General features: G+C 65.8%; 52 protein-coding genes (2 of these 52 running past the window's edge). 20 read left to right on the top strand and 32 right to left on the bottom strand.

All coding sequences use genetic code 11. The annotated features are described in order from the left end of the window. Positions 1-1970: the 3' portion of a glycoside hydrolase family 38 N-terminal domain-containing protein gene (locus AC1DWU_RS14520; RefSeq protein ID WP_477150706.1), read on the top strand. 655 nt of this gene lie to the left of the window's left edge; the window shows 1970 of its 2625 coding nt (coding positions 656-2625); the start codon falls outside the window, past its left edge; it ends in the stop codon at positions 1968-1970. A 25-nt stretch (positions 1971-1995) separates the two neighbouring features. Continuing rightward, positions 1996-4632, top strand: coding sequence for a glycoside hydrolase family 38 N-terminal domain-containing protein (locus AC1DWU_RS14515; RefSeq protein ID WP_477150705.1), 2637 nt, complete (start codon positions 1996-1998; stop codon positions 4630-4632). A gap of 17 nt (positions 4633-4649) precedes the next feature. Here AC1DWU_RS14515 and AC1DWU_RS14510 read toward each other — a convergent pair whose 3' ends face one another. Continuing rightward, on the bottom strand, positions 4650-5669 hold the full coding sequence (locus tag AC1DWU_RS14510) for a hypothetical protein (RefSeq protein ID WP_477150704.1): 1020 nt from the start codon (positions 5667-5669) through the stop codon (positions 4650-4652). Between the two features lie 213 nt (positions 5670-5882). Here AC1DWU_RS14510 and AC1DWU_RS14505 point away from each other — a divergent pair, with 213 nt between their 5' ends. Both AC1DWU_RS14505 and AC1DWU_RS14500 read left to right on the top strand, forming a co-directional pair. Then, positions 5883-6806, top strand: a complete 924-nt coding sequence (locus AC1DWU_RS14505; RefSeq protein ID WP_477150703.1) for a dihydrodipicolinate synthase family protein — start codon at positions 5883-5885, stop codon at positions 6804-6806. 42 nt (positions 6807-6848) lie between these two features. Further along, complete coding sequence (locus AC1DWU_RS14500) at positions 6849-8168, top strand: mandelate racemase/muconate lactonizing enzyme family protein (RefSeq protein ID WP_477150702.1); 1320 nt, start codon at positions 6849-6851, stop codon at positions 8166-8168. A gap of 147 nt (positions 8169-8315) precedes the next feature. On the opposite strand, the gene AC1DWU_RS14495 is transcribed toward AC1DWU_RS14500, so the two are convergent. The 9 genes from AC1DWU_RS14495 to AC1DWU_RS14455 all read right to left on the bottom strand — a co-directional run bounded on the left by AC1DWU_RS14495 (position 8316) and on the right by AC1DWU_RS14455 (position 20918). Then, positions 8316-9374, bottom strand: coding sequence for a LacI family DNA-binding transcriptional regulator (locus AC1DWU_RS14495; protein ID WP_477150701.1), 1059 nt, complete (start codon positions 9372-9374; stop codon positions 8316-8318). 24 nt (positions 9375-9398) lie between these two features. After that, positions 9399-11150 carry a glycoside hydrolase family 36 protein gene (locus AC1DWU_RS14490; RefSeq protein WP_477150700.1) on the bottom strand — a complete coding sequence of 584 codons (1752 nt, stop codon included), beginning with the start codon at positions 11148-11150 and terminating at the stop codon, positions 9399-9401. An 18-nt stretch (positions 11151-11168) separates the two neighbouring features. Next, entirely contained in the window at positions 11169-12008 is an 840-nt protein-coding gene (locus AC1DWU_RS14485) for a carbohydrate ABC transporter permease (protein WP_477150699.1), read from the bottom strand. Then, positions 12005-12910, bottom strand: coding sequence for a carbohydrate ABC transporter permease (locus tag AC1DWU_RS14480; protein ID WP_477150698.1), 906 nt, complete (start codon positions 12908-12910; stop codon positions 12005-12007). Before AC1DWU_RS14480 ends, AC1DWU_RS14485 begins: the two co-directional genes overlap by 4 nt. Positions 12911-13013: 103 nt before the next feature. After that, positions 13014-14261 (bottom strand): ABC transporter substrate-binding protein, encoded by a 1248-nt coding sequence (locus AC1DWU_RS14475; RefSeq protein WP_477150697.1) that lies wholly within the window; start codon positions 14259-14261, stop codon positions 13014-13016. Positions 14262-14620: 359 nt separating this feature from the next. Continuing rightward, positions 14621-17803, bottom strand: coding sequence for an alpha-mannosidase (locus tag AC1DWU_RS14470; protein ID WP_477150696.1), 3183 nt, complete (start codon positions 17801-17803; stop codon positions 14621-14623). A 4-nt stretch (positions 17804-17807) separates the two neighbouring features. After that, on the bottom strand, positions 17808-18620 hold the full coding sequence (locus AC1DWU_RS14465; RefSeq protein ID WP_477150695.1) for a carbohydrate ABC transporter permease: 813 nt from the start codon (positions 18618-18620) through the stop codon (positions 17808-17810). Next, complete coding sequence (locus AC1DWU_RS14460) at positions 18620-19507, bottom strand: carbohydrate ABC transporter permease (protein ID WP_477150694.1); 888 nt, start codon at positions 19505-19507, stop codon at positions 18620-18622. Before AC1DWU_RS14460 ends, AC1DWU_RS14465 begins: the two co-directional genes overlap by 1 nt. A gap of 91 nt (positions 19508-19598) precedes the next feature. Continuing rightward, positions 19599-20918 (bottom strand): extracellular solute-binding protein, encoded by a 1320-nt coding sequence (locus AC1DWU_RS14455; protein WP_477150693.1) that lies wholly within the window; start codon positions 20916-20918, stop codon positions 19599-19601. 283 nt (positions 20919-21201) lie between these two features. On the opposite strand from AC1DWU_RS14455, the gene AC1DWU_RS14450 reads away from it, so the two are divergent. Further along, complete coding sequence (locus AC1DWU_RS14450; RefSeq protein WP_477150692.1) at positions 21202-22233, top strand: LacI family transcriptional regulator; 1032 nt, start codon at positions 21202-21204, stop codon at positions 22231-22233. Here AC1DWU_RS14450 and AC1DWU_RS14445 read toward each other — a convergent pair whose 3' ends face one another. The 3 genes from AC1DWU_RS14445 to AC1DWU_RS14435 form a co-directional block, all read right to left on the bottom strand. Beyond that, the gene (locus AC1DWU_RS14445) at positions 22234-23031 is read right to left on the bottom strand and encodes an alpha/beta fold hydrolase (protein WP_477150691.1); all 798 of its coding nucleotides are present in this window, start codon (positions 23029-23031) and stop codon (positions 22234-22236) included. Between the two features lie 125 nt (positions 23032-23156). Then, a complete protein-coding gene (locus AC1DWU_RS14440) occupies positions 23157-24296 on the bottom strand; it encodes an alpha-D-ribose 1-methylphosphonate 5-triphosphate diphosphatase (protein ID WP_477150690.1) in 1140 nt (379 codons plus the stop codon). A 100-nt stretch (positions 24297-24396) separates the two neighbouring features. Beyond that, a complete protein-coding gene (locus AC1DWU_RS14435) occupies positions 24397-25317 on the bottom strand; it encodes a helix-turn-helix domain-containing protein (protein WP_477150689.1) in 921 nt (306 codons plus the stop codon). Positions 25318-25491: 174 nt separating this feature from the next. Between AC1DWU_RS14435 and AC1DWU_RS14430 the strand changes: the two genes are divergently transcribed. The 4 genes from AC1DWU_RS14430 (at position 25492) to melA (ending at position 29968) form a co-directional block, all read left to right on the top strand. Then, the gene (locus AC1DWU_RS14430; protein ID WP_477150688.1) at positions 25492-26745 is read left to right on the top strand and encodes an ABC transporter substrate-binding protein; all 1254 of its coding nucleotides are present in this window, start codon (positions 25492-25494) and stop codon (positions 26743-26745) included. 90 nt (positions 26746-26835) lie between these two features. Next, complete coding sequence (locus AC1DWU_RS14425) at positions 26836-27726, top strand: carbohydrate ABC transporter permease (protein WP_477150687.1); 891 nt, start codon at positions 26836-26838, stop codon at positions 27724-27726. Then, a complete protein-coding gene (locus AC1DWU_RS14420; protein WP_477150686.1) occupies positions 27723-28598 on the top strand; it encodes a carbohydrate ABC transporter permease in 876 nt (291 codons plus the stop codon). Before AC1DWU_RS14425 ends, AC1DWU_RS14420 begins: the two co-directional genes overlap by 4 nt. A 53-nt stretch (positions 28599-28651) precedes the next feature. Continuing rightward, on the top strand, positions 28652-29968 hold the full coding sequence (melA, locus tag AC1DWU_RS14415) for an alpha-galactosidase (protein WP_477150685.1): 1317 nt from the start codon (positions 28652-28654) through the stop codon (positions 29966-29968). A 140-nt stretch (positions 29969-30108) separates the two neighbouring features. On the opposite strand, the gene AC1DWU_RS14410 is transcribed toward melA, so the two are convergent. The 18 genes from AC1DWU_RS14410 to AC1DWU_RS14325 form a co-directional block, all read right to left on the bottom strand. Then, on the bottom strand, positions 30109-30435 hold the full coding sequence (locus AC1DWU_RS14410) for an NIPSNAP family protein (protein ID WP_477150684.1): 327 nt from the start codon (positions 30433-30435) through the stop codon (positions 30109-30111). 98 nt (positions 30436-30533) lie between these two features. Beyond that, a complete protein-coding gene (locus AC1DWU_RS14405) occupies positions 30534-31238 on the bottom strand; it encodes a ChuX/HutX family heme-like substrate-binding protein (RefSeq protein ID WP_477150683.1) in 705 nt (234 codons plus the stop codon). Positions 31239-31248: 10 nt separating this feature from the next. Next, positions 31249-32952 (bottom strand): ABC transporter ATP-binding protein/permease, encoded by a 1704-nt coding sequence (locus tag AC1DWU_RS14400; protein WP_477150682.1) that lies wholly within the window; start codon positions 32950-32952, stop codon positions 31249-31251. A 62-nt stretch (positions 32953-33014) separates the two neighbouring features. Continuing rightward, positions 33015-35312, bottom strand: a complete 2298-nt coding sequence (locus AC1DWU_RS14395) for a TonB-dependent hemoglobin/transferrin/lactoferrin family receptor (protein WP_477150681.1) — start codon at positions 35310-35312, stop codon at positions 33015-33017. 135 nt (positions 35313-35447) lie between these two features. Next, entirely contained in the window at positions 35448-35969 is a 522-nt protein-coding gene (locus AC1DWU_RS14390) for an invasion associated locus B family protein (RefSeq protein ID WP_477150680.1), read from the bottom strand. Then, a complete protein-coding gene (locus AC1DWU_RS14385) occupies positions 35966-36763 on the bottom strand; it encodes a HugZ family pyridoxamine 5'-phosphate oxidase (RefSeq protein WP_477150679.1) in 798 nt (265 codons plus the stop codon). Before AC1DWU_RS14385 ends, AC1DWU_RS14390 begins: the two co-directional genes overlap by 4 nt. 8 nt (positions 36764-36771) lie before the next feature. Then, positions 36772-37860 carry an energy transducer TonB family protein gene (locus tag AC1DWU_RS14380; RefSeq protein WP_477150678.1) on the bottom strand — a complete coding sequence of 363 codons (1089 nt, stop codon included), beginning with the start codon at positions 37858-37860 and terminating at the stop codon, positions 36772-36774. A gap of 1 nt (position 37861) precedes the next feature. Next, positions 37862-38296: an ExbD/TolR family protein gene (locus AC1DWU_RS14375; protein WP_477150677.1), complete on the bottom strand. Its 435-nt coding sequence runs from the start codon at positions 38294-38296 to the stop codon at positions 37862-37864. Then, positions 38296-39012, bottom strand: coding sequence for a protein TolQ (gene tolQ / locus AC1DWU_RS14370; protein WP_477150676.1), 717 nt, complete (start codon positions 39010-39012; stop codon positions 38296-38298). The genes AC1DWU_RS14375 and tolQ overlap by 1 nt, the downstream gene beginning before the upstream one ends. 76 nt (positions 39013-39088) lie before the next feature. Then, positions 39089-39280 carry a hemin uptake protein HemP gene (gene hemP / locus AC1DWU_RS14365; protein WP_477150675.1) on the bottom strand — a complete coding sequence of 64 codons (192 nt, stop codon included), beginning with the start codon at positions 39278-39280 and terminating at the stop codon, positions 39089-39091. Positions 39281-39425: 145 nt separating this feature from the next. Beyond that, on the bottom strand, positions 39426-40499 hold the full coding sequence (locus tag AC1DWU_RS14360) for a VWA domain-containing protein (protein ID WP_477150674.1): 1074 nt from the start codon (positions 40497-40499) through the stop codon (positions 39426-39428). A gap of 20 nt (positions 40500-40519) precedes the next feature. Beyond that, the gene (locus tag AC1DWU_RS14355; RefSeq protein WP_477150673.1) at positions 40520-41452 is read right to left on the bottom strand and encodes a DUF58 domain-containing protein; all 933 of its coding nucleotides are present in this window, start codon (positions 41450-41452) and stop codon (positions 40520-40522) included. Next, positions 41427-42446, bottom strand: coding sequence for an AAA family ATPase (locus AC1DWU_RS14350; RefSeq protein ID WP_477150672.1), 1020 nt, complete (start codon positions 42444-42446; stop codon positions 41427-41429). Before AC1DWU_RS14350 ends, AC1DWU_RS14355 begins: the two co-directional genes overlap by 26 nt. Before the next feature lie 20 nt (positions 42447-42466). Continuing rightward, positions 42467-43297 carry a S1C family serine protease gene (locus AC1DWU_RS14345; protein WP_477150671.1) on the bottom strand — a complete coding sequence of 277 codons (831 nt, stop codon included), beginning with the start codon at positions 43295-43297 and terminating at the stop codon, positions 42467-42469. A 311-nt stretch (positions 43298-43608) separates the two neighbouring features. After that, a complete protein-coding gene (locus AC1DWU_RS14340; RefSeq protein ID WP_477150670.1) occupies positions 43609-44838 on the bottom strand; it encodes an OpgC family protein in 1230 nt (409 codons plus the stop codon). Further along, a complete protein-coding gene (mdoH, locus tag AC1DWU_RS14335) occupies positions 44831-46573 on the bottom strand; it encodes a glucans biosynthesis glucosyltransferase MdoH (RefSeq protein ID WP_477150669.1) in 1743 nt (580 codons plus the stop codon). Before mdoH ends, AC1DWU_RS14340 begins: the two co-directional genes overlap by 8 nt. Before the next feature lie 43 nt (positions 46574-46616). Further along, the gene (locus tag AC1DWU_RS14330; RefSeq protein WP_477150668.1) at positions 46617-46760 is read right to left on the bottom strand and encodes a hypothetical protein; all 144 of its coding nucleotides are present in this window, start codon (positions 46758-46760) and stop codon (positions 46617-46619) included. Beyond that, the gene (locus AC1DWU_RS14325) at positions 46757-48352 is read right to left on the bottom strand and encodes an OpgD/OpgG family glucan biosynthesis protein (protein ID WP_477150667.1); all 1596 of its coding nucleotides are present in this window, start codon (positions 48350-48352) and stop codon (positions 46757-46759) included. Before AC1DWU_RS14325 ends, AC1DWU_RS14330 begins: the two co-directional genes overlap by 4 nt. Before the next feature lie 158 nt (positions 48353-48510). Here AC1DWU_RS14325 and AC1DWU_RS14320 point away from each other — a divergent pair, with 158 nt between their 5' ends. From AC1DWU_RS14320 to AC1DWU_RS14270, 11 genes are all read left to right on the top strand, one after another. Continuing rightward, positions 48511-49671 (top strand): hypothetical protein, encoded by a 1161-nt coding sequence (locus AC1DWU_RS14320; RefSeq protein ID WP_477150666.1) that lies wholly within the window; start codon positions 48511-48513, stop codon positions 49669-49671. After that, positions 49664-50254, top strand: coding sequence for a hypothetical protein (locus AC1DWU_RS14315; protein ID WP_477150665.1), 591 nt, complete (start codon positions 49664-49666; stop codon positions 50252-50254). Before AC1DWU_RS14320 ends, AC1DWU_RS14315 begins: the two co-directional genes overlap by 8 nt. A gap of 79 nt (positions 50255-50333) precedes the next feature. Further along, positions 50334-50882: an SRPBCC domain-containing protein gene (locus AC1DWU_RS14310; protein WP_477150664.1), complete on the top strand. Its 549-nt coding sequence runs from the start codon at positions 50334-50336 to the stop codon at positions 50880-50882. 5 nt (positions 50883-50887) lie between these two features. Then, positions 50888-51697 carry an alpha/beta fold hydrolase gene (locus AC1DWU_RS14305; RefSeq protein WP_477150663.1) on the top strand — a complete coding sequence of 270 codons (810 nt, stop codon included), beginning with the start codon at positions 50888-50890 and terminating at the stop codon, positions 51695-51697. A 12-nt stretch (positions 51698-51709) separates the two neighbouring features. Further along, positions 51710-52054 (top strand): ArsR/SmtB family transcription factor, encoded by a 345-nt coding sequence (locus AC1DWU_RS14300; RefSeq protein WP_477150662.1) that lies wholly within the window; start codon positions 51710-51712, stop codon positions 52052-52054. Between the two features lie 26 nt (positions 52055-52080). Beyond that, on the top strand, positions 52081-52752 hold the full coding sequence (locus tag AC1DWU_RS14295; RefSeq protein ID WP_477150661.1) for an SRPBCC domain-containing protein: 672 nt from the start codon (positions 52081-52083) through the stop codon (positions 52750-52752). After that, positions 52749-53249, top strand: a complete 501-nt coding sequence (locus tag AC1DWU_RS14290) for an SRPBCC domain-containing protein (protein ID WP_477150660.1) — start codon at positions 52749-52751, stop codon at positions 53247-53249. The genes AC1DWU_RS14295 and AC1DWU_RS14290 overlap by 4 nt, the downstream gene beginning before the upstream one ends. Then, on the top strand, positions 53246-53680 hold the full coding sequence (locus AC1DWU_RS14285; protein ID WP_477150659.1) for a YdeI/OmpD-associated family protein: 435 nt from the start codon (positions 53246-53248) through the stop codon (positions 53678-53680). The genes AC1DWU_RS14290 and AC1DWU_RS14285 overlap by 4 nt, the downstream gene beginning before the upstream one ends. 247 nt (positions 53681-53927) lie before the next feature. Beyond that, positions 53928-54728: an alpha/beta fold hydrolase gene (locus AC1DWU_RS14280; RefSeq protein WP_477150658.1), complete on the top strand. Its 801-nt coding sequence runs from the start codon at positions 53928-53930 to the stop codon at positions 54726-54728. Positions 54729-54924: 196 nt separating this feature from the next. Continuing rightward, a complete protein-coding gene (gene recQ, locus AC1DWU_RS14275) occupies positions 54925-56748 on the top strand; it encodes a DNA helicase RecQ (RefSeq protein WP_477150657.1) in 1824 nt (607 codons plus the stop codon). A gap of 40 nt (positions 56749-56788) precedes the next feature. Further along, positions 56789-57562 carry an N-acetyltransferase family protein gene (locus AC1DWU_RS14270; RefSeq protein ID WP_477150656.1) on the top strand — a complete coding sequence of 258 codons (774 nt, stop codon included), beginning with the start codon at positions 56789-56791 and terminating at the stop codon, positions 57560-57562. 1 nt (position 57563) lies between these two features. Here AC1DWU_RS14270 and hrpB read toward each other — a convergent pair whose 3' ends face one another. Further along, positions 57564-57671, bottom strand: the 3' end of a protein-coding gene (gene hrpB / locus AC1DWU_RS14265) for an ATP-dependent helicase HrpB (RefSeq protein ID WP_477150655.1). Its footprint extends 2337 nt past the window's final position; only the last 108 of its 2445 coding nucleotides appear in the window; its start codon lies beyond the right edge, outside the window — the gene reads right to left on this strand; its stop codon occupies positions 57564-57566.

Below are 57671 nucleotides of genomic sequence, written 5' to 3'. Positions count from 1 at the left end.
ATCCGTTCCTGATGATGCAGATCACCAACATCCGCTACCACGACAACGGTTCGCCGCAGGCCGCGCTCCCCGATTTCATCCGCCGCTTCAACGAGGGCAACGCTCCGTCGGGCGGCATCAAGCTGCGCTTCGGCACCCTCAGCGAGTTCTTCGACCGGGTCCGCGCCCAGCCCAAGGACAGCCTGCCGACGCTGCGCGGCGACTGGACCGACTGGTGGAATTTTGGCGCCGGCAGCACGGCGCATGAGACGGCGCAGGCGCTTCGCGGCCAGCGCGATCTTGATGCAGCCCTCGCCGGCGAAGCCTGGCACCCGGGCGAGGAGCCACGCCGCCGCGCCATGCTGCACGATGTCGCCCGCAACGGCCTCGCGCTCTATGCCGAGCACACCTGGGGCGCCGATCGCTCGATCAGCCACCCGTATTCACCCGAGACCCGCACCCAGCAGCTGCTGAAGCTGGTCACCGCGGCCGAAGGCGCCAGCGTCGCCCGCATGCTGCGCCGCGATGCCCTGGAGCAGCTGGCGATCGACGCCGGTGGAGATGATCCGACCCTGCTGGTATTCAACCCGCACCCGTTCCCGGTCACCCAGTCGCTGCGGCTGCCCTACCTGCCGCCGCTTGCCGGGGCCCCCGACCCGAAGCGCGGATTCGGCCTCGAGGACCTGGTACCGACCGGCCCGTCCTCGCATCGCATCCAGCGGCAGGACGTGGTGATGTCGGACCTGAGCGACGAACGCGCCTACTGGACCAGGCCGATCGCCGTCCCCGCGCTGTCCTACGTGACGATGCCCGCCGAGGGTGTCGTGCCCAACGACAACGGCAAGCTCTCGGCCAAGGACGGCGTGCTGTCCAACGGCCGCCTCACCGTGACCCTCGACCAGCAGGGCGGCGGCGTCACCTCGCTGAAGCTCGACGGTGTCGAGTATGCCGGCGCTGCCGCCGAGAACCTGAAGTTCGGCGTGCCGGTACTGGAGCGGATCGCTTCCGGCATCCGCACCGACATGTTCGACGTGGTCGAGCTCGAGTCGCCCGATTGGCACAAGGCCTGGCACCTCGACTGGAAGGCCAGGCGGGACGTGCCGGCCAAGGTCGCCAGCACCAGCGCAATCGTCGAGCGCGGCAGCGCCAAGATCAGCCAGTCGTTCGAGCTGGCCAATGGCGACAAGGTCGAGGTGATCTACCGGCTGCTCCCCGATGACGTGGCGCTGTCGATCGACGCGGTGGTCACCAAGCTCCCGCTCTCCGAAGCCCACTCGATCTACCTGCCGATGCCGGCAGCGCTCGGCAGCGGCTGGGACGTCGACTACGAAAGCGGCGGCGCGGTGGTGAAGCTCGATGACGAGCAACTGCCCTACGCCAGCCGCCACTACATCACCACGCAGCGCTTCATCCGCATCGGCGACAGCCAGCGCGAGTTGACCGTCGCCTGCCCGGATGTGCCGCTCTGGCAGATCGGCGGCTTCACCTTCGGCCGCTTCGGCGATCCCGATGGCCGCGTCGTGCGCGAGAACCCGACGCTGCTCGCCTGGCTCACCAACAACTACTGGAGCACCAACTTCCAGGCCGACCAGGGCGGCGAAACCCGCTTCCGCTTCTGGTTGCTCCCCGGCGCACGGCAGGAGCTCGGCAATTCGGTGCAAGGCGCGCTGGCCCGGGTCCAGCCGCTGGCGGCCCACGTCTACGCCGAACGCGGCGCGGTGAAGTCGACGGCAGCCAGCCTACTCAACCCCGACCTCGGCCCGCTGCTGCTGACCCGCATCGAGGCCGACGGCAACGGCGTGGCACTGACCCTGCTCAACCCGGGCGGCGATACGGTTGAAGCGAGGATCGGCGCCGGCACGCTTGTCCCCGCCAAGGCCAATCGCACGACACTCTCCGGCGAAGTGCTGGAAGCACTGCCCGCCAATGGCGAAGTCCGGCTGAAGGTCGCCCCACGCGCCTGGACCCGCGTCGCCATCTACCCCGCATAAGCCGGCCTGCCGACGGAGGAACGCCATGAGCAAGATCAAGACGATCTACATCTGCAACCACGCCCACACCGATATCGGGTTCACCGACTATCAGGAGCTGGCGCTGCGCCAGCACGGCGAGTTCGTCGGCCAGGCTCTCGACCTGATCGAAGCGACCGATGCCTATCCGGCCGAGGCGCAGTATCGCTGGACCGTCGAGACCACCGGCCCCTTCCTCAAGTACCTGCGGCAAGCGAGCAAGTCCGAGATCTCCCGCTTCCGCCACTGGCACGAGCAGGGCCGCATCGATATCGCCGGCATGCAGTACAACATGACGCCGCTGCTCAATATCGAGCAGATGCACCGCTCGCTCTATCCGCTCCGGGCCCTGCGCGACGAGTTCGGCTTCCACGTCGAGGCGGCGATGCAGGACGACGTCAATGGCGTCTCCTGGCTCTATGCCGACCTGCTGCATGATCTCGGCATCAAGTTCTACACCGCCGCCATCAACCCGATCCGCGGCGCCCGTCCCAAGCCGTTCCCCGGCGCCTTCCGCTGGGAGGGTCCGAGCGGTAAGAAGGTGCTGGCCTGGAATGGCTACCACTACCTGTTCGGCCGCAGCCAGGCCGGTCTCGGCAACTGGGATCTGGTCGATCGGCTGCTGCCGCGCTGGATCGACGAACTCGAGAACGACGACAGCTACCCGTTCGATTTCCTCTACTGCGAATCCACCCACCCAGTGCGAGTCGACAACGGTCCTCCTGACGCGCGCATGCCGGATTTCGTCCGGCGGTGGAATGACGAGCGCAAGAACGTTCAGATGCAGTTCATCACCGTGACAGACTTCGGGCGGCTATTGGACAGCAAGTATGACCGATCCATCGGCACGCAGCGCGGCGACTGGACCGATCACTGGGCCGATGGCGTCGGGTCATCGGCCTTCGAAGTCGGTGTCAACCGCGCCGCGCACGAGATCGTCGGCATCGGCGAGAGCCTCGAAGCCTGGCGCCGCAGCAAGGGCCAGGGCGAGTGGTACGCCGATCGCGCCGCCGCCATCTACGAGTCGATGACGCTCTTCGACGAGCACACCTGGGGCGCTTATTCCTCCGTGGAGGCGCCACACTCGCTGTTCAGCCAGGCGCAATGGAACCGCAAGGCCGGCTTCGCCTATACCGCCGCCATGGAAGGCCACGGCTCGGTCGCCAAGGCCGCCAACGCGCTGGCCGCACCGCTCGGCACCAAGGGCCCGGAAGGCAGCTTCAACCTCGGCAACCTCGATCCCAAGGAGGCCTTCAAGCCCTCGGGGATCGATGAACTGCTGGTGTTCAACACGCTACCTTGGGAGCGCAAGGTCATCGTTGAGGAGCCCGAACCGCGCGGCGGCGCCGCCCCGGTCGGCATGCTCGACACCTTCTTCAACCGCCGCAGCACCTGGGGCGGGCCACGTCCTATTCCCGAGATCCGCCGCGTTGCCGGCACCATCCCGCCGATGGGCTACGCCTTCCTCGACCTGAAAAAGGGCGTGCCCTTCGGCGACCTCAAGGCCGACGGCGATACCATCGAGAACCGGCACTACCGCATCCGCATCGATGCCGAGACCGGCGCAATTGCCGAGTTCTTCGACAAAGCGCAGGGCCACGATTTCGCTGGCAAATATAAGGGCTGGGGCCCGGGCGAGTACGTCTACGAGACCGTGGACTCGCCCGATGACCGCCTCGCCATCGCCGATATCAGCTTCGACAAGCCGGAGTTCTTCACCGGCCACACGGACACGCCGTGGAAGCGTGCGACGGCGACGAAGGTGACCCTTGATCCTGCGGTGATTTTCGAAGGCCGCGCCTCGATCACCGTGCACATCGAAGCCCCCGGCGTCTCCGCCGCCAGCGTAGTCTACGCGCTCGATGCCGACACCAAATGCGTGGTGGTCGACTGGAGCATCGACAAGCTCGAGCATGCCAACGCCGAGGCGGTGTTCGTCGCCTTCCCGTTCAAGCTCGACGCACACAACTTCCTGCTCGATCTCAACGGCATCCCGTCGGTGCCCAACACGGACCAGCTCGATGGCGCCGCCAAGGACTGGTACCCGGTCGGGCGCTGGGTCGATGTCAGCGACAGCAAGCGCGGTGTAACCGTCGTGCCGCTTGATGCCCCCCTTGTGCATCTGGGCGGGATCACCACCGGCAAGTGGGACCGCACGCTCCAGCCCGAAGGCCCCACCATCATGAGCTGGGCCCTCAACAACCACTGGCTGGTGAACTTCAAGTCGGCGCAGTCGGGCCGCATCCCGCTGCGCTATCGGCTGACCACCCACGAAGGTCCGGCCGACGCGGCGGCCGCAACCCGCTTCGCTGCAGAGGTCGCAGTGCCACCGGTGGCGATGCGCGACATCAAGCCAACCGGCAAGACCAGCGACAGCTTCTTCAGCGCGGACGCGAAGTCGCCGGTACTGGTGACGGCCAAGCCGGGCGAGGACAGCGGCTGGGTGGCGCTGCGGTTGCAGAACCTCTCGGACACGGCAGCCACACAGACCGTGACGTTCACGGGCAATCCGGCGGCGGCACGGTGCGCCGACCCGATCGAGCATCCGGGGAAGGTACTGGAGCTGAAGGGGAAGGCCCTGACGGTAGAGTTGTCACCGCGCGAGATCCGCACGGTACTCGTGCGCTTCGCCCCGCAGGGCTGACGATCTCCCCGTCGGGATCAGGCGATCTCGGCGGGCTCAATCGCGATGCGATAACGCGTTATGAACCGCTCGCCGGCAGTGAACCGGCGGGCGGTTTTCGTTCCGCGCCGCGAGATCGGATTGTCGGCGACCGAAATCTGCGGGCCAAGATCGAACGCCGAGCAGATCGGCTCGAACCCCAGCGCCAGGTGCCGTCCGTTCCAGGGCGCCATCTGCCGGCCGCGATTGGACATCCACACCAGCGCGCTCGGATAATGCTCGGGATTCCACTCGAGCCGCACCCGATACCCCTCGGCACTGTTCCACAGGGACGCCGTGCCGGCCATATCGAGCAACTGCAGGATCTCCTCGGTCGCGTGTGGCAGAGGCACGCGGCTGACATCGAGCCGCGCACCATCACGCAGTGCCACATCGTGCCACGGCGACTGAAAGCGACCCTGCTCGAATATCGAGGTGTCATCGACCGGGCCGGGGAAGGTGGCGCCGGTGATGTTGCTGCCCACCTCGATGTGCATCGCACCGGGTTTCGCGGGCAGCCGGAACGACGGGTGGAGCCCTAGCGGCAGGGTGCAGTCAGCGCGCACATCGATGGTGAGTTCGAAATCGAGCGCGGTGGTCATGGGGTCTGGCGTGACCCGGCGATGGAGCGTCCGGATCGGGTGACTGTCCGGATACGCGATGCTCAGCGCAATGCTGCCGTAGCCGCCCGCCTCGAACGTCCAGTCGTGGTTAGAGCTGAACCCATGCGGATCGGTATCGACCGTCGGGCTGGCTGTCGCCCCGGGCCATTCGCCCTTCGCCGGGCGATCTCCATCCACTCCGAATGGCACACACGGCCACTCACCGCGCAACCGCTTCAGGATACCGGGCAGGGCCTCGCCGCCGGGCTCGTTCGCCCACGGTGCGATCTGGAACGGGGCCACCTGGCGGCCGTCAGGCAGAACGAACAGCGTCGGCCCGATCATCCCGCCGAGGCTCTCGACGCTGACCACGCCATGCGCCCAGACCAGCGATCGTGTTTCGCCGAGCTTGGTCATCGTTTCCCCCGTTTCTCTTTGCCGAGACAGTGGCGCATCAAGGCAATGGCGACAACCGAAGAGTGAGGTTTTCGAGCCGCTTAGGCGCCCAAATCACCGGAACCGGAGACGATCGCGGATGAGCAAATGGTCGACTGGTCACTGCTGAAAGCGGCCGGTACCATCCGCTCCTGCCGCTCGCCGGCGCATGATCCCCCAACGAGGCAAACACCCATGGATCGCAGCACTTTCCGCGGCATCTTCGTCATCGTCACGACGCCGTTCGCCGATGATTTCAGGCTGGATGAGGCAGCGCTGGAGCGGACCATGGATTTCTGCCTCGCGGCGGGCGTGCACGGGGTCGTCGCCAATGCGCTGGCCAGCGAGGGCGGCTACCTCAGCGAACCCGAGCGCAGACGGGCCGCCGAGGTTGTCGTCGGCAAGGCCGAGGGCAAGGTGCCGGCGATCGTCGCCGTTTCGGCGCCGCACCACCTGCTCGCCGCGGACTATGCGCGCCATGCCGAGAGCATCGGCGCCGATGCGGTGATGTCGCTGCCGCCGACGCTCCACCCGTCGAGCCCCGCCGACATCAAGGCGCACTACCGCGCCATCGGTGCTGCGACCTCGCTGCCACTGGTGATCCAGAATGTTGTCGGGCAGGGCGCCTCGGCGATGGGCGCGGCGCTGATCGCCGAACTGGTCAACGACATCCCGACGGCCCGCTTCGTCAAGGAAGAGTCGGGCTATCCGGCGCAGACCGTGGGCGAAATCATCCGGCTCTGCGGCGACAAGCTCGAAGGCGTTATGGGCGGCAAGGCGGGGAAGACCCTGATGGAGGAGGTCCGCCACGGTGTGTCCGGCACCATGCCCGCCTGCGAGATCGCCGATGTGCACGTGGCGCTGTGGAAGGCCATCGAGGCCAAGGATGACAAGCGCGCCCGGGACATCTTCCAGCGCCTGCTGCCGCTGCTCGATATGGAGAGCAACTACGGCATGCTGCTGATGAAGGAAGTGCTGAAAATGCGGGGCGTGATCCCGCACGCGGCGGTCCGGCAGTCCGGTTTCCGGGCGCTTGACGATGCCGCTCGGGAGGAGGCGGCGGCCATCATGGACGGGTTGCGGGACCTGATGCTGCCCGCTTACCCGCACCGCCGCTAGCAACAGACTGAACAGAAAAGCAGTGTTAAGCGAGGAGGAATCGTGACTGAAATCCAACTGGGGCGCATGGAAGACGCGGTCAGCACCCACTCGAGCCCATCGGAACTGCGCATCACCGACATGCGCCTCGCCGTCGTGGCGGCGAATTACGACTATCCGATCCTGAGGATCGACACCAACCAAGGCGTCTACGGCCTCGGTGAGGTGCGCGACGCCGGCCATGCGTCGAACGCGCTGCAGTTCAAGTCGATGCTGATCGGGCAGAACCCCTGCCACGTCGACATGATCTTCCGCACCATCAAGCGCTTCGGCAACTGGGGCCGCGAGGGTGGCGGTGTCTCGGGCATCGAGATCGCGCTGATGGACCTGATCGGTAAGGTCTACGGCGTGCCGTGCTACCAGTTGCTCGGCGGCAAGCACCGCGACAAGGTCCGCCTCTACGGCGATACCCCGACGCCCGACGATCCGACCCCGGAGGATTTCGTCGACGCCGTGCTGGGCCGCCGTGGTCGCGGCCTGACCTGGATCAAGTTCGACCTGCGTCCGTCACTGTTCGAGACCGGCGACAGCCCGCTGATCGGCAACGAGGCGAAGTACGACTTTGCTTACGAAGAGGGTAGGCCGTTCAAGGCGCCGATGCACGGTCGCGGCGTCAAGCTCACCGAGGCCACCATCGAGCGTGCTGCCCACGTGGTCGGCGAAGTGCGCAAGGCCGTCGGCGCCGACGTGCAGATCTGCGTCGATCACTTCGGCGAGGGCTATCTCACCTCCGACGAAGTGATCCGCCTCGGCAAGGCGCTCGAAAAGTTCGATCTCGCCTGGATGGAAGACCCGGTGTCGCGCTTCGACATCCCCGGCCACAAGAAGATCGCCGATGCTCTACTGACCCCGATCGCGGCCGGCGAGGACCTCTACCTGCGCGACGGTTTCCGTGAAGCCATCCGCACCCGCGCCTTCGACATCGTCCATCCGGACCTCTTGACCTCCGGCGGCCTGATGGAAACCAAGCGCATCTCCGACGATGCCGAGGAGGAGGGCATCCCGACCGCGCTCCACTGCGCCGGCTCGCCCATCGGCTTCATGGCCAACATCCACACTGCGGCCTCGATCTCGAGCTTCCTCGCCTGTGAGCACCACGGCCTCGACCTGCCGTTCTGGGAGAGCCTCGTCACCGGCCTTGCGCCCGACTACATGGCTGATGGCTACGTCACCGTGCCGGACAAGCCGGGCCTCGGCGTCGACCTCAATCTCGAGGCGATCGAGGCGAACCTCCGCACCCCAGGCACCATGTTCCTCCCCACCGACGAGTGGAACACCCCCAAGCTCGGCTTCTGGCGGCCCGACGACCGATGGCCGGAATGAGCCGATGAGGTTCACGGATAGTTTTGCGCTGAGGCGATCTGTCCGCTGGACTCCCGGACTTCATGCGTCTATCAGAACCGCGTTGTCGGGCTTCGCCGCCCGATGACTGAGGCCCAGCTGGAGTTCCACCTCCTAGTCTGGGCCTCTCTATTTCTGGCTCACCGGTCCAGTGGACCCGCGCAGCCGGATCTCCGGTTCGATCAGTACTTCAGTCAGCGGCAGCGCGCGGTTGCCGATCAGCGCCAGGATAGCGCGCGTCGTGTTCTCGGCGATCCGCTCGATCGGCTGCCGTACGGTGGTGAGCGGTGGATCGGTGAAATCGAGGATGTAGGAATCGTTGTAGCCGATGACCGAGATATCGGCCGGCACCCGCAGCCCGCTGCGGTGGATCGAGCGGATGGCGCCCAGCGCCATCTCGTCGCTGGAGGCGACGATGGCGCTGACGCCGAGCGCCAGGAGATCCTCCGCCGCGTGCCGCCCGCCCTCGATGCCGTAATACTGGCGGACCACGAAGTCCTCGGAGTTGAACAGCTCGCGCCGGTCCATTGCCTGCACGAACCCCTCGACGCGGCGATCGGCCGGCGTGTTGCCGAACGGGCCGGCGCACATGCCGATGCGGCGGTGGCCCAGGTCGTAGAGATGGCCCACGGCGATCTCGGCGGCGCGCCAGTCGTCGGTCGAGAAGGTCGGGGTCGGGGTATCGGGGAAGCCGCCATTGACGCCGATGAACGGCACCCCGCGCGACATCAGCAACTGCCGAGCCACCGGGTCGGAATGGCGCGTCGTGTTGCTCGACGACAGGAACACCACCGCCGCGACGCCGGCATCGAGCAAGGACTCGATGTAGTCGCGCTCCTGGTTGACGCCCGGGCACACCACCACCCGTAGACCATACGGGGTGATCTGGGTTTCGATCTGGTCGCACATCGCCCCGAAGATCGGGTCGATCAGATTGGGCACGAGGAGGATCACCACCTCGCCGTGCAGCGTGCGCTCGTAGCCGATCTTGCGCAGCGCCTGCTCGACCGCCTCGCGGGTCGCAGCGGAAACGCCGTACTTGCGGTTGAGCACACGGCTGACCGTCGCCTCACTCACCCCCGCCACTTCGGCGATGGCGGCGAGGCTGACATTGCCCGCAGGCGAGCGCGGGCGCTGCCGCGGTGGCGGCTCTTCCACGGGGCCCTTGTTATCCGGCAAGCGTGTCATGCCTCGTTACGCATCCGTTCCGATTCAGCCCTCTTTGACATCGAGCGTGGCGATCCCCGACACCGGAATGGCGAGTTCGCTGAGCCCGGGCTTCGCCTCGATGAGGAACCGCCCGGCCAGATCGCCCGTGACGCTCCGTGCCTCTCCATCAACACGTCTCGCGCCGCCAGTCCAGCGCACGACGACAGTAGCCTCCGCAGTCGCGTTGAGAACGGTGACCCCGTCAATGCCGGTGAGGTCGATCTCCACGACCATCGGCTGGTAGACGCCGACGACGAGCTTGTTCTGGTGTCGGGCCTGGATCACCGGGTAGTTCTCCGACGGCAGTCCGGCACTCAGCGCCCCAAACAGCACAGTTTCGCGTGTCCGCATCCAGCTCGACAGCACCGCGCGGACCGCCCGCCGCTGTTCTTCGGGTAGGCTCGAAAGCTCCATGGATAGCTGCGGCACGCCGAAATAGGCATTGAGCAACTGCCGCGCCGCGGGTTCGGCGCCGGCACGCGGATCCCACAGCACCGGGTCGGCATGCACCACCTGGCCGGCGGCGATCATTCGCGTGTCGACGATCGAGCGGCGGTTGAGGATGGCGTCGCCCGGGCAGTCGCCGGCGCGCAGCAGGTTGCCGTAAGGTGCGGTGGCCGGGCCGATATAGCTCTGGCGGAACTCGATCAGCACCTCGCTGAGCCCGGCGAGCCGCAGGCCCTCCTTCAACTGTACCAGCGTCGCGTGGATAGCCTGTCCGACATCCTTGATGTCGCCGGTCGTCTCGGTGCCCTGATACACCACGGCGCTATCGAGGAAGTCGATCTTCAGCCCATCGATGCCGTAGTCGCGCACCAGCCGCACGCAGGTCTCGACGAAATGCTCGCGCGATTGCCGGTGGCGTGGATCTAGCACCGAGGCCTTGAGCCCTTCCGAGTAGTGCGGGGCGTAGGGTTTCAGCCGCGCGGCCGCGGCGCTGTTCGGCCCCAGCATAAGCGGCGCCACCCACAGCATGACCGAAAGGCCGAGGCCGCGAAGACCAGCCACGTGAGCCCAGAGGTCGGGGAATTTGTCGGTGTCGGGAATCCAGTCCCCGCAACCCGCATACCAGCGGCCCGAGCCGAACTTCTGCCAGCCATCGTCGATGATCACCGCGCGGCACTCGAGCTCGCGAGACAGCGCCGCCTCGCGCATCACCTTTTCGGCGTCGACCGCCTGCGAGTAGGTGTACCAGGTGCTGTAGACCGGCACCGTGCCGACATGCGGCACCGGGAGCGCCGCGCCGACATCCTCGCGCAGCCAGTCGCGGATCAGGCCGATGGCCTCGCCGTGGTCGAGCCCCGGCGGCGCCAGCGCCAGCCGCACCGTGCCCGGCCCCTTGGGATCGTGCTCGTAGTAGACGACAAAGCTCTTGTGCTCCTCGGAGATGCCGAAGCGCAGCACGCTTTCCTCGATCTGTTCGCTGAAGCCGAACGCTAGGATGCTCCGCCCGACCCGGTCGTAGAGGCAGCCGAGCGGGCTCGACGAGATGATGCTGGTCTTGTCGGTCCCCCGCCAATCTGGCGGCAGGGTGCGAAAGTGCCCGGCATTGGGATACCAATAGCCCTCGGCATCGCCGAGCGGCAGCTCGAGCGCGAAGCGGATCGGCCCGCCATCGCCGGTGATGGTAACCACGTCGAGTTCACCCACCCGCTCGCGGGCGGACAGGCGGCAGCCGGTGCCGATCGACACCTCCATGTGCGGGATGTCGAATTCAACGCGCGTCAACAGCGACGCATAGCCTTCCAGCAGCACGGTGCCAGTCTCCTAGGATTATTGTTTCACCGCCCCGGCAAGAATGCCGGCGACGAAATGACGTTGGAGGAAGAGGAACAGCCCGAGTACCGGCAGCACCGACACCATGGTGCCTGCCAGCAACTGGCCGTAATCGGTGTCGCTGACGCCCTGCAGCGTCGCGAGCGCTACCGGTACCGTGTAGGCGTCCGAAGTGCGCAGCACGATCAGCGGGTAGACGAAGTCGTTCCATTGGCTGAGGAACATGAAGATGCACAGTGCCGCGAGCGCAGGCCGCATGGTCGGCAGCACGATCTGGAAGAAGATGCGGAACTCGCCGGCGCCGTCGACACGCGCCGCCTGGATCATCTCGTCGGGCACCGACTGCATGGTCTGCCGCATCAGGAAGATGCCGAACGGCAGCGCCAGGTGCGGCAGGATCAGCGCCTGGTAGGTGTTGAGCCAGTTGAGCTGCACCATGATCTGGAACAGCGGCACCAGCGTCACCTGTGAGGGCAGCGCCAGCACCACCAGCACTGAACCGAACAGCAGCCCCTGGCCGGGGAAGCGGAACTTGGCGAAGGCATAGCCCGCCATGGTGCAGATGGCGCCGCCGAACAGCGCATAGAGCAGGGCGACGAGCACCGAGTTCTGCAGCGCCGCGCCGAAACCGGCCTCTGAGAAGAGGTTGGTGAGATTGGTGAGCAGTTGATCGCCCGGCATCAGGTTGGGCGGGTTGGAGAAGATGTCGCGCGTACGGTGCGTGCTGGCGACGATCAACCAGTAGAACGGCATCAGCATCAGCAGCGCACCGATGGTGACCACGACGGTGACGGCAAGGCTCGCGGCACGGGCCTCGGGGGTCTTCACGGTCCTCATGCCTGCTTCTCCCGCAAGAGCCGGAACTGGATCAGCGCGAGGATGCCGATGATGCCGGTGAGCACGTAGCCGATGGCCGAGGCGTAGCCGAAATCGAAGTACTTGAAGCCGTTCTGGTAGAGGTACATGCCGATGGTCAGGGTGGCGTTGTTGGGCCCGCCATTGGTCAGCACATAGGGCTCGTCGAAGAGCTGCAGCGTGCCGATGGTGGAGAGCACCACGGTGAGGGTGATGGCGGGCCGCAGCCCCGGCAGCGTGATGTGCCAGAAGCGCTGCCACGCGCTCGCGCCATCGATCTCGGCAGCCTCGTAGAGCTCGCCGGGGATCGACTGCAGCTGCGCCAGGTAAATCACCGCGCTGTTGCCGGTGTAATGCCAGGTCAGCGCGATGATGATCGAGATCTTGGCCCAGAACGGGTCGGCGAGCCATGGAATGCGCGGCAGACCGACGGACTCGAGCGCGAAGTTGACCAGCCCGTAGTGGTTGTTGAGCAGCGTCGAGAACAGGATGCCGTAGGCGACGAGCCCCATTACGATCGGCACGAAATAGGCGGCGCGCCAGATCGCACGCCACTTCAGGAGCGCGGAGCTGAAGGCCACTGCCAGCGCGATGGCGAGGCCCAGCATGATCGGTACCTGGATCACGAGGATCAGCACGGTGTTGCCAAGCGCCTTGTAGAAGATCGGATCCTGCAGCAGCCGCATGTAGTTGTCGGCGCCGACGAAATTGGTCTGCCCGCGGGTGATCTTGGTCAGGCTCAGCCAGAACGCATAGGCGTAGGGGTACACCTTGAACGCCAGGAACAGCACGATAACCGGGAGCAGGAAGAGGTATGGGGTGGCGCGAGGCGAAGCGCCACGCCAGCGCCGGCGGGGTCCCGGCTGCGAAGTCGATGCCGTCATTTTCTGGTTCTCACCGCCGGGAGGCGGTGGCAGGGAGCGAAGACACCCTGCCACCGACGCGCTCTGGAGGGAGCGCGTTGACACTTGAACGAGGGTGGGAACCCTAGTTCGCGACCTTGCGACCGGTTTGCTGCGCGACCAGGGCCGCAGCCTCATCGAGCACCTTCTTGGGGTCGGCGCCGCTCAACAGCACCTGCGTCTGGGCGTCGTCATAGGCCTTCAGCGCCCGGGCATAATCGGTGGTGTAGTTCACCGTCGGCGTCTTCTGGCCCAGCTCGTCGATGAAGAACTGGTTGATCTTTGCGCCGCCGAAATACTCGTTCGGCTGGACGAACCCCTCGCTCTCGAGCATCGGCTTGAAGCCCGGGAACATGCCGCCGCCCTCGTAGACCAGCTGCTGGCCTTCGAGTGTGCCCAGCGCGAACTTCACGAATTCCCAAGCCGCCTCCTTGTTCGGGCTCGAGCCCGAAACGGTGAGGTAGCTGCCACCCGAGATGGCTGCCGTCAGCCCGCCCGGCTCGACCGCCGGCGGCAGGCGCAGGCCCCACTTGCCAGCCAGTGCCGGTGCCTCCTTCGAGAACACCCCGGCTGCCCACGAGGCGGCCGGAATGACCGCAATGGGGATCTCGCCCTTCACCTGCAGCAGGAAGTTGTTCCAGCCACCGGGGACGTCGGCGACGAGCCCGGCGTCGTTGGCCTGCTTCAGCAGCGTCAGCGAGCGCACCCCGGCGGGGCCGTTCATGGTGATGTCGCCGGCGGCGTTGAAGTAGAACTGGTCCTGCAGCGCGGTCAGCAGCTGCCAGAGGTTGGCGGAGTCGGCGACGGTCGCCGCCTTGTCGAGCGAGATCAGCGAGGCGCCGGTGGCTTCCTTGATCTTCGGCCCCGCCGCCAGGAGGTCGTCCCAGGTCTTGATCGAGTCGATGTCGACCCCGGCCTGCTCGAACAGGTCCTTGCGATAGAAGAAGCCCGAGGTGTTGACCTCGTAGGGAATGCCGTAGACTGCGCCATCGGCACCCGAGCCGCTGGCCCACATGCCTGACGGGAACTGCGCTTCGAGTTCGCCAGCGCCCAGCTCGCTCAGGTTGGCGAGGCCGTTCGGGAACGTCTCGATGTAGTTGCCCATGTAGTCGATGCCGATGTTCATCACATCGGGCAGGCCCGCGCCGCCGGCCGCCATGCCGGTGGTGATCTTGTCCCAGATCGCCGGATTGCCGACGTCCTCGACCTTGATGGTGACGCCGGGGTGCAGCGCCGTGAAGGCGGGGATGGCCGCCGCGATGCCCTTGGCGGGGGTGGTCCAGCTCCACACCGTGATTGTGCCCGACAGGTCTTGGGCGGAAGTCACCGTCACCAGAGCCGCCAGAGCAGTCGTGGTGGCGAGGGCAACCCGCGCGGTGCGCCCAGCCGCCGCAAACAAACGTCCTACCGTGTTGTTCAGTTTTTCCTCCTCAGGATTCCTCAGTCCTGATCGGTGCCGTTCGGCTGGTGGCCAGGCTTCGCTGGCTGATTTTTCGTCCCGCCGTCGGGTCCGATCGTGGCCGAACGCTAACAGTCATGTTTCTATCTTGCAATGCTTTGTTGCAAATTTGCAGAAACGGCTGCAACCGACGCTGGGTGTGCGAGCGTCGGGGCCGCCAAAGCATCAGGGCCACCGGCGAGTTCATCGCCAGTGGCCCTGTGGTGGTGACTTCAGGGAACGAGGAGGGCTGATCAGCCGGCGTCTACTTCCAGCAGCAGCGTCGCGATCTCGAACGGACGCAACTGCAAGGTCACGCTGTTGCCGGTGACCTTTACGGGCTGGCCGCCTTCTTCCATCAGGTTCACGAGCTTTGCCGACTTGATCGGAACGCCGAAGCTGATCGTCGTATTGGCGCGGGCATTGGCGTGTTCGAACACGCGCAGCACCAGCGCATCGCTCTTCTCCGCCTTCTTCACCGTCTCCAGCGTCACGTTCGGCTTGTCCACCGAGGCGAAGGAGAAGCTGGTGCTTTCCCCGGCATTCGAAGCGCGCGCAGACGTATCGCCAACGACCGCGACCGGGTTGTTGAAGCGCTCGGCTGCGACCGGTACGTCGGCGAGGTCACTTACGCCGTCATGCACCAGGAGGGCATACTTGATGCGGTGCTCGCCGCGGTCCGATGCCGGGTCCGGGAAGGTCGCGCCGCGCAGCAGGGTGATGCGCACCAGTTGCTCCACCGCGTCGTAGCCGTACTTGCTGTCGTTGAGCAGCGCGGCGCCAAAATCCGGCTCGCTGATATCGACCCAGCGATGCATGCTCGCCTCGAACCGCGCCCGGTCCCAGCTGGTGTTGCGGTGCGTCGCGCGCTTCACATGGCCGAACTGGATCTCCGAGCGGATCTCCGAGATGTTGAGGTCGAACGGGAACTCGGCCTTGAGCACCGTCTGGCGCTCCTGCCAGTCGACGAAGGTATCGAACTCCACTTGCTTTGCGCCCGCCTCGAGCGACACGACCTGCACCACTTTCGAGCTCAGGTACTGCCGCTCGATGCGGAGCGCGGCGCGGTACGGGCCGGTCTCCACCACCTCGATCTTCGCCTTGTTCGCCGAGAGCAGCCAGAACTGCTCCTCGAAATAGCGATCGATGTCCCAGGCGTCCCAGTTGAGCGGCTTGTCCTCGTAGGCGACGAGCCGGTTGGCGGTCTCGCCCTCGGCGATCAACTCGCGGTTGTGCTGCTTGTCGAACACCGAGCTGATCTCGCCATTCCCATCGAAAGCGACGCGGACGAACTCGTTCTCGAGATGCTTGGTCGAAGCCGAAAGGCTCGACTTCGGGGCGCTGCCGCCGGTCACCAGCGAGGCAGAAGCCCAGCCGAGCGCCGGGAGGTTCGCCGGCGCCGCAAGCGTCGACCTGCCATCGGCGCTGATGAGCTTCTGCAACGGCAGTGCCGCACCGCCCTGCGCCAACGCCGAACCATCGGCCGCCCCGTCCACCCGCACCAGCGCCTTGTCGCGCGTATGGCCGGTGAAGTTGAACAGCTGCAGGCCGCCCTTGCCGGTCGGTGCGACGGCCTTCGCCGCGCTGTGCCAGGGGCCGTTGCCCGATGCGAGGGTCGAGAACAGACCGGCGTACTCGGCGTCGCTGTCGACATAGACCTCGGCGATCGAGGTGCCGGGCAGGATGTCGTGGAACTGGTTGATCAGCACCAACTCCCAGAACTCGTTGAGCTTCTCGGCCGGGTAGGGCGCCCCGCTCCGCATCGCCATGGCGCTGAGGAATTCGAGCTCGCGCAACACACGTTCGGCGCGCCGGTTGTTGGCCTTGTTCTTCGCCACATTGGTCAGCGTACCGCGATGGTATTGCAGGTAGAGCTCGCCGTTCCAGGTCGGGAAGCGCTTGGCGTTCTCGTCCATGCGCTTGCTGAGCCGCTTGAGGAACGGACCGATGCCTTCGAGCTTCACCTTCGGCGCGCCGGGAATGCCGCGTTCGAGCCGGGTGCCGCGCTCGATCATGGCGCGGGTCGGCCCGCCACCGCCATCGCCATAGCCGTAGCAGACCAGCACTTCGTCGTTCACCGACTTGGGCTCATAGCGCTTCCATGCGCCCATCACTTCGGAGACCGAGAGGTCGGAATTGTAGGTGGTGAAGATCTGCTCGCTGTCGAACTTCTGCGCCGTGATCAGCTGCGCCTTGGTCTCGGTCCCGTCGATGCCACGCCAGAAGAACGTGTCGTAGGGATGCCGGTCGGTATCGTTCCAGCTGAGCTTCGACGTGATGAAATACTCGAGCCCGGAGCGCTCGAGGATCTGCGGCATGTTGGCCGAGTAACCGAACGTATCGGGCAGCCACACGGTCTTCGGCACCACGCCGAAATTCTCGAGGTGGAAGCGGCGGCCGCGCATGATCTGGCGAACCATGGATTCGCCCGAGACAATGTTCGCGTCGGGCTCCACCCACATGGCGCCTTCGATCTCGAACTGGCCGTTCTTCACCTTGTCGAGTAGGCCGGCCCAGATCTCGGGATAGTCGGTCTTCAGGAAATTGAAGAGCACCGACTGGTTGTACATGAAGACGAACTGCGGGTACTCGGCCATCAGGTTGAGCACGGTGGCGAAGCTGCGGCCGGTCTTGTCGCGCGTGTGGATCACCCGCCACAGCCAGCCGACATCGAGATGGGTGTGCCCCACCGCCGAAATCGTCGGCTGCACTTCGGTATCGACCAGCTTGTAGATCTTCTCGGCGATCTTCTCGGCCGCCGGCAGCGAGGCCTCGAACTCGGGCGTCACGCCACCGCGCCGGTCCAGCGCGCGCAGCGACTGCTCGACGAGGTTTAGCACAGCGTGGCGGCGGCCGTCGTTCTGCGGCAGGCGGGTCGCTACTTCGAGCGGCGTCTGCAGGTCGAAGTACAGCTTCTCGGCGCGCGCATGCCGCACCATCAGCTCGACCTTGAAGCCGACCAGCGGCCGGTCGAAGAAGGTGAAGGCATTGACGAGAAGGACGCGCTTCGTCCCCGGCACCGCATCGCGGGCGATCACCAGTTCGTTGTGGTTGCCGTCGAGCGCCTGGGCGATCTTGCCGTCAAGATAGGCGAGGCATTGCGGATCAGTCGAGCCCGGCCGGTCCTGCCACTGCGAGGTGAAGCGCAAGACGAACGTCTTGCCGCGCGCTGCCTCGGGCACCGTCACTTCGGCGGCGAACCAGGTGTGGCCCTGGTGCTTGGCCCAGACGGTGGTCGGCGTGAAGTTCGGCCACTGCCGCCAGTCGGCGGCGAGCGCCGCGGGCGTTTCGATGTCGTCAGGCTGGTAGCGCCAGGCGAAGGCACCTTCGATCGGCGTCAGGATCTTCTCGTGAAGGTCGCGGCAGAGCCGGAACAGCTTCTCCTCGAGCTTGATGTCGTCATCAAGCAGACCGAGCTTGGTGGCGAGACTATTCATCGTTCTATCCTTTGACACCGACGCCGGCGAAACCCGTGTTCATGTTTCGCCGCAACAGGAAGTACACGCCGACCGCCGGCGCTGCGTAAATGATGGAGAAGGCCGCGAGGAAGCCGTAGTCGATGGCCCCCTGCTGGCCGAAGGCCGAGTAGAGCCCGACCGACATGGGGAAACCGGCCTCCGTCCGCGTGAAGATCAGCGGCAGCAGGAACTCGTTCCAGGCGCCGGTGAAGGTGAAGAACCAGACCACAGCGAGCCCGGCCCGCGACATCGGCAGCACCACGTGCCAGATGATGTGCCAGAGGCTCGCACCGTCGACATACGCCGCCTCTTCGAGCTCGATCGGCACCGTGTCGAAGAAGGTCTTCAAGAGCAGCAGCGTGAACGGCAGGTTGAGGATGGTGAGCGCGACGATGACGCCGTAGGAGTTCAGCAGCCCGAGCCGCTGCGCGGTGAAATAGAGCGGCACGATCACGCCGGCCGAGGGCAGCATGCGCAGCAGCACCAAGAGCCACAGGAAGGCGTTCTTGCCCGGGATGGTCATGCGGGCAAGCGGGTAGGCAGCCGCCGCCGCCACGACCACCGATAGCGTTGCAGTGCCGGCGGCGAGGATCAGCGAGTTGAGGAACTGCCGGCCGGCACTGCCGCTGATCGCCCGGATGAAGTTGTCGAAACCAAGCGCTGCCGGCATGCGCAAGGCGCCATTGGCCGTCGGATCGAAGGCGTTTGTGAACAGCCAGAAGAACGGGCTGACCCAGATCAGCGCCAGGAAACTCAGCGCCAGCGCCATGCCGCGGGAAGGGGCGGTACGTTCCATTACTTGGGCTCCCGGAGCAGGCGGACATAGAAGATTGAGAGCAGGCCCACTACCGCCAGCATGGCGACAGAGATGGCGCTGCCATAGCCGATCTTGCCGACCTTGAAGCTCTGTTCGTACATCAGGATGGCCAGCACTTGGGTCTGCCGGCCGGGGCCGCCGCCGGTCATCGCGTAGATCAGCGGGAAGTAGGTGAAGGTCCAGATGGTGATGAACAGCATGTTGGTCGCGATGTGCGGCCGGATGATCGGCAGGATCACCTGCCAGGTCCGCTGCCACAGCGTCGCGCCATCGACCTTGGCCGCTTCGACGATCTCGCGGCCGACGGAGTCGAGCGCTGCGATGAACAGCAGGTAGCTCCAGGCCGTGCCCTTCCAGACATTGGCGATGATCACCACCTGCAGGGCGAAATCGTTGATGAAATTGACCGGTGCGAGACCGAACGGGGTGACGACGAGGCCGTTGATCAGGCCGGTCGGGGAGGTGGTCGCCGACCACAGGAACGCCGCGACAATGTCGGGCAGCAGCCAGCCGAGCATGATCGAGACCTCGACCACCGTGCGCAGCAGCCCATGCTGGGTGCGCAGCGCCGAGGCGAGGACGAACCCCATCACGGTCTGGCCCACAATGGCCGAAAAGAAGGTGAAGGTGACGGTGGTGCCGAGCGCCTCGAGGAAGCCGCGGCGGGTAAACAGACGCTCGTAATTGTCGAGCCCGACCCAGCTCCAGTTGACCGACTTGCGGCCCACCAGTTCGAGATCGGTGAAGCTGAAGGCGAAGGCCCAGCCGGTGAAGTAGATCAGCGCGCCGATGAGGATGATTGCCGGCAGCAATCCGAGGAGCAGTAACCAGCCATTGGAGGCCAGCCAGGGACTTATCTGGCGCATGTAGCGTGATCCGATATACCAGGGCCTACGAAAAGGGCGGCGCGGGTTGGGAGTACCGCGCCGCCCCGGGAGGAGCGGGTGGGGGCCGCTCTTATTCGTAGGTGATGACGTTCTCTTCGCCGAACTCGTCGATCAGCGCCGCCTTGTACTCGGCGATCGCATCGTCAACGGACGAGCCGTCGAGGATCGCGGCCGTCATTTCCTGCACCAGCTTGGAGACCACCTGGTAGCCCGGGTAGGTGTCGCGGCCGGTCGTGTCGGCGGCCATGGCGGTTGCTTTGGCGAGGTACGCGTCAGCCGTATATTCCGGCGATTCCGAGATATCGGTACGGACAGCCATGCGCTTGTTCTTCACCGTCCAGTCGCCGAAATTGCCCTTGTCGAAGATGGTCGTCAGCAGCTTTTCGGCAGCGGCTTTATCCGCAGCCTTGGCATTGACGCCGATAGCCCAGCCACCCGAGATATTGGTGGTGGTCTTGGCGCCGGGCTCGCCCGAACCGGGCCACGGGGTCCACGCAACGATCTTGTCGCGCTCCTCGGTCGAGGGCAGGTTCACGCCGTTGCAGTCCCACAGGCACGCATATTCCCACGAGCCCGAGGCAAGGATGCCCATCTTGTTGCCGGTCATTTCGGCACGGACGGCAGCGCCGATATCGGTGGCGTAGTTGATCGCCTTACCGGCCAGCTTCTGGTCCTGGTAAACCTTCTTGTAGAGGTCGAGCGTGCGGCGCAGGGCCGGGCTGTCGCCCACCCACTTGCCAGCGTCCCAGTCGCGCAGCCGGTTGCGACCAGCTTCCGGAACGTCAGCGCCGAGCAGCGCCATGTAGAAGCCCTGCATGGTGGCGGCTTCGCCCTGCTTGGTGCCGGCCGGGATCAGGAAAGCGTTCTCGACGCCGGTCTTGTCCTTGATGGCCTGCGCAGCGGCGAGCACGTCGTCCCAGGTCTTGGGCGCCCACGGAGTAGCGATGCCGGCCTGCTTGAACAGCTCCAGATTGTACCACAGCATGCGCACGTCGGTGTCGGTGGGCAGCGCGTAGACATGGCCGTCATAGGACACCACGTCGAGCAGGCCCTTCATGTACGAACCGTACTGGTCCCAGGTCGTCGCCAGCTCGTCGAGCGGCTGCACATAGCCGGCGGAGGCGAGCTCGGACACCACGAAGCTGTCCATCTGGATCACGTCGGCAGCGGTGCCGGCCGACAGATCGAGCGCCACGCGCTCCACATAGCCGTCGCCCGGCAGCTTGATCGCCTCGACCTTCTCCCCGGTCGCGGCCTCGTAATTGGCGATGCCGGGCTCGACCAGCGAGGCCAGCCACTCGGCGTACATGATGCTCACCGCCTGTGCGGGGGCCGTGGCGGCCAGCAGGGCAAGCGCTGCCGCAGACGCCAAGAGAGTCCGTTTAAGCATGAATTCCTCCTCCAAATGTTTGGCGTCGCATCCCTCATGCGCGGGCTGCGCGGCACCTCCTGAGTGCGCGGTGAGCTAAGCGCATTTATTGCAACGTTGCAACGATTGATGCAGAATTGTCGGAGTGACGTACATCAGAATGAATTATCTATGATAGTTCAGATAGTTAGCGAAAGCCGTTCAGCGGAAATCTGGGGATTGATCAATTGTATCGATGCAATTTTCTGTGGTTCCCGGCATCCCGCTGCCGGTGTATGACGAGTCCGGGGCTGAAGAAACCACGATGACGAAATCCAAGCCACGTGCTGCTGGCGGCACCCGCCAGCGGGCGACGCTCAAGACCATCTCGGAGCTGACTGGGCTCAGCCTCTCGACGGTGTCGCTGTCGCTGCGCGGCGGCGCGTCGTTGAAGGAGGAAACGCGCCTCAAGGTTGCCGAGGCGGCGCGCGCCGTGGGCTATGTGCCGGACCGGGCAGGGGTGCGCTTACGGACCGGCAAGACCAACGTCATCGCCCTCGTGCTCGACGGCTCGGACGAAGCCATCGATTTCTCCCGCCACATGATCCGCGGCATCGGCGACGCGATCGGCGGCACCCGCTACCACCTGACGGTGATGCCGGAGTTCGACCGCAATCGCTCGGTGGAGACGGTGCGCTACATCCTCGAGAACCGTACGGCCGACGGGGTGATCATCACCCACACCGGCGCCCGCGATCGCCGCGTCCAGCTGATGATGGACCATGACTTTCCGTTCGTAAGTCATGGAAGGACGGAGTTCTTCACCCCGCACGCCTTCCACGATTTTCACTCCGAGGCGTTCACCGAACTGGCGGTGGAGCGGCTAGCCGCCACCGGCGCTCGCGACATCCTGATCTCGGTCGGCGACGGCACCACCAACAACTACCACAACATCGTCCGCACCTTCGAACGCGCCACCGCCCGCTTCGGCGTCAACGGCCGCGTCGTGGTGCAGGACAGCATCCGTCCCGCCTCGGCCGAAATGCGCCAGTTCGGCCGAGATCTCGCGGACAAGCCGGATCGGCCCGACGGCATCATCTGCGACAGCGAAACCCGCGCCATCTCGATGCTGTGCGGCCTCGAAGATGGCGGCGTGCTGCTCGGCCGCGACATCCGCTTCATCTGCAAGCAGACCTCGGACATCCTGTCGACCGTCTTCCCCAACGTCGATACCATCGAGGAAGACGTCTACGCAGCGGGGCTGGAGCTCACGCGCCTGCTGCTCCGCCGCATCGACGGCGAACCGGCCGAGTCGCTGCAGACGCTCAGCGAGCCCGTCGCCCACTGGCGCAGCTGATCAGAGCCGGCCGAGGAACTTCAGCACGGCCTCGTTGAACAGCTCCGGCCGCTGTAGTGGAGCGAAGTGGGTGACCCCGGGAAGGATCGCGAGCTCGGCACCGGGAATACTGCGGGCGAGGTACTCGGCATGCTCGGGCTTGATGAACTCGTCGCCGGCGCTCTGCACGATCGTCACCGCGACCCGTATCCGCGCGAGATCGTCAGCCGTGTAGTTCGGCTGCGTCCGCTGCATCAGCCCTACGGCATCGGCGAAGCTGCTGAACTGATCGGGTGTTGCCGACAGCCGTGCATAGTCCTTCACGTGCCGGCTGAAGCAGCGGTCGATTACCGGCGTCGCCTCGAACGGCAGGGTGCCGCTCGGATCCATGTTGCAGGCAAAGAAGAACACGCCGCTGATCCGCTCCGGCTGCTGGTCGGCCATGATCAAGCCGATGCAGGCACCGTCGCTCCAGCCGACGATGGCCGCCTTCTTGAGCCCCAGTGCGTCCATTACCGCGAACACGTCCGACGCCATCAGCTCGTAGCTGTAGGGCCGCTCATCGCGCGAGCTGTGGCCATGGCCGCGGCTGTCGACCACCACCACCTGACGGCCGGCATCGACCAGCGGCTGCACCTGGTGGCCCCAGTTGCCGGAGTGGCCCATGCCGCCATGCAGCAGGATCACCGCATCGCCGGCACCGAAGCTCGCGTGCCAGATATGCGCGCCGTCATTGTCGACATAGGCGGAGGTTCCACCCGGCGGCAGTTCGGCTCCGCTGGCCTCAAAGGTAATCAGTTCATCGTCGGTGAAGGCCATGTCGATACCCAATCCCTGCTAGCGCGTGATGCACTAGTCGATGCCTCCGGCGTGGATTCGACATTCCGGACACACGAAAACGCGCGGCCAGTTGGACGGGGTTCCGACAAGCCGTCAAGCGCCGCTCAGAGATAGGCGCGGCCGGCCACCCAGGTGCCCCGGATCACCGGCTGTCCACCCACCAGCCGCACCCGCAGCAGGTCAGCGCGAAGGCCCGGCTTCAGACGGCCGCGGTCGCTCAAGCCGATCGAATCCGCCGGGTTGGCGGTGACTTTGGCGATCGCCTCATACAGCGGCATGCCGCGATCGGCGAGGATGAACGGCGCATGCAACAGGCTCGCCGGCACATAGTCGGAGGTGAGCAGGTCGAGCAGCCCGGCATCGGCGAGGCTGGCGGCACTGGCATTGCCCGAGTGCGAGCGGCCAAGCACCACGTTAGGCGCGCCCATGACGATCTGCATGCCGAAATCGCGCGCCCGCCGCGCTGCTTCCAGCGTCGTCGGGAACTCGCTGATGGCGATGCCGTCCGCGTAGGATTCCTCGACATCGGCCACGGTGGTGTCGTCGTGGCTGGCGATGCGGATGTTGCGCGCCCGCCCTAGCGCGCCGATGGCCGCACGGCCCGGCACGACGTACTTGTTCTGGTCATCCCGCCGCCCGGCCAGGTACTCGGCGAACTCCTCGTCGGTCCACACCTGCGAGTTCTTCTTGCGGCGGAATTCGCGATAGAGGTGTGTATTGTGCCACTGCCGTTGGCCCGGCGTGTGATCCATCACGCTGAGCAGCCGTAGCGCCGGGTTGTCGATATGGCGCTCGACGATGCCGAGCAGCGCCGGGTCCGACAGCTCGCAGCGGAAATGCAGGTAGTGGTCGGCCTTCACCAACCTTGCTTCCCGCGCCTCGGTGAGCCCGGTGATCGCCGCGTCCAGCATCGCCGTGCGCGCCCCGCCGCTGTCATAATCACCCAGCGACAGCGCATCGAGCACAGTGGTGACACCGGCGCCCAGCATCTGCCAGTCATGCGCCAGCACCGCCGTCAGCGTCGACGGCCACCGCACGCCCGGGCGCGGCTGGAAGTGGTGCTCCATGTTGTCGGTGTGGAGATCGATCAGCCCGGGCAGCAGGTAGTCGCCCTCGAAGTCGATTTCGTTGCCGCCAGTTGCCGCATCACCAACCTCCGTGATCTGCCCATCCGCGATGCTGAGCGCCCCCTCGACAACGGCATCTTCGAGCACAAGGCGAGCGTTCTTGAGGGTCGTGTCCACGGCAATGATCCAAATTATGTGGGTGGCGCCGCAGCGACTCATGCTGTCGCGGGCTGGCGAAAATCGATGCGTGATATGACATGCCCATGACGAATTGACGTCAACCGGCAAGCTGCGCTGCTTCCCGCTTCGGCGTGCTGCGCCCCTGCTGGAACTCCAGCCGGTAGTGCCGCGGCGTCTTGCCCAGCCGCTTCTGGAACGCGTCGTAAAGCCGGGCCAGCGAGGTGTAGCCGCACTCGAACGCCACCTCGGCGATCTCCATGTCCGTATCGACCAGCAGCCGCATCGCATGCTGTAGCCGATGGCGGCGGATGTACTCGCCGATCGACATCCCCAGCACCTTCTGAAACGCCGCCCCGGCATTGGTGGCATGGAGCCCCGATGCCGCAACCACGTCGCGGACGCTTACCGGGCTATCGAGATGATCGTGGATGAACCGCGTCATCCGCTCGGCCATCGCCACCGCCCGATGCCCGGACGGCGACATCGCCGGGGCAGGGGCCCGGCCGCCCGCTCGCGCGATCGATTGCGACCACGACAGCCGCCGCACCCGCAACCGCACCTCTTCCTCGAGGATATGGCGCTGCGCCGTGTCGGCATACTGCCACTCGCGGGTCCAGCGCGCGAACATGTGCCGATCGCCCTCGTCATGCTCATGGCTGTAGAACACCTCGCCGTCGAGGATAGCCTGCCGGAAGCCCGGTTCGAGCGGCAGGCTGAGGAAGAACGATAGCGGCATGTAGGCGCAACTGAGCCGCTGCTCGTCGTCGACCGCCACCACCTGGTGCGGTGTCGCCGCCCAGAAGATGGCGAGTTCCCCGGCATTGAGCACCAGCCGCCGGCCGTTGATCAGGTAGGTGAGCTGGCCGGACCACAGGTAGTTGAGCTCGATATGGTCGTGCCAGTGGCTCTCGGGCATGGCATCGGCGAGATGCGTCTCGACGCAGAACTCGTGGCGCAGGACATCGATATTGTCGGACATCGGTACGTCGCTGGGAGTGGTGCGCGGTGCATTCGCCATGGCTTCCCTTCTCCCGTGAGGCAACGACAACCGTCACAATCGCTACTTTTCCGGAAGAATAACACCAAAATTTCGGAAGATTACGCGCCCGCTTTGCCGGACAGTACCCCTACGGCCGGACGGCGAGAGGGAAAGCGCTCTCCGGCATGACAGGGACAGATGGAGGGTAGCATCATGAAGGCAGTGCTTTCGGCCACCGCATTCACCGCGCTCGCGTTGTCGGCCACCGCGGGCCTCGCCGAGACCAACCTCACCTACATGATGTGGGGCGATCCGCCGGAGATCGCGGTGTGGGAGGCGATCGTCGACGAGTTCGAGGCCGCCAACCCGGACATCAAGGTGAAGGTCGAGGTGTCCGACTGGGACAGCTACTGGGACAAGCTGCGGGTGACCACTGTCGGCGGCAACCCGCCCGACATCTTCGCCATGGATGCGCCGCTCTACCCGGACTGGCAGTCGCGCGGCAGCCTGCTCGATCTGACGCCCTATCTCGCGGCGGCGCCTGAGACGCTGAACGGCGTCTATCCCGGCCCGCTCGCAGCCTATCAGTTGAGCGCCGGCACCTTCGGCCTGCCGCGCGATTTCCAGACCATCGTGCTGTTCTACAACAAGGCAATGTTCGACGCGGCCGGCGTGGCCTATCCCGACGACAGCTGGACCCTCGACGATCTCCGCGCCGCGGCGAAGAAACTGACCATCGACAAGGACGGCGACGGCCAGACTGACCAGTGGGGCCTCGGCACGGAGCTCTGGGACATGGAGCCGATGTGGGGCCCGGTGGTCTACAGCTATGGCGGCGCGCCGATCAGCGACGACTACAAGAAGACTCTGCTCGGTGAGGCCCCCGCGGTTGAAGCCTGGAAGTTCCTCGCCGATTTCCGCCTCAACGACAGTTCGGTGATGAGCCAGGAGGACCTCGAGAGCTATGGTAGCGACGGCTTCCAGGCCGGCGTCGCGGCGATGACCTTTTCCGGCCACTGGGTGGTGCCGGCCTATTCCGATCTAGCCTTCGACTGGGACGTCGCGCCGTTCCCCAAGGGCCCGGCCGGCCGCGCCACGCTGGTCAACAGCGCCGGCATCGTCATCAGCTCCAAGACCGCACATCCCGACGAAGCTTGGAAGTTCGTGCAGTTCGTCATCAGCGAGAAGGGGCAGAGCAAGCTCACCGAACTCGGCTTCGCCATTCCGGTGATCGACAAGGTGGCCAATAGCCCGGTGTTCCTCGAGCAGAAGGCGCGCGGCAGCCACAAGGTGTTCCTCGATGCGCTGGAATACGCCCACACCAAGCCGAGCTTCCGCGGCTACGAGGAATGGTCGGCCGCTGTCGGCGACACCCTCGCGCTGGTCTGGAACGGCGAGATGACCATCGACGACGCGCTGGCCGAGATCGTCCCGAACGCCGACGCGGCGCTCGCCAACAACCAGTAATCCCGCCAGGGGACCCGGGCGATCTCCACCGGCTTGCCGGATGCCCGGGTTGGTCTCACGATGCTGATGGGCAAGCAAGGGCAGGGCAGCATGACGCAGATCGGAGTATCGCCACGCGGTGCCGAGCGGTTCTGGGTCATCGTGTTGTTGCTGCCCACGCTGCTTGGGCTGGCGCTGGGCGCCTTCGGCTCGATCGCCGCCACCATCGGCATCAGTCTCTTCGAGTGGGACCTGTTGAGCCCTGCCAAATGGGTTGGCGTCGAGAACTACCTGGCGCTGCCCGAGAATCGCAATTTCCTCAAGGCGCTCGGCAATACCGCCGCCTTCTCCGCCATCTACGTGCCGGCGACGCTCTGCATTTCGCTGGTGGTGGCGGTGCTGCTCAACCAGCGCATCCGCGGCGTGAGTCTCTTCCGGCTGATCTATTTCATCCCGGTGGTCACCTCGCCCACTGCCGTCGGCCTCGTCTGGACCTGGATCTATTCGAAGGACAAGGGCGTGCTGAACGCCATCATCACCACCCTCGGCGGCGATCCAGTGCATTGGCTCGGCTCGGACATGGCGCTCTACTCGGTGGTGATCGTCAACGTCTGGGGCGCCATCGGCGAGGGGATGATCATCTTCCTCGGCGGCCTGCAGGCCATCCCGCGCGATGTCTACGAGGCGGCGACCATCGACGGCGCTAGCCGCTTCCAGCAGTTCCTCGCCGTCACCGTGCCCATGCTGCTGCCCTCGATCTTCTTTCAGGCAGTGCTCTGCACCATCCACGCCTTCCAGGCCTTCGACTACGTCTACATCCTCACCCAGACCGGCAACGGCGGCTCGAGCCTCCCCATGCTGGTGTTCAATATCTACCGCGAGGGCTTCAACTACTTCCGCATGGGCAATGCCTCGGCCCAGTCCGTGGTGCTGGCGGTGATCGTCCTCGGCCTGACGCTCATCTACTCGCGGCTCAACAAGCGCTGGGGGCAGCACCAATGAGCGTTGTCACCGCCTCGGCCCCCGCCACCGAGCTGCCGACCACCGCGTTCCTCGCCAAGCACCTGCGCGAGAACATCTGGTTCTACCTGGTGCTGATGGCCGGCGGCCTCCTGATGGTCGCACCCTTCGTCTGGATGGTGTCGACAGCGCTGAAGCCGGCTGCCGACCAGTTCACCCGCGACCTGATCCCGCGGCGGATCACCTTCGAGAACTTCGGCAAGGCCTGGGAGCTGATGGAGTTCCAGCACCTCGTCTGGAACTCGTTCCGCATCGCCGCGCTCTCGACCATCGGCCAGGTGGTCACCTGCTCGATGGGCGCCTTCGTCTTCGCCATCGTCCGCTTCAGGGGCCGCGACCTCTTGTTCCTCGTCCTGCTCGCGACGTTGATGGTGCCCTACCAGATGACCGTCATCCCGCAGTTCCTCATTTTCAAGACCTTCGGTCTCTACGGCACCGACGTGCCGCTTTACCTGCCGAGCTTCCTCGGCGGTGCCTTCGGTGTGTTCCTCCTCCGCCAGTACTACCGCACTATCCCGATCGAGCTGCTCGAAGCGGCGCGGCTCGATGGCGCCAGCCTGTTCCGCATCTACTTCTCGATCTACCTGCCGCTGGCCAAGCCCGCGTTGGCTGCGCTCGCCATCTTCGCCTTCATGAGCTCGTGGAACGATCTGTTCAGCGCGCTGATCTATCTGCCATCGGATCTCGAAAAGACCACGCTGCCGGTGGGGCTGGCGCTGTTCCAGCGGCTCTATCGCGCGCAATGGGCGCTGATGATGGCGGCGGTGATCATTTCGATCGCCCCGATCATCGTGGCGTTCTTCTTCGCCCAGAAGCAGTTCATCCAGGGGTTCGCCGCGACCGGCATCAAGTAGCCCCTGACCTCCCCCGCAACCGCTCAGCATCGCTTCGCGATGAAGGAAAACTCATGCTCAAAATCTGTCTCATCGGCGCCGGCAGCACCGTCTTCGCCCAGTCGATCCTCGGCGATGTTCTGTCGAACCCCGCGCTCCAGAACGCCACCATCAGCCTCCACGACATCGACGAGACCCGGCTCTCGACCTCGGTGGTCGTCGCCAACCGCATTGGCCAGACGCTGGGGCTGACCAACCTCAAGGTCGAGGCCACGGCCAACCGCCGCGATGCGCTGCAGGGCGCCGATTTCGTCATCCTGATGATGCAGGTGGGCGGCTACAAGCCGGCGACCGTCACCGATTTCGAGGTGCCCGACAGTTTCGGGCTCAACCAGACGATCGGCGATACCCTCGGCGTCGGCGGCATCTTCCGCGGGCTGCGCACCATCCCGGTGCTGTTCGACATCTGCCGCGACATGGAGCAGGTGTGCCCGGACGCGACGCTGCTGCAATACGTCAATCCGATGGCCATCAACTGCTGGGCCATCAAGGAGAAATTCCCCCACATCAAGACCGTCGGCCTCTGCCACTCGGTGCAGGAAACCTCGCACCAGCTGGCCGAATTGCTCGGCGAGAACCCCGCCGACCTCAGCTACCTCTGCGCCGGCATCAACCACGTCGCCTTCTACCTGAAGTTCGGCAAGGTCCTGCCGGATGGCGAGTTCGAGGACCTCTATCCGCGTTTGAAGGCCATCGCCGCGAACGGCCCGATCCCTGATGATGACCGCGTTCGTTTCGACATGCTGAAACGCGTCGGCCACTTCGTCACCGAGTCGAGCGTCCACTTCTCCGAGTACAACTCGTGGTTCATCAAGCGCGGCCGCCAGGATCTGCTGGACCAGTACAACCTGCGCCTCGGCGAATACCTCTACCGCTGCGAGGATCAGATCGCCGAATGGCACCAGCTGCGCCGCGACCTCGAGGGCGATGCTCCGCTGGAGGTAGAGCAGTCCAACGAGTACGCCGCCGGCATCATCCGCTCGATGACATCAGGCGAGAGCGGCCTGATCTACGGCAACGTCCCCAATCGCGGACTGATCAGCAACCTGCCCGACGATGCGGTGGTGGAAGTACCTTGCCACGTCGATCGCAACGGCATCCAGCCCACCCGCATCGGCCGCATCCCCGATCACCTGGCCTCGATCATGCAGCTCTCGATCAATGTGCAGCGGCAGACCGTTGCCGCGGCGGTGACGGGCAAGCGCGAGCACATCTACCACGCGGCGATGCTCGATCCGCACACGGCGGCTGAGCTATCGCTGGACGAGATCTGGAGCCTGGTGGATCGGCTGATCGAGGCGCATGGGAACTGGTTGCCGGCTTATCGGTAGGCTGGTGCGGCTGGTGCGGGCTGACCCCACCCCTGTCCCTCCCCCCAAAGAATGGGGAGGGAGACGAAAACACCAGCATCTCGGTTGCGTCCCCCTCCCCCCTGTTCAGGGGTGGGGGTCGGCTCGCACCGGCCGCGTCGTCACTTCACGCTCGAAAACCCCGTCGGCGTCAGAAACTGGCTCGACACATTGGCGAGCAGCGGACCATCCGCTTCCGATGCGTCCCGCGCGGCATGCCATTCCGGATCGGCCACGAACGCCGCCCACTTGGTCTCCCGCTCGGCCATCGAGTTCCAGCGCAGCATGTACGTCAGATCGTTGTTCGAATTGCCGATCACGGTCGTCCAGAACCCGGCCTGCTCGATGCCGTGCCGTTCCCAAATGCCCAGCGTATGGTCCTTGAACCGCCGCATCAGATTGGGCAAGCGCCCCGGCAGGCAGGTGTAGACGCGCAACTCGTAGATCATGCTGGCTCCCCTGAGCGTAGTGACGGCCGGTGGGCCGTCGGGCCCGCCTCAATAGGATGATCCGTCCCGGAACGGCAATCGCGCTTTGGGCTAACCCGTCAGTTGACACGCAGCAGCGTCAGGCCCAGCGGCTCGCCGTCGGCGTTGAATGCCTCGCGCTCGCCGGTCACCGAATCCCGGTGCCACTCGGCCACTGCACCAGCCTTGAGGTGCAGGTGGAAATCCGAGCGCATCACGTTGATGAAGCCCATGGCCGGCTTCACCGTCTCGATGGTGCCGCGCCAGAACTGCTGGAAGCCGGGGCGGCGGAAGCCGATCACCACCGGCGATTGCGCCGCCTGCGCGTCCTCAAGTGGCAAACGGCCGGGATCGGTCTCGCTGGCCTCGATGCGCTCACCCGGCGGGGTATCGGGCTTCGCCTCGATCGCCGTGCCGACGCCGAGCGGCGCCACCGCGGCGTCGAACGGCTCGATCCCATCGAAGCCGACGATGCCGCAGATGTAGCTGCCATCGGTGCGGTTGAGGTCGATGCGTGGATACACCTTGTCCTTCATCACGCTGGTGCGGTCGACGATGATCTCGGCGATACCAGCCAGCTCGATCCGGCTCTCGTGCTCGGCCCCGCCGATCACCGCCCAGCCGTCCTCGAAGGTCACGCTCTCGACCGCGCCGATCCGCTCGTGCGTCGCGCCGAGGTGCCGCGCTGTCACCATCAGCTTGCCGATGGCAGGGAGGGTGGCGAGCACGTCGCGGGCGCTGGCCTTGAGGCGGGCGCGGGGCAGGGTGGTCGGCTTGTCGAGCATTGAACTATCCTTAGGCAAGTACGGGTTCGAGGGGCGTGGCCGGCGCTGCGSCGAGTTCGATGGTGCGCAGCGGGCCGAGGCCCTGCGGCTTGCGGTGCGCGACGATGACGAAAGCGGTGTCAGGCAACTCGTGGCGGAGCATCTCGAACAGCCCGGTCTCCGAGGCCACGTCGATGGCGCTGGTGGGCTCGTCGAGATAGGCGAAGGCCGGCCGCTGCAGCAGCAGCCGGGCCAGCGCAAGGCGCTGCAACTCGCCGCCGGAGAGATCGCCGCTGGCCGTCTCGTCGTCGACGAACATCACATCGAGCCGATGTCCGAGCCCCACCGCCTCGAGCGCCGCCTTCAGCTGCTCCAGCGTGAAGGCCTCCGGGCTGGAAGGATAGGCCACCGCATCGAGGATTGAGCCGAGCGGCACATAAGCCTGCTGCGGCAGGAACAGCGCCGGTCCGGCAGGCAGCACGATCCGGCCCTGGGCATGCGGCCAGAGCCTTGCAATCGCCTTGACTAGCGTGGTCTTGCCCAGCCCCGACGGGCCCGCGACCCACACGGTCTCGCCGCGCTCGACCCTGAGCGAGCCCACATCGAGCAGCGGCCGGCCATCCGGCAGCCTGAGGCTGAGCCCGGAAACACTGAGCGGACCATCGCCCCGCTGCACGATGGCCTCGCCCGCCGCGCCGCTGTCGGTCGCCCGCAGGAACCCGTCAAGGCGCGACGATGCGGCCACAAGGTCCGCGAGGTCGCGGTAGGAGAAGATGAACCACGACAGCGTGGTGACGACGCTGGAGAAGGCGGAGCTGACTTCCATCAGCCCGCCGAAGTTGACCGCCCCGGCGAGGAACGACGGCAGCGCCACGAATAGCGGGATGCGCAGCACCGTGTGCTGGTAGGGGTAGGTGAAGCAGCTGAGGATCAGCTCGCGGTTGATCAGCCTGCGCCAGTTGCCCATGATCGCGCCGAAGCGGCTGTCCAGCGTCCGCCGCTCGGCTTCCTCGCCATTGAGGAGCGCGATCTCGTCGACATCGGAGCGCATCCGCGCCAGCGCGAAGCGGAAGTCCGCCTCGTGGCGCTGCTGCTCGACATAGAGCTTCTTGAGCGGGCTGCCGAGCACGTGCGTCAGCAGCGAGCAGAGCGCGACGTAGACGAAGGCGGCGACGAGCATGTAGCGCGGGATCTCGAAGTCGATGCCGATGAAGGCCAGCGACAGCGGGAAGGACGAGAGCTGCCAGAGCAGCGCCACGTAGGAGAAGATCGCAACGATGTTGGTGATGAGGTCGAGCGCCTCGCTCAGCATGCCGTTGATGAACAGCCGGCAGTCATCGGCGATGCGCTGGTCGGGATTGTCCACCCCCGCACCGCTGCCGCCCATGCCGAGATAGGCCTTGTCGGCGAGCCACTTGTCGCGCACCGCCTCGGTCAGCGACCGCCGCCAGCGGATCAGCACCAGCTTGTTGAGATATTGCGCGCTGAGCTCGCGGATCGAGTTGAGCAGCACGATGATGCCGAACACCCCGATCTGGGTCAGCGCAGCGCCGGCATCGACAGCCTCCAACGCCGAGTAGAAATCCTTGGTCCAGGAGATGATCCTGAGCGTCGCGTAGACCCCACCCAGCTTCAGTGCCACCACGGCGACGAACAGCGCCAGCCCAAGTTTTCCGCCCCGCCCGCCGATGCAGAGCTTCAACAACCGCCAGAACTGACCAAGGACGCGGGTCATGCGAAATCTCCGAAAAAGAAGGCGGGAGAGCCGTGGACGGTGCCCTCCCGCGGAGTAGGTGCTTAGAACGTGACCTTGGCGCCGAGCTTGAACGTACGGCCCGGGGCAACCTGCAGTTCGAGCGGGTTCTGGTTGGCAACCGCCGACGAGGCCGGCGTGTTGGCGTACCCAGTCAGCGTGTTGGGGAAGTAGCGGGTATCGAGGATGTTCTGGATGCCCGCGGTGAGCTCGATATTGTCGGTCGGCTCCCACTTGGCGTAGGCGTCGAACACCGAGTAGCCATCCGGCTTGAAGGCATTGGGATCGCTCCGCTCGGTAACCCCGGCGGCGAACGTGCCGATGACCTCGAACTCGAGCCCCTGGACGGGCATCTCGTAGCGCAGCCCTGCAACGACGGTCAGCGGAATGGCACCGTCGAACGGCACCTCAGCAGCGCCGTCGTTGATCTGCACGCCCTTCGAATAGGTGAGGGCGCCGGACGCAAAGAGGTTTTCGTAGACCTCGAACTCGGCGCTCGCCTCGATGCCCCAGAGCTTCACCGTGTCGAGGTTGTCGTAGGTGACGACGTTCGCCGGCTGGCCGGCCACCGGTGCAAAGCTGCGGATGAAGTCGGTGTACTCGCTGTAGAAGCCACCTACCGACAGCCAGCCCCGCTCGAACTCGCCGCGGATACCCGCCTCGTAGCTCGCCACCGCCTCCGGCTTCAGGTCCGGGTTCGGGATCACCTGGTTGCCGGTGAACGGGTCGTTGACCGAAACGAACAGCTGCTGGCTCGTCGGCATCTTGAACCCTTCGCCATAGCCGGCATAAACCGACCAGCTGTCGTCGAGCTCGTAGACCGCGCCGATCCGCTTGATCAGCCGCACGCTCTCCTGCACCTCGGGTTCGAACCCGGGCAGCGGCACGTAGTCCTCATCGCCGGTCGGATCGATCGAATAGGTGGCGAGCCGCACGCCGGGAGTAAGCGTCAGGCGCTCATCGAGCAGCTTGATCTCGTCCTGCAGGTAGATGTCGGCCCGCACCGTCTCAACTTCGGGGAAGTTGAACCCCTGGTTGGGGGTGATGGTAGTGACGCCGGTATCCGAGCGGTACGTGTAGTTGGTCCCTTCGTACTGCGTCATCGTCATATCGCCGTCGAAGCCGTAGGTCAGCGTGTGTGAGGTGTCGCCCCAGCCGAACGACGAAGTCAGCTGCAGATCGCCCTCGAGGAAGGTCTCGCCGTAGTCGCGGATCTGGTGCTGGTCCTGGACGCGGTTCGAATAGATGCGCCGCTGGTCCGACGTCTTGAGTTGCCGCTGCGGCGAGTACGAGACGTTCCACTTGACCGCGTCGAGCCAGTCCGCGCCGACCTGCCACTCATGTTCGAGCGCCAGCCGATAACGGGTCATGTCGACCTCGCGGATATAGCTCTCGGAGTTGTAGGCCGTCGTGGTGGGCGCACCCTGCGTCGAGCCCGAATCCCAGATCTGGTCGATCACCGTGTTCTCGTCGAACAGCTCGAACGTACCGGTGAACTTGTGCGCGTCGCCCGGCGTCCAGACCGCCTTCAGCAGGCCATTGTAGATGCTCGTGTCGGCCGGGAAGAGCACGTTGCAGCGGAAATAGGCTGGGCGCGTGCATCCCCAGATGCCGCCGTCCGGATCCGCGTTGGAGAGCTTTGGCTCTTCGGCACTCATGTGCCCGAAGCTCGCCAGCACCTCGAGGTCGCCGAAATCGTAGGCCCCCGTCACCTGCTTCCGGAAGCTGTTGTCGTAGCTGTCCCAGCCGGTCTTGATCTCCACCGCCCACGGCTTGTCCTGCCCTTCGAGCAGGTCCGACGGGTCGCGCGTCCGGAACGACACCGTGCCGCCCAACGCGTCGGAGCCGGTCAGCACCGAGTTCGGCCCCCGCACCAGTTCGACCGCCTTCATGTTCCACGGATCGACGAAATCGCGGCTGCCGTCGGTGATGATTTCCTGCACGCGGCTGCCGTCGACCAGCATCTGCACGCGGTTGCCGCCGACCCCGCGGATGTTGAATGCGGTGAGCTGGCTGAACGGATTGGTGAGCGAGGTCTGCCGCGTCACCGCGATGCCCGGCTCATACCGCACCAGGTCCTGGATATCGCGGACCACGTGCTTTTCCAGCGTTTTGGCATCGATCACCGCGATGTTCTGCGGCACGTCGAGCACGCTCTTGCTACCGCGCGAAGCGACGACCACGATGCGCTTGAGGATGGTGCTTTGCGCCTCGGTCAGCTCCTGCGCCGCGACCGGCTGCGGAATGGCGCAGAGCAGCGCCACGGTGCTGACGCCGACGAGATGCCAAGGTGATACAAATGCGCGCGCGAAAACGCTCGCGCCGTGCGGCCGATAAGACATGCCTGCCCCCGAAAGAAACCGAAGATGTTGGCTGGCTGTCGGCGCGCCGCTCGCCGCGTGGCTTGCTGTTCATGGCCCGATCGGGCCATCCATTCAGGCTCTATTAAAGGTGAGTATGTGAGTCAAGATTAAATGCTACTGCGCCAGCTCCGCCGTGCGATTGTAGGCGGCAGTGAAGCCGGCAAGTGACAGTGTCACCGTCACGGGCTGGCCGTCGTCGACCTTCACACCTGTGACTTCGAGCGTCGTTCCGACCTTCATGGCGCTGAGCGCCACCTCGTCGAAATCGAGCGGCACCAGGCACCCGGTCTGCACGCAGGTGAGGAAGGGCCGCGCCTGGCCCAATTGCTGGCCGTCGATGCCGAGCTGCACGCCCGCATCGAGCCGCAGCCCGAACGCCGTCAGCAGCATCCCCTCGGCCTTGTTGCCGGTGGGAGCGGCCAGTTCGACCGCCACCAGCGCGTTGCCGGTCTGCGGGTTGCCCGCCGCTTGGGAGAAGGCGCAATCCTTGCCGGCTTCGACCAGCGTGCAGTTCACCGTCCAGCTGCCATGCGCCTCGTTGAGCGCCGAGGCGCCGCCCGGGAGCGTCGCCTGCTGCGCCAGCGCCGGCGATGCCATCAGCATCAGCATCAGCGCGGCGGAGATCAGATGCTTCACGAAGCAACCCTCGCGTCCTTGAGCGGCCGGTTCAGGGCCCGGCGAGCTTCGCCGGCCATTCTCACCAGCGTCGTGTGCATGTCCTTGGACGAGGTGAGCTCGGTCTCGAACCAGACGCGGCGGATATCGTCTCCATCGGCGAGGTCCATGCCCTCGGCATCGACGCCGATCAGCCGCCACTTGCCGGCCGGCGCCTTGGCAAAGTGCTCGGCATAGAGCCCGACGGCCTCGCCGTGATCGTCGTTCATGTGCTCGACGGCGCCCGGCTCGGTCATCGCCAGCTCCGGATTGGCCGGGTTGGCGTTAAGCAGGTGCTCGCGGGTCAACGCATAGGCGCGCCCGAAGCCGGCATTGAACGAGGCGCTCTTCGGCTCGAGCCGGAAGTAGCGGAAATCGCCGAGGCCCGAGTAGAGCTTGGCCTTCTGCTGGTGGATCAGGTAGCGCGTGTCGAGCCGCACGTGTTCCTCGCGGTCGCGCTCCACTTCGCGGGCCTCACAGGCGATAGTGACGCGGGCATGCGCCAGCGGATCGCCCTTCCCGGGATAGCCGATCAGCAGCGAGCAGCGCGGATCGGCGAGGAGCGCGCCGGTATGGGCGGCGAGCTTCGAGATCAGGATGATCGGCGCGCCGTCGAAATCGGTCGAGACGCCGACTCGGGTGGCGATCGGCCAGCCGGTGCCCGGCTCGAGCGTCGCAATCGAGCCCGACCGCGCTGTGCGGATCAGCGTCTTGGCCTCGCGTACCGCATCGGCGGTGGTCTCGAGCAGCACGTCCTTCTTCTTTTCTTCGGTCATTATCGAACTCACTTCTTGAAATAGAGCGGCACCGTGAACGACCACGTCGATCGCCCCGCTGCCTCGGGAATGGGAGGGAAGGGCGCAGCGCGGTCGACTGCCGCCAGTGCGGCATTGTCGAGCGCATCGTTCCCCGAACTGCGGGCAAGCGCGACTTTCACCACCTTACCACTGGCGCCGACCGTAAAGCTCACCAAAGCCTCGCCATCGTCGCCCTTTGCCTTGGACGGATATTTCGCCGCGCGGGTCACCTTGGACTGCACCAGGCCGGGGTACTTGCTGGCGGCGGCGCTGCCGCCATCATTCTTCTTGCCGGCGCCGCCGCCGGATTTCTTGGCGGCGCTGTCGGCATCGGCCAGGCCGCCATTGCCGAGGCTCGCCTGCTTCGATGGCGGCTTTTTCTCGGTCGGCTCTTTCTTCGGCTGTTCCTTCAGCGGCTCAACCTTGGCCTCGACCGGCTTGCGCACGATCCGCGGCTTCGGGATCGGTGCCACCTGCAACTCTTCCTCGACCACCGGCGTAAGGCTCGCCGTCTCCGGCGGTTCCGCCACCTCGACCGGCTTCGTCAGCGCCGGCGGAATCTGCTGGATCGGCGGCTCCGGCGTCAGCTCGCCGATCGTTGCCGTGCGCACCGCCTCGAGCGGATCGGACAGCGACGGGGCAACGCTATCGGCGACGATCGTTGCGGTCGCAACCTGCGGTATCACCGCCTCTGCGGGTGCCATCGAATCCACCGCCGTCAGCACCTCCGCTGACGCAATCTCTTCGCTCTCCGACGGCTCGACCTGCGCCACCTCGACTGGCGCCGCCACAGCTACGACGGCCTTGGCCGGCATAGCTTCAGCCACCTCGACCGGCTCGGTTTCCGTCTCCGGCACTTCCTCCGCCTCGACCTCGCCGCCGGCCGAAACCAGCGTCTCCGTCGCCTCGGTGATTTCCTCGGTCGGGTTGGCCGTGACGGCGTCCATCGAGATGATATCGACGCTCACCGACTCCGCCGCCGTTTCGTCGATTGCGGGATTGAGGTTGAGGAGCAGGAACGCCCCGGCAATCAGGCCGACATGGATGCTGGCGGAAGCAAGGGCGGCCTTCTTCATCTTACTGCTCGCGCTGCTGGGTGATCAGCCCGATGCGGGCGTATCCGGCGCGGCTCAAATCGCCCATCACCTGCATGATCAACCCGTAATCGGCGGTGGCATCGCCACGGATGTAGAGCCGCTGCTCTGCTCCGGCCTCGCCCGCCGCCGCGCCGACCGAGTCGAGGAGCGTTTCGAGCGTGATCTCGTCCTCGCCGAGGTAAATCTGGCCCTCCGGCGTCACCGAAATAGTCAGCGGTTTCGACCCCTCGACCTTCATCTCCGGCGCATTCGTCTGCGGCAGGTCGATCGGCACACCCGAGGTGAGCAGCGGCGCCGTCACCATGAACACGATCAGCAGCACCAGCATCACGTCGACCAGCGGCGTCATGTTGATCTCGCTGATCGCGCCACGTCGGCCACGTCGCCCGCGCGTGCTCTGCAGCGACATGCTCATCAGGCGTTCCCCCGCGCATCGAGCTGCCGCGACAACAGCACCGAGACCCGGTCGGCGAATGCTTCGAGCCGACCGATCAGCCGCCCGGCGTCCCCGCTCAGCTTGTTGTAGGCAATCACCGCCGGGATGGCGGCGAGCAGCCCGAGCGCGGTGGCGAACAGTGCCTCGGCGATACCCGGCGCTACCACGGCAAGGCTGGTGGATTTCGCCGCCGCGATCGAGGTGAAGGCGTTCATGATGCCCCACACCGTGCCGAATAGCCCGACGAATGGCGCGGCGCTCCCCACCGTCGCCAGGAGCGACAGGCTGCGGTCGAGCTTCTCGCTCTCCGCCGCTACCGTGGTGTCGAGCACGATGCGCAGCCGCGCCTGCAGGCCGCCGGAATTGGCGGCGTTCTCGGCGTGGCTGCCGTTCCACTCCTCCATCGCCGCGGCGAACAGCGCACCAAGCCCGGTGCGCGGGCCATCCTTCAGCCGCGCGTAGATCTGCGTCAGCGGCTCGCCCGAGGCGAAGATCCTGTCGAACGCCTTCATCTCGCGTTTCGCCCTGGCATAGGCAGCGGCCTTGGCGAAGATTACCGCCCAGCAGGCGATCGAGGCGAACAGCAGCCCCAGCATCACCGACTTCACCACCCAGTCCGCCTGCATGAACAGCGCGAACATCGACATGTCGTGTGCTGCCGCCACCGGCTCCACGGCTTCGACCACTGTTTCCATCAGACGCCGAACTCCGCGAGGTGGCGGCGCGACAGAGTGGTGAAGAAGCATGCAATCGTGAAGCGCATGGCGGCTCCTATTTGTTGAGGACGAGTTTGCCTTGGCGTGTGATGCGGAGCCGGTAGGTCGAGCCCTGGTGCACGATGCCGATCTCGGTCGCGCTACCGAACAGCTGCTCCGTGGTGAAGCTCGGCTGGCCGGCGGGTAGTTCCGGCTTTTCCGCCGTATCGGGCGAAGCGGTCACGTCCCGCAAATCCTCAAGTCGCATCGTGGCTATCCCGGCCGTCTGCTAAAAACACTAAAACATGACTGTGATTATCATAATTATGCGGACGCGCAAGCGCCACGATTTCGCCGGCCGTCGCGGACGGCAGCGGGTGGTGGTTGCGATCGGCGGTGACGGCTCGGCCCGGCTAGGCGACGCGCCCGAACCACAGCATCGACAGGCCCGCCGCAGCGATGGCGAGCAGCGCACCCACCCCGGCGAACAGGAAGGCGATCTCGGTCAGCTTCTTCTCGCTGATCAGCCGGGTTGAGAGCGAGTTGTAGACCCCGGCAAGGTCGGCGGCGCTCTTCGCCTCGTAGTACTCGCCTTCGGTAGCATCGGCGATCGCCTGCAGCGTGGTGGCGTCGAGCTGCGCCCGCATCGAGCGGCCGCCGAAATCCACCACATCGCCAGTCGCCGAGCCGAAGCCGACGGTGAACACCCGCACGCCATAGTCCCCGGCAAGGCGACCCGCAGCGATCGGGTCGGGGCCCGTGGTCGTCGCGCCGTCGGTGAGAAGGATCACTACCGCGCTGTCATAAGAGCCGGGCTCGACCGGCATGTGCTTTTCCAGCGGTCCGGTCGCGCTCAAAAGGCCATCCGGCTCGCCCGCGGCGCCGAGGGTCCGGCCGAAGCTCGGTAGCCCGAGCTGGTCGCGCTGGTCGCCATCGGTGTCGAAGCTCTCGTCTGGGAAGATGGTCGCCAGTGCCACCAGTACGCCCGAACCCACCGCCGTTCCGCGCCTCAGGTCGAAGCTGTTGATCGCCTGGTACAGCGCTTCGCGGTCGATGGTCGGGGCCTGGACCAGCACCGCGGCCGAGGCAAAGGCCACGATGCCGATCTGCACGTCGGCCGGCTGGTTCTTGATGAAGGCCTTCGCCGCCTCCTGCGCGGCCACGATGCGCGACGGCTCGACATCGCGGGCCCGCATCGAGCCCGAGACATCCATCGAGAGGATCACGGTGGCGCGCGATGACGCCAGTTCCACCACCGCAGCCGGGCGGGCCACGGCGACGATCAGCACGGTGATCGCCCCAAGCAACAGCGTCGGGGGCACGTGCCGGCGCCAGCCGACCCCTTTGCCCATCGCCTGTTTGACGATGGCGAGGTTGGCGTAGCGCAGGGCCGATTTCTTCCGGCGCCGCATCAGCCAGATGTAGGCGCCGATCAACAGCGGCACCAACACCAGCAACCAGAGCATGTCCATCCAGATGAAGGTCATGTCGTCACCCGTCGTCTAAGTTACGCGCCCGCCATCGCGGGCAGATTGCCGCCTCCACCGAGTCGCGACTGCACCTTGCGCATATTGGCAAAGCGCAGCAGCGCATCGACCAGATCGTCGGAAGTCGAGAGTTCGAGTACATCGAGGCCGGCGGCGGCAAACGCCTCCATCTGCGCCTCTTCGTTGCGTTGCGCCGCTGCGACAAAGCGGCGGCGGAAGCCCTTGTCGACGGTGTCGACGAACAGCTGTTCGCCCGTCTCCGCGTCCTGGAACAGCAGCATGCCGACATCGGGCAGCGCCATGTCGAGCGGATCGAGCAACCGCACCGCCACTGCCTCGTGGCGCCTGCTCAGCTGGAACAGCCCGCGCTCCCAGCCCGGCTTCGAGATGAAATCGGAGACCACGAAGCAGATCGAGCGCCGCTTGATCACCGAGGCCGCCCGCGCGAGGAAGGCGTTGAGATCGGTCTGCGGCGAGCGCAGCAGCCGCGGATTGGCGAACACCTTGTCGACGAGGTGCAGCACATGCCGCCGACCGGTATGCGGTGGGATGACGAAATCCGATTGGCCGTTGAACAGGATCGCGCCGACCTTGTTGCCCTGTCGCGTCAGCAGCCGGGTCAGCACGGCGGTGAACTCGGTGAGCATCTGGCGCTTGGTCACCTGGTCCGAGCCGAAATCCACCGAGGGGCTGAGATCGAGCAGGAACCAGGCGGTGACGTCGCGGTCCTCGTTGTAGATTCGCACATGCGGCACCTGCGTGCGCGCCGTGACGTTCCAGTCGATGTGCCGGACGTCATCGTAGGTCTGGTATTCACGCAGGTCCGCGAAATCGAGGCCGAAGCCGCGGAACAGCGTGCGGTAGTCACCCTGCAGCAAGCCGTCGAGCTTGCGGATCACCGTCCATTCGAGGCGGCCGAGGAGCTTCTCAGCCTGCTGCGGCGATGCGGACATGCGCCTCCAGGGGTTTCTCGGGTGCGGGAACGGCCTTGAGAATCTGGCCGACGATCTGGTCGGGCGTGATCGACTCCGAGATCGCCTCGTAGGAGAGGACGATCCGGTGCCGCAGCACGTCCGGGGTGACATCGAGCACGTCCTCGGGCAGCACGTATTCACGGCCGCGGAGGAAGGCGAGGGCGCGGCCGGCTTCGATCATGTTGATGGAAGCGCGCGGACTGGCACCATAGGTGAGGAACCGCTCCATCTCGCCGAGCCCCGCCGACGCGGGGTTGCGCGTGGCGCTCACCACCTTCACCGCGAACTGGATCAGCGACGGATCGACGAACAGCTGCCGGCATTTCGCCTGCAGCCCGACCAGTTGCTCGGTGGTCGCCACGCGCGCCACCGCCTGCATGAGGCCGGTGACCCGCGAGACGATGACGAACTCCTCCTCTTCGCTCGGATAGCCGACGAGGACCTTCATCATGAACCGATCGACTTGCGCCTCGGGTAGGGGATACGTGCCCTCGGTCTCGATCGGGTTCTGCGTCGCCATAACGACGAACGGATTGGGCACCTTGTGAGTCTCGCCCGCGATGGTGACCTGCCGCTCCTGCATCACCTCGAGCAGCGCGCTCTGCACCTTGGCCGGAGCGCGGTTGATTTCGTCGGCCAGCAGCAGGTTGCAGAACACCGGTCCCAGCGAGGTCGAGAAGTCACCGGATTTCTGGTTGTAGATACGTGTGCCGACGAGGTCGGATGGGACGAGATCAGGGGTAAACTGCACCCGCTTGAAGCTGCCCTGGATGACGTCGGCCAGCGTGTTGACCGTCAGCGTCTTCGCGAGGCCTGGCACGCCCTCGACCAGCAGGTGCCCCTTGGCAAGCAGCGCCACCAGCACCCGTTCGAGAAAATGGTCCTGCCCGACCACGACTTTCTTCACCTCGTACAGCACCTGCTCCATCAAGGAAGCGACGGCGGCGCCTGAGTCTTTCGATGTGTCGTCCATTTTCTCCGTCGGGGTTCGAGTTACAGCGGGTTTTCTCCTGCCGCCGCGGCGGCGTTCTCGATCGGCACGGCAAAGCCGATGCCGGCAAAGGTGCGAAGTCCGGATGGGTTGAGGATGGCGGTGACGATACCCACCACTTCGCCATCGGCATTGACCAGCGGCCCGCCGGAATTGCCCGGGTTGGCGGCCGCGTCGAACTGGATGAGGTTCTGCAGCTTGGGCTGGCCTTCTTCCGCCAGCACCCGGCCGAGCCCGGACACCACGCCGGCCGAAGCCGAAGGACCGATGCCGAACGGGAAGCCCACCGCCACCACCGCGTCGCCAGGACTGAGTCCGGCACTCGGGGCGAGCGTTGCCGGCTGCAGGTCATCGGGCAGCACACGGGGGCGGATGATGGCGAGGTCGCTATCGGCCCGGGCGCCGACGATCATCGCCTCAGACTCGGTGCCATCCCAGAACTGCACCCGCAGGTTCTTGGCCGCCCCGGCGACGTGGAGATTAGTGAGGATCGTGCCCATGTCGTCGATGACGACGCCGGTGCCGACCGCGGTGAAGCGCTCGTGGAAGTCCTCTTCCACCTTGCCTTCCGCCGGCAACTCAGCCTTCTCGCTCTCCGGCTTGGCGGCTGACGGATTGTCCGTGGCATCCTCGTAGCCATCCACCCGCACCACCGAGCGGATAACCGTCGCATAGGCGACCGACTCGATCGATGCACCGGGCGGCCGCTCGTCCACCACCTTGTTGACGGCGGTCATGAACTGCCAGTCGCTGATGCGCTGTGGGTCGGGGGCGATCAGGTCGTAGGCGCCAATCAGCAGCAGCGTGACCAGCGCGCCGAGCCCGACCAGCACCGGACCCTGATGCTGCTGATAGAGCTTGCTCCACCACGCAGCGAGGCGGCGTCGAAGCGTCGGACCGGTCGTTTCATCTGGAAGATCGACATAGACGGGACTTACGCCATCCGGCGCGACCCAAGCTGAACCCGCCGTGGTCCGCGGCCTTTGTGATCGGCTATAGAGTGGTCGCCGTCGGGTCACCAAACGCTCCCGCGCTCGAGTGGGCTGGCCCCTCCCTCGACTAGTAGGCTAGTCCCAGCCGCGACCGCGCGGCAAGGCGCAAGCTTGCAACTGTTGTGGGCGCTCTCAGAAATGTGACAGTTGTGTCAGGATGCTGCGCGGGTCGCCGCGCGCGTCATCTCCTGCGTGCGGGTCAGCACATAGGCGAGCCCCACGAGCGCCAGCAACCCGCCGCCGAGCAGCAGCGTGTCGAGCAGCAGGCCGCCCTTGGTGCCGGTCTTCACGGCCTGGAGGAACAGGCTCAGCACGGTGCCGGTCGCGAACACCGCAAGTCCTTGCCGGCCCATCAGCCGCAGCGGAGCGGCGAAACGCGATTGCGCGACCCGGTACATCACGCCCAGCGACGCCAGCACGTAGAACAGCGCCAGCGCATGCAACAGCCGGGGCAGCGCGAGGAAGGTCTTGTCGAACCAGGTGACGTAGAACGGCAGCCCGAGTCGGCTGAGGAAGCCGAGCATGTTTCGCCCCGCATCGCCCAGAGGCGGCACCTTAACCCACAGCAGCACCACGAGGAGGAACGCCGCGCAGAGCCCGAACAGCAGTGGGCTTTTCGGCACGAAACGGCGCCCCTGCTTCATCGCCATTCCCGACAGCAGGCCGACGACGAACAGGATCTGCCAGGAGAACGGATTGAAGAACCAGCCGCCCTGCGTCGGGAAGTTCGGCAGGTTCAGCCGGAACTGCCCCGCCAGCACCCACAGCGCGATCGAGCCGAGCATGGTCTGCACCGGCCAGCGCAGGCCGAGCCCGATGATCAGCGGCGTCGCCAGCAACAGCATGATGTAGAGCGGCAGGATGTTGAGATAGCCCAGCTGATGCGTCATCAGCGGGAGCCCGATCATGGTCTGCAGCGGGAAGCCGAAGATCGGCGCTATGTTGTTCTTCTCCAGTACCTCGTCGAGCCCGAAATACAGCGCCGCCGATGCAAAGATCGCGAGCGCGATCAGGGTGATGCTCAGATGCACGAAATAGAGTTGCCGCGCCCGCGCCCAGACCTTGGCGATCGCCGGCCATAGCGGACCGCTGGCGAAGCGGCCGGAATAGGCGAGCCCCGCTGCCAGCCCGGACATGAACACGAACGCTTCGGCGGCATCAGAGAAGCCGAAGTTCCGGCTGGTCAGGGTCTCGTAGAAAGTGCCGGGCACGTGGTTGATGAAGATCATCACCAGCGCCAGGCCGCGGAACATGTCGAGCCGCGGGTCACGTCCTACCGGCGGCGTCGCGGCGATCTCGCGGTCGAGCGCTGGCAGGCCTACCAGCGCCTTGAGGCGCTCGAGCAGCGGCGCGCGCTTCAGCGTGGCGAGGGTCTCAGGCATGGACAGGCGTCGTTCCGGCAATGGCGGGTTCGGCAGGGGCAGGCCCCTGCTGCGTCCAGCTCAGGAAAATGCGCTGCTGCTCGATGATGACGGGCGCCGGCGCGCTTTCGGACGGGGTGGTGAAGAGGATCGGCTTGCGGCTGGTGACGCCGCGCGAGGTCGCGGCGATCAGCAACGGTGCGCCGATCGCGGGCAGTGCCACGGGCAACAGCCAGGGCACCAGCTCGCTGGCAAAGGCCGAGGCGATGGCCAGCACGACCGCGCCGGCGACGGTGACCCACCAACTCGCGGCGAACGCTGTCGAAAAGCTCACCCGGCCCTCGTCCCGGTTTGTCGCCGGCCAGCCGCCATCGAGCCCGAGGAGGATCTCGATCACCGCCTTGCTCTGGAAGCACAGCATGATCGGTGCAAGGAGGGTCGAGAGCAGCACCTCGCTGATCACCGACAGCGCCGCCCGGATCGTGCCCCCGAAACCCTGGTTGCGGCGGCCGAGCGTCGAGCGGGCGAGGATCAGGAACTTCGGAAGCAGCAGAGCCACGGCCACCGCGACGGCGAGCACCCAGATGCCGGTCTCGTTGTCGCGCCACCAGTAGCGGCTGGGCAACGCCGCGGCGAGAATGCTCGCTGCCAGCAGCGCCAGCCACAGCGGTGAGGCGGCATAGGCCATGATGCCCTGCACGAACGTGAACCGGCTCCAGAACTTCAGCTCCGGCGCGGCCAGTACCCGGCGGTGCTGCAGGTTGCCTTGGCACCAGCGGCGGTCGCGCTTGGCATACTCGATCAGGTTCTCCGGCCCTTCCTCGTAAGAGCCGCCCAGATACGGATCGACCTCGACCTTCCAGCCGGCCCGCGACAACAGCGCCGCCTCGACATAGTCGTGGCTGAGGATGTGCCCGCCCGCCGGCGGCTTGCCCGAGAGCACCGGTAGCCCGCAACTCGCGGCGAAGGCCGAAACGCGGACGATGGCGTTGTGCCCCCAATACGGCCCTTCCTCGCCCTGCATCAGCGCCGTGCCGCGCGCAAAATAGGGTGAGAGGTATGCCGACGAGAATTGCATCAGCCGGCCGAACAGGCTTTGCGCATGGATCACCTGCGGCACTGTCTGCAGCAGCCCGAGCCGCTGATCGTCGTCCATCCGCTTCGCCATCGCGGCGATGGTGGCGCCATCCATCAGGCTGTCGGCATCGAGGATCAATGCATAGTCATAGGCGCCGCCCGAGCGCGAGATGAAGTCCTCGATATTGCCGGCCTTCTTCCCAATGTTCCGCTCGCGCCGACGGTAGAACACCCGGCCTTCGGCCTGCGGCTCATGCAGCAACTGCTCGAACCAGATGATCTCGTCGGCCGCGACTTCCGGCGAATTGGTGTCTGACAGCACGGCGAAATGGAACCGATCGGCGATGCCGAGCGCGACGAGGCTGCGGTTCATCGCAGCGACGCGCGAGAAGCTGGCGGCAGCGTCCTCGTTGTAGACCGGCATCAGGATCGCGGTCATGCCGTCGGGCCGCGCCACTGCCGTCGGCACCCGCTTCGGCGGAGCCAGCACGCCGAGAATACCGGCGACGCCTCCCCACACCAGCCAGAACCCGACCAGCGTGAACAGCACAGTGCGCAGCACGTCCAGCGCACTGGTGCCGTCGGCACCGATGAACTGCACGTACAGCCAACCGCCGCCAAGGCTCAGCAGCGCCGACGCGGCGAGCGCCAGCGAGCGGGTGAGACGGGCTTGCGCCATCTGTCAGGAACCGGGGGAAAGCATGGGGTGAGGCTCCCTGCCGTCAGAACCGCGGCAACGCCGCGGCGAACGCCTGGCGCAACACCATGAAAATCGAGCCCCGCCGACGCTCCAGCACCTGCTTGGGCATCGCGAGGGGGGCATCAGGAAGCGCGCCCGAGAAGTCACCAGAACGGTCGTGCCTCATGCTTGTCCCCTCCACTGGTAAAGCCAGGTTTCGCTGAGCGTCCGGCCCGTGCTGACGATATTGGCCTTGAGTTCCACCGGGCCTTGCCCGTCGATCATCACGTCGAGCGCCAGCCGCCACACGCCGTTGGCATCGACCTTCGAGAGCGCCGTCGAGGTAATCTCGCCGCCGGCGGCGGTCGCCACCACGTCGAGCTTGGCTTCGGCCGGTATCTCCACGAGTTCGCCGCCGGTGAAGTCGATGACGAACTTCCTCAGCTTCACGTCGTTCGCGACGCCCGACACGCCGCCCTGGCCGGCGCGTGTCTCGACCACATGCGCCAGCGGCGCATCGGCCTTGGGCAAGAGGTCGCCCCAGATCAGCCGGTAGTGGAACTCGCGTTCGTCGCCGGCCTTGATCGGATCGGCCGGGATCCAGAACGCCACGATATTGTCCTCGGCCTCGAGCCGCGACGGCGCCTCGATCAGCCGCACGCTGCCCTGGCCCCAGTCGCCGACCGGCTCGACGCGTGCGGACGGACGGCGCTCGTAATGCGCACCGGCATCCTGGTACGTCTCGAAGCTGCGGTCGCGCTGGTAGAGCCCGAACGCCCGCGGGTTGTTCTCCCACAGGTACGAGTTGCCCAGCTGCGCCGTGTTGTTGAGCGCCCGCCAGAACACTTCGCCGCCGTCGCGCTCGACGATCAGGCCGTTGCTGTCATGCACCTGCGGCCGGAAGTCATCGAAGCCGGCGCGGTTGGCCTCCGCGAACAGGAACATCGAGGTCAGCGGCGCGATGCCGATCTCGCCGATATCGGCGCGGAAGAACAGCCGGGCAGTGATGTCGATCGCCGTTTCCTGTGCCGCGTCGCTGGCCGGTGTGATCTCGAAACGGTAGGCGCCGGTGACGCTCGGACCCTCAAGGCTCGCATAGGCGACCAGCGGCTTGCCCTCGGTCGGACGTTCCAGCCAGAACGCCGAAAAGCGCGGGAACTCCTCCGGCCCTGCCTGCCACGAGTCGATGGCGAGGCCACGGGCGCTGAGCCCGTAGATATTGCCGCGTCCCAGTGCCCGGAAGTAGCTCGATCCAAGGAACGAGACCAGCTCGTCCATCTTGTCGGGTTCGTTGACCGGATAGTTGATGCGCATCCCGGCGATGCCGGGGAATGCCTCGGCAGCGGCCTCTTCGCCCATCGCCGCGTCATAGAACATGAAATCGGCGTTGGAGAAGCCGAACGGCGTCGCCTTGCCGTCGACCACCTCGAACACGCCCACCGGCTCCTTGAACAGCCAGCCCATCGGGAAGGCGTGCACCTGGAAGCCGGAATTGTTGTCGAGCCAGCGCGCGTGCTGCGCGTCGAACTGGATCTTGCGGTAGCCGTCGTAGTCGAGCCCCGCGAACAGCTTTGGCAGTTCCGGCACCGCCGCATTGAACGGCTCGGCCGCCTTCGCCCGCATGCGTTCGGTCAGCACTTCATAGTCGAAGGCCTCCGCTGCGCTCTCCTGAGCGAAGGCGACGCGGGTGAGGGAGGTGGTGGACAGGAGCGCAGCCGTGGCAACGGCGGCTCGGAGAAAGGCTCGCCGACCGAGCCGATGGTGAGAAATAGAATACATGCACAGTCGCTATGGAGGGATCGGGACACCAAACACGAATTCCGCAACGCCGTTGAGCGCCGAAAGTTGTCGCATAGGAGCTATGCGCCGACGGAATGGATATGATTTCGCCGCATTGCGTTACGAGTTCTGGCAGTTTCCCTGCCCGGATTTAGCCGATGAGCGACGCCGTCGCGTTGCGCCCCGCGCGAACGCTACCCCTAGGCCTTGTATTGGTGCTCATCCCGCTCGCCTTTGCGATCGCCGGGTTGGCGATCCGCTACCTGGCCTTTGCAGCCACCGTCCATGACGCATCGCTCGCCAATTTCGCCCAGGGCATGTGCCGGTGGGATTGCGCCTGGTACGTGAAGCTGTCGCAGACCGGCTACGATCCGTTCCCGGTGCCGACGATGATCAATGCCGGCAACTGGGCCTTCTTCCCGCTCTATCCGATCCTCGTCGCCATCGTCCGCACCCTGACCGGGCTCGAGACCATCGTCGCCGCTACCGGCCTCTCGATCCTCCTCTGCATCGTCTCGGCCCGCGTCGCCTGGCCGCTGCTCGGCAGGGACCTGCGCGCCTACACCCTGTTCGCGGCCTTCCTCCTCGCCGGGCCGTTCTCGATCTGGTTCACCACCTTCTACACCGAGGTGCTGTTCCTGCTGCTGACCCTCTGCGTCTTCGCGGCGCTGCAGAAGAAGCAGTTCTTGCTCGCCGGCCTGTTCGCCGCGCTGCTTTCGGCCACCCGCATCGTCGGCGTGTTCATCGTCTTCGCCATCCTCATCGAGATCTGGCAGTCGCACCGCGCCGCCGGCGGCAGCTGGCGCGATTTCGTGCCGGCCGTGCTGAAGCAGCCAACGCACCTGCTGGCGCTGTTCGTCGCCCCGCTCGGCCTCTTCGCCTACATGGCGTACCTCCACGTCCACATCGGCGACGCCCTGGCCTTCAGCCATGTGCAGCGCGCATGGTCCCGGCCATCCGGCAACCCCTTGGTGTTTGTCTGGAACGCGCTGACCAGCTTCCCCAAGGAGGGCTGGATCCCCACTCCATCGCAGCAGCTCGCCGTGGCGACGATCATCGGCTACGTCCTCTCCATCATTCTGCTGGTGAAGAAGCGCTACGGCATGGCCGTCTATGCGCTGATCTGCCTGACCCTGCCGCTGTTCGCCGGCATGGCCTCGGTGCTCCGCTTCACCGCCGCCCTGGCGCCGATGCCGCTAATGCTGACCGAACTGCTGGCCCGCCGCCGCTGGCTGTTCGCCATCGCGCTGCTTGGCCTCCTCGCCGCCGGCTACTTCACCACGATCGGCTGGCTCACGGGGTATCTCAGCCTTGTCTAACCCCCTCCGCCTCGGTGCCTATCTGCTGGTCGGCCTCCTCGCCCTGTTCGAGCTCGTCGTGCTATGGCTGATGCTGCACCCGAACGTCACGCCCGATTACCGCGCCTACTACATCGACAAGACCACCACCTGCCTTAACCAGCCGGTCATCGGCACCTACACCCTCGGCACCGTGGTCCCCTTCACCCCCGAGGGCAGGGATGCCGCCAAGCTGATCCGCGTCTGCGGTTGGGAGCGACCCACCGGCGACGGCACCCACACTGTCGGCACCAGCGCCCGCCTGCGCTTCGCCTATGCCGAGCCGGCCAACGGCCTGACCCTGAAACTCAGCATGGTCCCCGTGCAGAAGGACGGCCAGCTCACCACCCAGCGCGTCGAGATCGTCGCCAACGGCACCCTGGTGGATACCGTGACACTCGATGCTCCCACGCCGCAGGATGTCACCCTGCCGATCCCGGCTCCCGCCGACGGCAAGCTCGAGCTCGAACTGCGCTTCCCCGACGCAGTGCAGATGGGACCCACGGATCCGGACAACCGGCTGCGCTCGATCAAGCTGCTTTCCGTCGCTCTCCTCCCCGCCTGAACTTTCCTTAACCGATCGGTTGACAACCATCATTGGGAGGAGTATTCAACCAATAAGTTATCAACTGAAGGGTTGAGCAATGGACTGCGTTGAACTCACCGGTGCCCCACCGACCAAGGTGTCGACCATCACCACTCCGGCCAATGATCCGGTGATCGTGATCGCCCGCAGCTTCGAGGCGCCGCGCGCCCTGGTCTGGCGCTGCTACACCGAGCCTAAGCACCTCGTACATTTCTGGGGCCCCAAGGGCGCCACCAATCCAGTCAGTGAAGTCGACCTCCGCGTCGGCGGTGCCTGGCGACAGGTGATGCGCTTCGGCTCCGGCAATGAGTACGGCTACACCAGCGCCTATCTCGAAATCTCCCCGGTCGACCGGCTGGTCTGGCGTGATGCGCCCGACAGTTACCGCTTCGGCGACGACTTGCCGCCGGCCGTCATGGTCACCGAGATGCTCCTCGCCGAGCAGGGCGGCCGCACCAGCGTCACCGTCACCGTCCGCTTCACTTCGCTGCTCGCCCGCGACGAGGCCGTCAAGCAGGGCTTCGCGACCACCGTCAGCCAGGGCAGCGACAAGCTCGACCTCTACCTCTTCACCCTCAGCGCCACCGCGGCGTTCCAGCAGGAGTAATCGCCATGAACACCTTCACCTCCAGGGACGGCACCAGGATCGCCTACGACGTGCGCGGTTCCGGTCCCGCCGTCATCCTGATCGACGGTGCGTGGTGCGGCCGCAACATGGGCCCGATGCCCAAGCTCGCGCCGCTGCTGGCCCCGTATTTCACCGTCTACAACTACGATCGTCGCAGCCGCGGCGACAGCGGCGTCTCGACCGACTATTCGCCCGACCGCGAATACGAGGATCTTGCCGCGCTGATCGACATCGCCGGCGGCTCCGCCAGCCTCTATGGCACCTCGTCCGGCGCCGCGCTGGCCCTGTTCGCCACCGCCCGCGGCCTGCCGGTCGATCGCCTCGCCCTGTTCGAGCCTCCCTTCACCGACGTGCCCGGCGGCAAGCCGATGCCCAAGGGCTACCAGGCGGAAGTCGAGCGTCTCGTCGCCGGAGATCGCCGGGCGGACCTCGCCAAGTTCTTCATGGTCAAGATGATCGGCATGCCTGCGATCATGATGCCGCTGATGCGGCTCAACCCCGCGTGGAAGGCGATGCTGCACAACGCCCCCAGCCTGCCGCACGACACCGCTGTCATGGAGGGCTACGGCTTCCCCACCGACGTCGCTCGCTCCATTCGCGTGCCGACCATCGTCATGAGTGGCGACAAGACCTTCAAGCAATTGAAGGAGCCGGTGCGCCTCGCTCGCGAGACCATCCCCGGCGCCCGCTTCGCCTCGCTGCCCGGCCAGAGCCACGACGCGGCAGCCGAGATCGTTGCCCCCGTGCTGATCGACTTCTTTACCGGCGCCGACGCCATCCGCTTCGCCGCCTGAGGACCAACGAGAATGACCGACCACCTGTCCACCACGCTATCCGCACTCGCCGACCCGACCCGCCGCGGCATCCTCGCCCGGCTGTCGCTGGGCGAGGCGACGGTCAGTGAACTGGCCGAGCCCTACGACATGTCGATGGCGGCCGTGTCCAAGCACCTAAAGGTGCTGGAAAAGGCCGGCCTGATCTCCCGCGGCAAGGAAGCCCAGTGGCGTCCCTGCAAGCTCGAGGCGGCCCCCATGGCGGAGGTCGCGGACTGGGTCGAGAACTACCGCCGCTTCTGGGAAGAAAGCCTCGATCGCCTCGGCGATTACCTGGCCGAACTACAGAAGGGCGACCCCGGCGGCTCCCGGAACTAGCCCGGGGCCGTCAGGCCGAAACAACAATGCAGCGACCCAAGGTCATAGCGCTCTCGGACTACCGCCGGCAGCGCGACGGCGAAGCCTTGCGCCGATTGGGGCAGGGCGCCGGAACGGAACACTGGTTCGTACTTTACTGGCGATATTGGCAAGAAAGCCTCGATCGCCTCGACGCCTACCTGATGCAACTCAAGGAGCTGAAAATGGCACTCGACAACCTCAAGATCGAAGCCCCGGCGAACGAGCCCATCGTCATTGCCACTCGTGACTTCGCCGCCCCCCGCGCCCTGGTCTGGAAGGTCATGACCCAGCCGGAGCACGTCGCTCGCTGGTGGGGTACCGACGGCCAGAAGAATGTCATCACCTCGTTCGATGTCCGTCCCGGTGGCAAGTGGCGCGTCGAGTCCCACGACCCCAGCGGCAACGTCTACATCTTCATCGGCGAGTACCGCGAGGTGAAAGAGCCGGAGAAGTTCGTCTGGACCTTCGGCATGGAGAACATGTTCGTCGGCAAGGTTGTGGTCGAGACCCACACCTTCGAGGAAGACGGCGCGATCACGCATTACAAATCAGTCTCCAACTACGACAACATCGGAGATCGCGACGGCATGGTCGCCTCGGGCATGGAGGTCGGGATGCGCCACGGCTTCATGGTCATGGACCAGCTCCTCGCCGAACTGCAGGAAACCGCGAAATGATCGACTCGCTTGCCGCCACGCCCTCCGATCGCCGGCTCGAACTCGAGCGCGAGTTCGATGCCCCGCGCGAGCTGGTCTGGATGGCCTTCGCCGATCCCTATCATCTCAGCCAGTGGTGGGGTCCGAAGGGCTACACCAACCCGGTCTGCGAGATCGATCTGCGCGTCGGCGGCAAGTGGCACAACGTCATGCGGGCGCCCGACGGCAAGGAGCTGCCGACCGACAGCGTCTTCATCGAGGTGACGCCGCCCGAGCGGATCGTTTACCGCAACGCAGCGGCCGATCCGAAGATCTTCGGCGACAACCCGCCGCCGAGCTTCGTCCGCGTCATCACCCTCCACGACATCGGCAACGGCCGCACCCGGCTGACGCTCAACGCCTATTTCGACACCGCCGACCAGAAGGACGCCGTCGTTCGCCGCGGCTTCCGAGAAGGCACCGAACAGAGCTTCGACAAGCTCGCTGCACACCTCGCCACCGTTGGAGAACCCAGATGAAGTTCACCACCACCATCCTGCAGTCCGGCAACAACACCGGCATCATCGTGCCATCGGCGGTGCGCGACGAGCTCGGCGGCGGCAAGAACCCGCTGGTCGTCGTCACCCTCGCCGGCCACACCTGGCGCAGCAAGGTCGCCACCATGGGCGACAAACTGCTCGTCGGCGTCAGCGCTGAGATCCGCGGCATCACCGGCGTAAAAGGCAGCGAGACCCACGAGGTCGAGCTGACCCTCGACGACCAGCCCCGCGTCGTCGAAGCCCCGGGCGACCTGCAGGCCGCCCTCGACGTCGACCCCGTCGCGCTGGCCGCCTGGAACAAGCTGGCCCCCAGCCACAAGAAGGCCCACGTCACCGCCATCGAAGGCGCCAAGGCCCCCGAGACGAGGCTCCGCCGCGTCCAGAAAGCCATCGAAATGCTGACGACCTAACCCACCGGCCTCTCCCCGATCCTCCCCCGCGTGGCGGGGGAGGGGGACCAGCGAAGCTGGTGGAGGGGGCGGCCAAAACCTCAGTGATCACCCTCCACCAACCCGCACTCCCGCGGGACCGGCGGAGCCATATCCAACCCGGAGACTTCCAATGCTACGCCGAACCGTCCTTGCCATCGCCGTCCTCGCCAGCTTTGCTCTCGCGTCGCCGGTTACTTCATCGATTGCCCAACAAGGAGTTGCTCCCATGCCCACCCCCACCAAGTCCGGCTACGTTCCCGTCAACGGCGGCAAGGTCTACTACGCCACCTATGGCAGCGGCGCCCCGCTGGTCCTGTTGCACGGCGGCCTGATGACGATCGAGACTTTCGGCCCCGTCCTCCCCGCCCTCGCCAAAACCCACGAGGTGATCGCAATCGAGGCGCAGGGCCACGGCCGCACCGGCCCGCTCGACCGCCCGATGAGCTTCGACAACATGGCCGCCGATGTCGCCGAGGTCATCAAGTCGCTCGGCTACGACAAGGTCGACGTCGTCGGCTACTCGATGGGCGGCACCATCGGCCTCCGCCTCGCGCTCGCTCACCCCGAGCTGGTCAAGCGGCTGGTCATCGCGTCGGCCCCCTTCGCCTTTGCCGGCTGGCACGACTACAATCAGCAGGGCATGCGCGGGCTCAACGCGAGCCTCGCCGAAGGCATGAAGGGCACGCCGCTCTACGAAGCCTTCGCAGCCGTGAACCCCGACCCCGCGACCAATTTCCCCAAGCTGCTCGACCAGATGCAGTACATGGGCAAGGACTATGACTTCTCGGCCGAAATCCCCAACCTCAAGGTCCCCACCCAGCTGGTCTACGGCGACTGGGACGCCGTCCGCACCAGCCACGCCGCGAAGTTCTTCGAGCTGCTCGGCGGCGGCCTGCAGGATGCCCTGTGGGACAGCTCGGGCATGAACCAGAACCGCCTCGCCATCCTCCCCGGCGTCACCCACTACACCATGATGACCTCACCCAAGCTCGCCGAAACCGCCCTCGCGTTCATCGACGTGAAGTGACGGAAAGGCCGGCGGGTGAGGCACCGTCCCCGCCCACCCACCGGCCCCCAACCTCCCCCTCGACGGGGAAGCAAGCGTAGCTTGTGAGCGCAGCGAACTAGCGAAGCTCGGAGGGGGCGCGCGATGAGCGCCGGCGCCCCCTCACATTCTTAACAAACCCTTGACCCCACCCCCCGGGTCCCGGCTCTATGCCGCCATGCTTGAGTCGCTCTTCGACACGCCGGCGCGCGACCCCGCTGAAATCCTGCGTACCGTATTCGGTCACCAGAGTTTTCGGGGCCAGCAGGAGGACGTTGTTCGCCACGTTACCAGTGGCGGCGATGCGGTGGTGCTGTTCCCCACCGGCGCCGGCAAGTCGATGTGCTACCAGCTGCCGGCCCTGGCGCGCCCTGGCGTCGGCATCGTCGTCTCGCCGCTCATCGCCCTGATGCGCGATCAGGTCGAGGCGCTGAAGCAGGCCGGCGTCAACGCCGCGACGCTCAACTCCTCGATCTCGTCCGAGGAATCCTCCCGCACCTTCCGCGATCTCAAGTCCGGCAAGCTCGACCTGCTCTATGTCGCGCCCGAGCGCCTAGTGCTTCCCGGCTTCAAGTCGATGATGCAGGGCGTACCGATCTCGCTCATCGCCATCGACGAGGCGCATTGCGTTTCGCAATGGGGCCACGACTTCCGCCCCGAATATCGCGAACTCGCCTCGATCGCCGCCGATTATCCCGGCGTGCCGCGCATCGCGCTCACCGCCACCGCCGACCCAACCACCCGCGACGATATCATCGAGCGGCTCGGCCTCACCGATGCCCGCATCTTCACCACCAGCTTCGATCGCCACAACATCAGCTACTCGATCGTCGAACGCGACAACGCCCGCTCGCAGCTGAAGAGCTTCCTCGCCCGCCACAACGGCAGCTCCGGCATCGTCTACTGCCTCAGCCGCGCCAAGGTGGACTCGACCGCCGAGTGGCTGAACAAGGAGGGCATCCGTGCGCTGCCCTACCACGCCGGCATGAATGCCCGCGACCGCGCCGCCAACCAGGACGCATTCCTGAAAGAGGACAGCCTCTGCCTCGTCGCCACCGTCGCCTTCGGCATGGGCATCGACAAGCCCGACGTGCGTTATGTCGCCCACATGGACCTGCCGTCCTCGATTGAGGCCTACTACCAGGAGACCGGCCGCGCCGGCCGCGACGGCCTGCCGGCCGAAGCCTGGATGTGCTACGGCATGGCCGACGTGGCGCAGCGCCGCCGCATGATCGACGAGGGCAACGCCCCCGACGAAGTGAAGCGCGTCGAGCGCCTGAAACTCACCGCGCTGCTCGCCGTCTGTGAAACCCCGGAATGCCGCCGCAAGGCCATCCTCGCCCACTTCGGCGAAGCGCATCCCGGCCAGTGCAACAACTGCGACACCTGCCTCGTGCCGGTCGAAACCTGGGACGGCTCGGACGCCGCCATCAAGGCCATGGCCGCGGTCTACCGTACCGGCCAGCGCTTCGGCGCCGGGCACATCATCGATGTGCTGATGGGCAAGGTCACCGACAAGGTCACCCAGTTCAGTCATCAGGACCAGCCGGTGTTCGGGCAGGGCAGGGACCTCGACCAGCGCTCCTGGCAATCGGTGCTCCGCCAGCTAACTGCCATGGGCCTGATCATCGTCGACCACGCCTTCGGCGCCCTGCACCTCACCGAGGAATCCCGCCCCGTCTTCAAGGGCGAGCGCAAGATCACCCTCCGCCGCGACCGCCCGCGTAAAGCCACCGAAACTCGCCGTGCCCTGCAGAACGCCGTGGCGCTACCGCCCGCGGCTCAGTCCCTCTTCGAGGCGTTGCGTTCAGAACGCGCCGCCATCGCCAAATCCCAGGGAGTGCCGCCCTACGTCGTGTTCCACGACACGACGCTCCGCGCCATGGCCCTGGAACGCCCGCAGACGATGACAGAGCTGGGCACCATCAACGGCATCGGCGAGAGCAAGCTGAAGCGCTACGGGGCGGAGTTTTTGGCGGTGTTGCGAACGGCCGGGCCGTAAGGTCTGTTGTTAGTGTGCCGGTTCTGCTGAGGAGGAGCCTGTGCAGGCCAGATGCTTCGAGTGCGGTACCCTAATCGAGGCCGCAACTGCCGATGCCGTCGAGGACGCCTTCGTCGCGCATGGCACCGAGGTGCATGCGTGGTCCTACCCCGAGCAGGCGGTCCGCAACTATGCCCGCAACTTCGCCGAAGCGGTGGACCGGCTCGGCGGCGACACCGAGCGGCTGCCCGAGATCGGGGAGGTGTCCGTGCATGCGGTCACCACCGACCGCATCGACGACTGGCTGCGCTACTTCGATCACGACGCCTTCGCCGGTAATCCGGACTGGGCCTCCTGCTATTGCCTCGAACCGCATATTCCGGCGCCACCCGAAATGCCGGAGCGCCCGTGGCGCCAGTCCCGAGCAACCCTCGCCGAACGCTTCCGCGGTGGCGGCACCTTCGGCTATCTCGCCTACGTCGATGGCCGGCCAGCCGGTTGGGTCAACGCCTCGCTGCGCGCCGACTATGGCCTCTATCGCGATGTCGATCCGGCGGGGCCGGAGCCAGCCCGGGTCATCGGTGTCTCGTGCTTCGTCATCGCCCCGCCATATCGGCGGCACGGCATTGCGTCTGCTCTGCTCGATCGCGTGATTGCCGACGCGGCCGAACGCGGCGCCGGCTGGGTCGAGGCCTACCCGCACAATACCCCGGAGCAGAACGACGCCGGCCACTTCCGCGGCCCGCGTTCGCTCTACGAAACCCGCGGCTTCGAGCCGACGGTGGTGAGAGAGCGCTATACTGTGCTGCGCTTGGCGGTCGCGCCCGGGCGCTAGCTCAAGTCCCCCGAGGCTTCGCCCGTGCGGTGGCCGCCGCTTCCAGCGGGTTCTCCGGCCAATAGTGCCGCGGATACCGCCCCTTCAAATCCTTCGCCACATCCTTCCA

The sequence above is a fragment of the Devosia sp. P2_G7 genome (assembly GCF_056403495.1).
The sequence above is the reverse complement of the archived record's forward strand: the minus strand, read 5'-3'. Positions and strand labels throughout refer to the sequence as shown.

What these genes read in the sequence shown, in the direction of transcription:
- AC1DWU_RS14515 (WP_477150705.1), top strand. Translation starts at nt 1,996, where the DNA reads ATGAGCAAGATCAAGACGATCTACATCTGCAACCACGCCCACACCGAT.
- AC1DWU_RS14510 (WP_477150704.1), bottom strand. Translation starts at nt 5,669, where the DNA reads ATGACCAAGCTCGGCGAAACACGATCGCTGGTCTGGGCGCATGGCGTG.
- AC1DWU_RS14505 (WP_477150703.1), top strand. Translation starts at nt 5,883, where the DNA reads ATGGATCGCAGCACTTTCCGCGGCATCTTCGTCATCGTCACGACGCCG.
- AC1DWU_RS14495 (WP_477150701.1), bottom strand. Translation starts at nt 9,374, where the DNA reads ATGACACGCTTGCCGGATAACAAGGGCCCCGTGGAAGAGCCGCCACCG.
- AC1DWU_RS14485 (WP_477150699.1), bottom strand. Translation starts at nt 12,008, where the DNA reads ATGAGGACCGTGAAGACCCCCGAGGCCCGTGCCGCGAGCCTTGCCGTC.
- AC1DWU_RS14480 (WP_477150698.1), bottom strand. Translation starts at nt 12,910, where the DNA reads ATGACGGCATCGACTTCGCAGCCGGGACCCCGCCGGCGCTGGCGTGGC.
- AC1DWU_RS14470 (WP_477150696.1), bottom strand. Translation starts at nt 17,803, where the DNA reads ATGAATAGTCTCGCCACCAAGCTCGGTCTGCTTGATGACGACATCAAG.
- AC1DWU_RS14465 (WP_477150695.1), bottom strand. Translation starts at nt 18,620, where the DNA reads ATGGAACGTACCGCCCCTTCCCGCGGCATGGCGCTGGCGCTGAGTTTC.
- AC1DWU_RS14460 (WP_477150694.1), bottom strand. Translation starts at nt 19,507, where the DNA reads ATGCGCCAGATAAGTCCCTGGCTGGCCTCCAATGGCTGGTTACTGCTC.
- AC1DWU_RS14455 (WP_477150693.1), bottom strand. Translation starts at nt 20,918, where the DNA reads ATGCTTAAACGGACTCTCTTGGCGTCTGCGGCAGCGCTTGCCCTGCTG.
- AC1DWU_RS14450 (WP_477150692.1), top strand. Translation starts at nt 21,202, where the DNA reads ATGACGAAATCCAAGCCACGTGCTGCTGGCGGCACCCGCCAGCGGGCG.
- AC1DWU_RS14445 (WP_477150691.1), bottom strand. Translation starts at nt 23,031, where the DNA reads ATGGCCTTCACCGACGATGAACTGATTACCTTTGAGGCCAGCGGAGCC.
- AC1DWU_RS14435 (WP_477150689.1), bottom strand. Translation starts at nt 25,317, where the DNA reads ATGGCGAATGCACCGCGCACCACTCCCAGCGACGTACCGATGTCCGAC.
- AC1DWU_RS14430 (WP_477150688.1), top strand. Translation starts at nt 25,492, where the DNA reads ATGAAGGCAGTGCTTTCGGCCACCGCATTCACCGCGCTCGCGTTGTCG.
- AC1DWU_RS14425 (WP_477150687.1), top strand. Translation starts at nt 26,836, where the DNA reads ATGACGCAGATCGGAGTATCGCCACGCGGTGCCGAGCGGTTCTGGGTC.
- AC1DWU_RS14420 (WP_477150686.1), top strand. Translation starts at nt 27,723, where the DNA reads ATGAGCGTTGTCACCGCCTCGGCCCCCGCCACCGAGCTGCCGACCACC.
- melA (WP_477150685.1), top strand. Translation starts at nt 28,652, where the DNA reads ATGCTCAAAATCTGTCTCATCGGCGCCGGCAGCACCGTCTTCGCCCAG.
- AC1DWU_RS14410 (WP_477150684.1), bottom strand. Translation starts at nt 30,435, where the DNA reads ATGATCTACGAGTTGCGCGTCTACACCTGCCTGCCGGGGCGCTTGCCC.
- AC1DWU_RS14405 (WP_477150683.1), bottom strand. Translation starts at nt 31,238, where the DNA reads ATGCTCGACAAGCCGACCACCCTGCCCCGCGCCCGCCTCAAGGCCAGC.
- AC1DWU_RS14395 (WP_477150681.1), bottom strand. Translation starts at nt 35,312, where the DNA reads ATGTCTTATCGGCCGCACGGCGCGAGCGTTTTCGCGCGCGCATTTGTA.
- AC1DWU_RS14385 (WP_477150679.1), bottom strand. Translation starts at nt 36,763, where the DNA reads ATGACCGAAGAAAAGAAGAAGGACGTGCTGCTCGAGACCACCGCCGAT.
- AC1DWU_RS14380 (WP_477150678.1), bottom strand. Translation starts at nt 37,860, where the DNA reads ATGAAGAAGGCCGCCCTTGCTTCCGCCAGCATCCATGTCGGCCTGATT.
- AC1DWU_RS14375 (WP_477150677.1), bottom strand. Translation starts at nt 38,296, where the DNA reads ATGAGCATGTCGCTGCAGAGCACGCGCGGGCGACGTGGCCGACGTGGC.
- tolQ (WP_477150676.1), bottom strand. Translation starts at nt 39,012, where the DNA reads ATGGAAACAGTGGTCGAAGCCGTGGAGCCGGTGGCGGCAGCACACGAC.
- hemP (WP_477150675.1), bottom strand. Translation starts at nt 39,280, where the DNA reads ATGCGACTTGAGGATTTGCGGGACGTGACCGCTTCGCCCGATACGGCG.
- AC1DWU_RS14360 (WP_477150674.1), bottom strand. Translation starts at nt 40,499, where the DNA reads ATGACCTTCATCTGGATGGACATGCTCTGGTTGCTGGTGTTGGTGCCG.
- AC1DWU_RS14355 (WP_477150673.1), bottom strand. Translation starts at nt 41,452, where the DNA reads ATGTCCGCATCGCCGCAGCAGGCTGAGAAGCTCCTCGGCCGCCTCGAA.
- AC1DWU_RS14350 (WP_477150672.1), bottom strand. Translation starts at nt 42,446, where the DNA reads ATGGACGACACATCGAAAGACTCAGGCGCCGCCGTCGCTTCCTTGATG.
- AC1DWU_RS14340 (WP_477150670.1), bottom strand. Translation starts at nt 44,838, where the DNA reads ATGCCTGAGACCCTCGCCACGCTGAAGCGCGCGCCGCTGCTCGAGCGC.
- mdoH (WP_477150669.1), bottom strand. Translation starts at nt 46,573, where the DNA reads ATGGCGCAAGCCCGTCTCACCCGCTCGCTGGCGCTCGCCGCGTCGGCG.
- AC1DWU_RS14330 (WP_477150668.1), bottom strand. Translation starts at nt 46,760, where the DNA reads ATGAGGCACGACCGTTCTGGTGACTTCTCGGGCGCGCTTCCTGATGCC.
- AC1DWU_RS14325 (WP_477150667.1), bottom strand. Translation starts at nt 48,352, where the DNA reads ATGTATTCTATTTCTCACCATCGGCTCGGTCGGCGAGCCTTTCTCCGA.
- AC1DWU_RS14320 (WP_477150666.1), top strand. Translation starts at nt 48,511, where the DNA reads ATGAGCGACGCCGTCGCGTTGCGCCCCGCGCGAACGCTACCCCTAGGC.
- AC1DWU_RS14310 (WP_477150664.1), top strand. Translation starts at nt 50,334, where the DNA reads ATGGACTGCGTTGAACTCACCGGTGCCCCACCGACCAAGGTGTCGACC.
- AC1DWU_RS14305 (WP_477150663.1), top strand. Translation starts at nt 50,888, where the DNA reads ATGAACACCTTCACCTCCAGGGACGGCACCAGGATCGCCTACGACGTG.
- AC1DWU_RS14300 (WP_477150662.1), top strand. Translation starts at nt 51,710, where the DNA reads ATGACCGACCACCTGTCCACCACGCTATCCGCACTCGCCGACCCGACC.
- AC1DWU_RS14295 (WP_477150661.1), top strand. Translation starts at nt 52,081, where the DNA reads ATGCAGCGACCCAAGGTCATAGCGCTCTCGGACTACCGCCGGCAGCGC.
- AC1DWU_RS14290 (WP_477150660.1), top strand. Translation starts at nt 52,749, where the DNA reads ATGATCGACTCGCTTGCCGCCACGCCCTCCGATCGCCGGCTCGAACTC.
- AC1DWU_RS14285 (WP_477150659.1), top strand. Translation starts at nt 53,246, where the DNA reads ATGAAGTTCACCACCACCATCCTGCAGTCCGGCAACAACACCGGCATC.
- AC1DWU_RS14280 (WP_477150658.1), top strand. Translation starts at nt 53,928, where the DNA reads ATGCCCACCCCCACCAAGTCCGGCTACGTTCCCGTCAACGGCGGCAAG.
- recQ (WP_477150657.1), top strand. Translation starts at nt 54,925, where the DNA reads ATGCTTGAGTCGCTCTTCGACACGCCGGCGCGCGACCCCGCTGAAATC.